A 55876-nucleotide genomic window follows, 5' to 3' on the forward strand; every position below is an offset into this window, starting at 1 on the left:
AGTCGTCATCAGCCTCGCGGCCATCCTCCTGTCCGTCGCCGTCGGGTTCGTCATCGTCCTCGCCTCGGGGCGCGTGGCGACGTGTGAGACCGCCGCCTGGACGATGCCGCTCACCGGGCTCGGGTTCTGTTATGACCCCGTCGAGGTGTACGTCGTCCTCTTCAACGGGGCGCTCGGGTACCCGTTCGCGGTCGGTGATCCCGGCGTGTTCGACCCGTCGTGGACCCCGTTCAACCTCTCGTTCGGGCTGACGCTCTCGGAGACGACGCTGCTCGTCTTCACCGGGCTCTCGGTCGCGGTCGCGTTCCGTGCCGGCCTGTTCAACATTGGGACACAGGGGCAACTCGTCGTCGGCGCGCTGGCTACCGCACTGACCGTGCTGACGCTCGCACCGGTGCTCCCTGCGGGCCCGCTCGGTGGGGTCGTGCTCATCGCAGCCGGCACCCTCGCCGGTGCGGTCGGCGGTGGGGTTTGGGGCGCCGTCCCCGGCGCGCTGAAGGCGTACGCCGACGCCAACGAGGTGATAACGACGATCATGCTCAACTTCGTCGCCGCGAACGTGGCGTACGTGCTCGTCCTCGAGGTGTTTCGTGCAGAGGGATCCTCGGTCGTCGCGACCGCGTACGTTCCCGAGTACGCACGGGTCACGCCGTGGCTGTTTCCCGGATCCAGTGACTTCGCGCTGGCAGTGTTGTTCGCCGCCGTGGGGGCCGTCACCGGACTCTACTACCTCCTCGAGCACACCGCGTTCGGCTACGACCTCCGTACGAGCGGGATCCAGGCTGCTGCCGCCGAGTACGGCGGCGTGGACGCGAAGGCGACGACGGTGCGCGCGATGACGCTCTCCGGTGCGCTCGGTGGCGTCGGCGGCTCGGTGTGGGTGTTGATGTCGGAGGGTCGGTGGCTGGAGTCGGTCCCGAACCTCGGATTCGACGGGATCACGGTCTCGATCCTGGCCGGCAACAACCCGCTCGGCGTGCTCCCGGCCGCCTTCCTCTTCGGGCTGTTGAAAGGCGGCGGTCTCGAGATCGGGTTCCGCACCGACGTCCCGACGGAGCTCGTCGGGGTCTTACGCGGGCTAATAATCCTCTTCGTAGCCATGCCGGAGTTCTTCCGCATGATAGGACGGCGCACGGGAATCGGTACCGGGCCGTCGCCCGGGACTGGCGGTGACGGTGGGAGGGCCGACGACGCCGCGGTCGATGGAGGCGACGCCGATGCGTAATCCGATCGCGTCACTGCCGGTCGTCGGTGACCTCGTCGAGGACGACTACGTCCGGTCGTTGCTCGGCGGAACGATCGCCACGCTGGGGGTGCTCGCATCGTTGGCGTTCCTGTTTCCAGCATCCGTCGCCGGCGACCTGGCCGGCATCGTCTTCTCACGAAGCACTGCCGCGTCGACCGCTCGGCTGGCGGCGCCGATCGTGCTCGCCGGCCTCGGCGGGATCTTCGCCGAGAAGAGCGGGGTGATCAACATCGGCCTCGAAGGGCTGTTGATCATCTCGGCGTTCACCTCCGTCTACGTCGCTTCGATCGTCGGCGTTGGCACCGCGGTCCTCGGCGTGCCGGCGATCTGGGTCGGCCTCCTCGGCGGCGTCGTCGCGTCGACGCTCCTCGCGGGCGTCTTCGGCGTCGTCTGCATCGAGTTCGAAGCGGACCAGATCATCGCCGGACTGGCGGTGTGGCTGATCGCGCTCGGGCTCGCTCCGTTCGCCTCGACGGTCTTCTTCGGCGGCGTAAACACGCCGAACCTCGGTGCGCGGGTGAGCTGGGAGTATTCGGCCGTCATGGTCGCGGTCGCGACGCTCGCGTCCTGGTGGACGCTGTATCGGACCGCCTTCGGCACGCACCTCCGAGCCGCCGGCGAGAACCCTCGTGCCCTGGATACGGTCGGGGTGTCGGTCTCGCGGATCCGATATGCGGGTGTGCTGGTATCGGGAGTGCTCTCCGGTGTCGGGGGGTCGGCACTCGCGCTCTCGATCGGCCAGTTCGTCGGCTCCGGCCAGACGATGGTCCAGGGCAAGGGGTTCATCGCCATCGTCGCGTACCTCTTCGGCAACTACAATCCGCTCGGTACGCTCGGTGCCGGAATCTTGTTCGCCGGGCTGGACGCTACCCAGATACGCCTCCAACAGCTCGGCTACGCGATCCCGGACACCCTCGTCCAGACGATTCCGTACGTGGTGGTCGTGCTCGTGCTCGCACTCGTCGGTCGGACGCGCATTCCGGCGGCCGCGGGCGACCACTACGAGACCGAAGAGTGACGCCCGCGGGCGGTGGCTCGTCTCGGGGACTCACTCTTCGGCGGAGGTCGCTCCGGCGTCGCCGGTCGGGGCGGGCAGTCGCAGGTCGGCGAACGCCTCGAGGCCGCCGACGCCGGTGACGATCTCGACCTCCTCGGTCACGGGGACCCCGACACACGAGAGCCGGGCGTTCGCCTCACGGATCTGTGTCGCAGAGAGGACCGTCTGTCCGGGCATCGCCACGTCGCCGTCGACGACGACGACCGCACAGTTCGAGCACGCGCCGCCGCGGCAGGCGTACGGCCAGGACCGGCCGCCGCGCTCTGCGGCGTCGAGGATCGACTCGCCGGGCTCGACGAGGAACCGACCGTACTCGGGCAGCCCCAGATCTGCGGCCGCCGCCTTCTCGAAGAGGTCCGGGTCCTCGAGCGACCAACCCCGCTCGGTCATCGTCTCGTAGTCGAGGTGGAACACCGTCGACGCCTCGCCGGTGATGAGCGGTTCGACGCCTCCGGCCGCGTACCCGTGTATCACGGTCGCTGCCTCGGACACCGGCCGGTCGGCCAGCCCGGCGAACCACGCTTCGACCGACTCGACCGTCAGGTTCGACTCTGCGGCGACCGCCTCGACGTCGACCCCCTCGAGCCGGGCTATCGTCGCGACGTATCTCGGGGCGTCGAGCGCGTCGAGCGTGTCTTCCACCCACGCCGCGGAGCGACCGTACCACGATGCGAGCGTCTCCGGATCGACGCCGTCGCCGTGTGCGATAGCGAGCAGGAGTGCCGCCGTCGTCTCACCCGCTCGCACCGCGGTGAGCCACTCTCGGAGCGTGCTCGCGTCGACGTGGTGAAGTTCACCCATGGATCGAACACGACGCTCACGCGTGGTGAAGTTCGGGCCAAACGTGGTAGGGTCCACCGCTGGCCGACGGTCACGCTCGGCCGCCGGCCGTCGTCTCTGTGGACTCGTGTCGCCTGTGTGGGGACCGAATCGGGAGTAAAGAGTTTTGCGTGGCGCACTACATCACTCGGTAATGAGTATCGACGAGTACGACGTCGTCGTGGTGGGCGCGGGGACCGCCGGCTGTTACGCTGCCACGACGATCGCGAACGAGGGGCTCGACGTCGTGATCGTCGAGCGAAAAGACGCCGAGGAGGCCGGCCACATCGCCTGTGGCGACGCGTTGAAGGGCGCAGACGAGTTTCCGGCGGCGATCTCGAAGTCCCGGCTCGAGCCGGCGTTCACCAACACGGATGTCGACCACGGCCGCTTCGAGATCCCGAGCGAAGACACTGTCTTGGAGATCCCCGTCCCGGGCGAACTGGCGGTGATCGACCGGTGGGAGTACGGGCGACAGCTCATCGGCGCGGCCGAGGACGCCGGCGTCGACTTCCACTACGACACCGTGGTGAACGACGTGCGACAGGCCGCAGACGGCCGCGTCACGGGACTGGAGGCGATCCACGAGGAGACGCCGGTGACGTACGAGACCGACCTCGTCGTCGACGGGGCCGGCGCGCTCTCGTTGTTACAGGATAAAGTCGACTTCGACGGGACCACCTTCGATACGAACGTACGGTACTCGCAGTTCTGTTCGGCGTACCGCGAGATAGTCGACGTACCGGAGCCCGTCGCGTGGGACGACGCGCTCGTGTTCAAGCCGACCGAGCGCGCTGCGGGGTACCTCTGGTACTTCCCGCGGACCAGCACCGAGATCAACGCCGGACTCGGCTTCCAGATGAACGAGGAGCCGATGAAACTCGTCGAGGCGCTCAAGCGTGACCTCCGGGAGCGACCGGAGTTCGCGGGGGCGACGGTTCGTGACAAGCTCGGGGCCGCGCTCCCGACGCGTCGGCCCTACGACTCGGCGGTCGCACCGGGGTACCTCGCCGTCGGCGACGCGGCCGGCCACGTGAATCCGACGACCGGCGGCGGGATCGCCGGCGCCGCCTACGCGGGCACGTACGCCGGCGAACAGGCCGTGAAAGCCGTCTCCGACGGCGACGTCAGCGAGGAGAACCTCTGGCGGTACAACGCCCGCGTGATGGACCACTTCGGCAGCCGGTACGCCGCCCTCGACGTGTACAACGTCCTCTCGACGGCGATCGACGTCGACGACCTGATGGGGCTGCTCGCCTCGCTACCGGGAGAGAAGCTCGCCGAGGCGCTGTACGAGGGGTCGACGTCGATGTCGTTCGGGTTGAAGCTCAAGTGTGCGGTAAAGAGCTTCGGCTACTGGGACACCATCCGGAACTTCTATCAGACCAAGTCGCTCGCCGACGAACTGCTCGCCCACTACGACGGCTACCCGACGAGCCCGGCGGCGATGGCGAGTTGGACCCGCGAGCGTGACGCGATCATGGATCGGATATACGAGACGACCGGCGCGGACGCGAAGTACTGAGCAACGACGCGAGGCGGGCCAGCACGGTGAGACGGACCAGCAACACGACGACCCAGTTCAGGGCGCGTCGGTAGCGACCGTCCGAATCGCGTCTGCGAGCACGTCGATGCCGAGCGCGATGTCCGACTCGACGACGTCGAACGTGCTCGTGTGGTGGCCGCCCGGGTGGTCGGTGCCCACGCCGACGTAACACGCCAGCCCGCCGTTCGCCTGCACGCGGTTCATGAGGAACGTGGCGTCTTCGCTGCCGCCGAGCTCGGCCCGGTCGACGACCGCCTCGACCCCGTCGACGTTCGATGCGGCCGTCCCGACGACGTCTGCGAGTGCGGCGTCGCTCTCGGCGCTCGGTGCGGCACCCTTCGTCGTGACCTCGACGGCACAGTCGTGCATCGCCGCGGCCGAGTCGAGAATTCGGTCGGCGTGGTCGAACATGTACTCGGCGAGTGCTGTCGTCTCGCCGCGAACCTCGCCTTCGATGTACGAGGCGTCCGGAACGATGTTGGTCGCGGTGCCGCCGCCGACGAGCCCCGCGTTGACGCGCGTCGCGCCGTCGGCGTGACGCGGAATCGCGTAGAGGTTCTGGATCGCCGCCGCCATCGCCTGCACCGTGTTGCGTCCCTGCTCGGGTCTCGCACCCGCGTGTGCCGGCTCGCCGTCGAACGCCGCGTGAAAGTGGGTCACCGCGAGGAAGCCGTCGACGCCACAGACGATCTCCCCGGACGGGTGGTCGAGTCCGACGTGGACCGCGTAGAGGTAGTCGACGTCATCGAGGTGCCCAGACTCGGCCATCGGTTTCCCGCCGACGATCTTCTCTTCGCCGGGCTGGAAGAACACCTTGAGCGTGCCGTCGAAGTCGCTCTCGAGGACGCGATCGAGCACGCCGAGGCCCATCGTCGCGTGCGCGTCGTGGCCGCAGGCGTGCATGTACCCCTCGTGGTCCGACCGGAAGCCCTCGGCAGCCGGCACGTGGTCGTCCGCGTCGGCCTCCGTGATCGGCAATCCGTCGATATCGACCCGCAGCGCGACGACTGGCCCCGGCCCGCGCTCTGCGACCGCGACACAGCCCGTGTTGCCGCCTGCCAGCTGCGTGAGCACGTCGGGGTCGGCACCCGCCGCACGGGCGCTGTCGCTCCACGTCTCCAGCGTCTCTTCGTCCGGGACGTTTCGGCGCGCTTCGGCGTCGAGCGCGTCGGGGCCGACGTGTACCGCGTCGAGCGGGCGCGCGCGGAGCGCCTCGACGATCCGGGCGGTGGTGTAGAACTCACACCACGCCGGCTCTGGGTGGCGGTGAAGGTCTCTGCGGAACTCGCGGTACTCGTCCGGGACGGCGTAACTCATACTCGAGCGTCGTCGTCGACCGTGTTAAAGTGTCGAGTGGCGGCCGGCGTCGCCCCCTCTCTGGGCTCGCGGGGTCACTCCCGGCGGTGGCCGAGCGGCTTCTTCCGGTCGACCTCGACCTCGACGTGTACGGAGTCCGGGAACGACCGGCTGACGACCTCGCGGGCGACGTCGTCTGCGCCGTGGATCTCCATCGTTCGGCGGTACACCGAGTACTCCCAGGGGGTGAACGACTCGCCGCCGCGGAGGCGTTTGTACTGCGGCACGCGAACCGTCTCCGCGGGTGAGGCGTGCGGGCCCTTGCACTCGACGCCCTTGCGTTCGAGCGTCGTCTTCAGCGTCTGGACGGTCTCGGCGAGCACCTGCCGGTCGCCGGAGGCGAACGCGAGTTTGGTCACGAACGTCATACTCGGGGTTGTCGATAGGTGACCGCCCGACGGATAAAAACGCATCTACCGGTGGGTCGGAGCGCCCCTCGTCACTCGCCAGCCACCCGGCGACGCTCGGCGATCACGTCAAACGCCTCGTTGGTGTCACCGAGGACGCACAGTTCGTAGTATCGGAGGTACGTTTGGACGGGAACGGAGACGACGAGCGCGAGGAGGATCGCGGCGATCACGAAGGCGACGACGGCGAACCCGACGACCACCCACCCGATCGGGCCGGCTGCGTCGGCCGCCGCCACGCCGACGACGCCGAGGATGCCGGTCGGAATCGCGAGTACGATCAGGCCGACGACGACGAGGATGCCGACCAGGATGCTGCCGGCTACCCCGAGGACGAACCGCGCGACCACGTACGCGAGGTACTGCTTCCACTGGCCGGTCAGGGTCGGCCAGAACCGCCGCCACGCGGCGAGTACCCCTCGTTCTTCGGCGATCATCACTGGCACGACGAACGCGGTCGTGAACCCCCCGACGAGTCCGCTCGCGAGGGAGGCGACAACGACCACGGGCACCACGACGACCACCCGACTCACCGAGAACGACCCGGAGCCAAAGACGAGTGGCGAGAGCACGACGAACAGTCCGCCGAGGACGACCCCGAGCGTGAGCGCGCCGAGCACCAGCCGGAAGCCGAACAGCCGGAGTCCCTGTCGCCAGCTGGCACGCCAGTATCGCCGGATCGTGACGGTGCCTCGCCGGAGCGACTCGACGAACACGAACTCCATCACCGATCCGACGAGCGCAAAGCCGAGTGTCACCGCGAGGAGGAGCCCGGCGATTGCGACGACGACGGCGATCTCCGGTCCGCCGAGCGCGGTAAGCGCCTCTCGTGCGCTATCAGCCTCGATTCCTCCGCTTCCGGGACCGACCCCGTCCGCGGGTCCGACGTCCGGTCCCGGTTCCACGCCGCTATCACCGCCGCCGAAGCCCGAGAACTGAAACGGGTTGGTGCCGCCGACGCCGCCGAGAAAGAAGACGATCAGTAGGAGTCGCGCCCACCGTCCGCGGTCGAACGGGAGGAGGAACGCCCGAGTCGTCTCGAGGGCGTCGTCGAGGTCGTCGAGAGCGTACAGTGTCATCGGCTCACCCAGCGTCTGAGAGGAGTCGTCGCTCGGTACCACCGGTATGGGGAGGGGCGGGGACCACGGTCGACCATCGTGCTCACTGGAATCCGGGCTCGTAGAAATGATCTTCGGTCCTCCCAGCGTGGCGGGGAAAACACGGTGTCGCCGCGCTCTGTGGGTTCGAGCCGAGCTGCCGTCGTCCACGTCGTCGGACGACCGATGGGTCCGACACCCTCATTAGGGGTGCTCGCTTACCCGAGGGTAATGACGGTCGAAGCGGTTAGCTCTGGAGCCATCCTCTTCCGCGATACCCGCGGCGAACGGGAGTACCTGCTCCTGAAGAGCCGTCCCGGGGACTGGGAGTTCCCGAAAGGCGGGGTCGAGGGGGACGAGGAGCTTCAGCAGACGGCGATCAGAGAGGTCTCGGAGGAGGCTGGCATCGACGACTTCAGACTCATCGACGGATTTCGGCGCGAGTACGACTACGTGTTCGAGGCGGGTGGCAACACGATCCACAAGACGGTTCACCTGTTCATCGCCCGTTCGTTCGAAGCGAGCGCCGAGCTGTCGAGAGAACACCGTGACCTCCAGTGGCGCGACTACGACCAGGCGATAAACACGATCACTCAGGACGGTCCCCGCGACATCCTCGAGGAGGCACACGGGTACCTCGACGAGCTCCGCGACGAGCGCGGCAGCTACGTCTGACCGTTATCGCCCGGTGATTCCACACAGCGAGTTCGGCTACGAGCTGCTCGTCTGCCGGTACGCCGAGCTGGCCTGGCGTCCCGACGACGAACGCGTCCCCGTCCTCGTCTCCAGACAGCTCGGCACGAAACGTCGGCGATGGGACACGGTCGTCCTTGAGGTCGATCCCGAGGGGCTCGCGGCCAGACGAGCGTTCGGCGAAGACGCGATGGACGCCGACCTCCTGCACGTTGTTCGACACGCCCCAGCCACCTGGACGTGGTACCGCGACGCGCTCCCTGACCCGGGGTATCCCTGGCGGTACGTCCGCGAAGCGGTCCACCGCGCTGGCGACCGCGACCTCGTCGAGACCCGGCGTCGAAGCAATCGGATCGAGGTCCGACGCGTTCGGCCCTATCCCGAGTGGGTCCGCCGAATCGTTGCCATCGAGAACAAGCCGGACCTCGACCGGTCGGCCGCCGACGCCCTCGCCGACCAGCTCGCTCACGACGTCGAGACTGCCCTTGCCGACGAGGTGTGGCTCGCGACCGAGGCGACCGGTGCGGACGTCGAGCCCGCGTTGCTGCGCTCGATGCCCGTCGAGGCGGGGATCCTCACGACACGCTTCGGCACGACAACAGCCGCCGACACCGCCGGCCCGGTGGTCGACACTGATGCGGCTGCCGTCGACTGGCTGCCCAGCGACCTCGCGCCTACAGGTACTCGCGAGCGCGACGCCGAGACGGTCGCGACCCGGCTCGCGCTCGCCGAGCGTGCCTACGGCAAAGGGTGGCGGTCGTACCACGACACCATGCGTCCGGACTGTCGGCACTTCGAGCTTCGCCGTGCGGGGCGCGCGCTCGTCCCACACTGTGCCGCGAAGGATCGACTGCCGACCGCGCGCGAGTGTTCGGGGTCGTGTCCGTCGTTCTCGCCGGAGCCGCCGCCGTGGCGGACGAAGGGATGGCCGATCGAAGGCGGACCTGGAAAGGGCATTCAGGCGGTACTCGACCGCCGTCGGGACCGCGTCCGACGCCGCAGTGCGGATCGACCGCGCTAGTTTCTGGTGCCGCTGCCGGCGACTACGCGAGTGCAGACGCCAGCTTCTCGACCGGGTGTGGCGGCTCCTCGGCGTCGATACCGCGGTCTTTCAGCTGCGTGCTACAGGAAGCACCAGGGGCGACGACCACGTCGCCGTCGCTCTCGTCGACCTGTTCGTAGAGGATCTCGCCGATAGCCCGGCTCATCGAGTAGTGTTCGGCCTCGTAGCCGAACGAGCCGGCCATCCCACAACACGTCGAGTCAAGCGGATCGACGCCGTAGCCGGCACGCCGGAGCACGCCGACCGCGTGGTGGTCCTTCTTCGTCGCCTTCTGGTGACAGTGGCCGTGGTACGTGAGTCGCTCCGTCGGCGCGTCGAACGACACCCTCTCGTCGAGTCGATGGACGTCGAGGTACTCCATCACGCCGTAGGTGTGGTCGGCTACCGCCTCGACGTCGGCGTCGGGGACGTCGCTGGCGTCCCCACAGAGCAGGTCCGCGTAGTCGGACTGGAGCATCACCGCGTCGGTCGGCTCGACGACGACGACGTCCCACCCTGCTTCGACGTCTGGGGTGAGCGTCTCGACGGTGTCCTTGGCGGTCGCCCGTGACTCATCGAGTAGCCCCTTCGAGTGTGGCGGGCGGCCACTGCCCGTCACGTCCGGAATCTGTACGTGGCAGTTCGCCGCCTCGAGGACGCGTACCGCGGCCTTCCCGGCGGTTGGATTGGTGTACGTCGTGTAGACGTCCGGGAACAACAACACCTCGCGGGCGGCCTCCGCACGCGGGACCGCCGCACCGCCGCGGGCGTCGAACCAGTCCGTGAGACTCTCCGAAGCGAACGCCGGGAGGTCGCGTTCGCGCGCGATGCCGAGGGTCTTCTCGAGGAGTATCCCGGCACCGGGGAGCTTTCCGGGGAGGTTCGACAGCGGGGCGAGCGCCGAACCGATCGGTGCGAGCGACTCGAAGGCACCGAGCAGCCGTGTTCGAAGGCTGGCGCCGTGTTCTGCGTGATGGGCGTGTTCGACCTCGGCTTTGAGCTTCGCCATGTCGACGCCGCTCGGACAGTTCTTCGCACACCCCTTGCACCCGACACAGAGGTCCATCACCTCGGTGACGAACTCGTCGTCGGTGGGGTCTGCAGGGAGCTCGCCGTTTATTGCGCCGCGGAGCATGTTCGCACGGCCACGCGTCGACTGAATCTCTTCGTCGGCCGCGCGGTAGGTCGGACACATGACGCCGCCGGTCGTCTCTTGGGGACCACGACAGCCGCCACAGCCGTGACAGAGCTCGACCATCCCCTGCATGCCGTTTTCGATGTCCCACTCGAGTGCCGCGTCGAACCCGGGGTCGAACGTGTACTCGTCGTCGAACCGGAGGTTCTCGCGCATGTCGACGTCGCCACACACGTTCCCGGGGTTCAACAGCCAGTCGGGGTCGAACGCCGTCTTGAGCGACTGGAACGACTCGAAGAGCGACTCGCCGTACAGCTTCTCGTTCCACGCCGTCCGGGCCCGGCCGTCCCCGTGCTCCCCGGAGACAGACCCACCCAGCCGGACGACGGCGTCGGTGACGCGGTCCGCGATGTCGACCATCGTGTCCACGTCGTCGACGGTCTTCGTGTCGATGAGGGGGCGAATGTGGAGCACGCCCGGACCGGCGTGTGCGTAGAAGGAGGCGAACGTGTCGTTGTCGTCGAGGGCCGCCTGAAACTCGCGGGTGTACTCCGGCAGGTGTTCCGGCGGAACCGCACAGTCTTCGATGAACGAGATGTGCTTCGCATCGGAGGTGCGCGACAACAGGATCGGCAGGCCAGACTTCCGCATCTTCCAGAACCGTGCGCGCTCGTCTGCGTCGTGCGCCTCCATCGCGGCGACCGCCCGGGTTGGCTGCGCCGTGGTCGTTGCAGCAGACGGCGACGGCTCGGCCACGGTGTCGACGCCGTCGGCCCGGTCGGCGACGAGGTCGGCGACCTGTCGTCGCCCCTCGTCGTCGGAGTCCGCGTAGAACTCGACCAACAATACGGAGTTCGTCTCCGGCGGGAGCTCGCCGACCACGTCGGAGAACTCCGCGGTGTCGGCCGCCAGCTCGAGCAAGACGTCGTCCATCACCTCGACCGCTGCGGGGTCGTGCTCGAGGATCGGCGCGACGTCTTCCATCGCGTCGAGGACGTCGTCGTACGTGAGCAGCGCGACGGCCTTGGTCGCCGGAATCTCGACGAGCGACACGGTCGCCGCCGTCACCGTCGCCAGCGTCCCCTCGCTCCCGGCGAGCAGGCGGCCGAGGTTGACCACGCCCGGCTCGCCGTACTCGCCACGGTACTCCGCGACGAGTCGGTCGAGGTTGTACCCGGAGACGTTTCGTTTCAGCTCGGGGAAGCGCGCGTCGACCTCGTCTGCTTCCTCGTCGAGGATGCGCACCACCTCAGCATGGATCCTGGGGAGCAGCGCGTCTGCGTCTGGGTCTGCGGAGTCCCGCAGCGTCTCGACGTCGACCGGACCGAGGGTGGTGACCGTCCCGTCGGCGAGCACGACCTCGAGCTCTTCGATGTAGTGGTCCGTCTTCCCGTACTTCAGCGAGTGCGCGCCCGTCGAGTTGTTTCCGATGGCGCCGCCGATCGCCGACTTGTCGCGCCACGCCGGGTCGGGCGCGAACTTCAGTCCGGCGGGCTCTGCGGCTGCGTTGAGGTCACCGATGTACGCTCCGGCGTCGACGCGGGCCGTGGCCGTCTCCGGGTCGACCTCGTGGATCGCGTCCATCGACCCCGTCAGGTCGAGCACCACCGCCTCGTTGACCGATTGCCCGGCGAGCGAGGTACCGCCGCCGCGCGGCAGTACGGGTATTCCCTCCGCGAAACAGTACTCGTGAACGGCCGCGACGTCGGCCGTCGACTCCGGCAGCACCACGCCGATCGGGGTCACCTCGTACGCCGAGGCGTCGGTCGCGTACAGCCGCCGCGAGTAGTCGTCGAACCGGACGTCCCCGGACACGCGTTCGCGAAGCGCGGCCACGAGTTCGGGCCGTTCGACGTCTCCACCGGTGTACTCGAAGTCCCCCCCGTCGCGCGGGTCGACCCCCGACCCGCTCGAGTCAGTTGCCATGATCGAGTATGACGTTCCGGATGATAAAAGTCCCCCGGGGACGACGCGGCGGGTGAGGCGATCGCGGGTCGACGCGGCTCCCGGCGTCGGACGGCCGGCATCCGACAACGAATCCTTAATAGGCGTGCTCGTGACCGTACGGAACATGCCCCCGACACCGGAGGAGATCACGTCGCTGGTCGGCAGAGAGGTGTACTCGAAAAACGGCGTCTTCGTCGGCGAGGTTGAGGACGTCCGTCTCGACTTGGACGCGCAGGCGGTGACCGGCCTCGCGCTCGCCGAGTTGAACCACGAGCTCTTCGCCGGCCGCGTCGACCGGTCGACCGGGGTCATCGTCCCGTACCGCTGGGTTCGGGCCGTCGGTGACGTCGTGCTCGTGACGGACGTCATCGAGCGGCTCGACACCGACGACGCAGACGCCGAGGGCGACGCCGACGGCCAAGCGGCGTGACCGCTTCTCGGGCGACGGAGCCGTCGCTCGCGCAGCGTGGGCGCACCTCGAGACACGCGCCGCCGCGGTCAGAACGGGAGGGCGTCGCGGAGGCCGTCGAAGAAGCCACCGCGGCGTCGTCTGGCGTCGTCGAACACCGGGTACAGCGTCTCGAGGAGCTCGGTCTCGGTCTCGAATCGCGACTTCGGAACCGTCTCCAGCGCCGACGCGAGCTCCATCGTTCGGCCCTTCGAGTCGTACGGGATCGCCGGATCCCCGAGTGCGTGAACCACCTCCTGGCTCGTCGCCGGATACGAGAGGTCCGACTCGTCGAGTCGCGCGCTCAGCGCCGCGATACCGAACTCTATCGCCTCCGGTTCCGCGGACCCGCCGCCACCAGGTGGCCGTGCTGCCATCACTCTCCCGTTGCTGCCCCGCCGTCTTTAATTTCGGGTTTTGCCGGGACGACGTCCGTCGCTACCGCGGGACCGACTCCTCGGGTGGGGCCGCGTCCACGGTGACGAACTCGAGCTCGCGCCCAGCCCGATCGAACGCGGCCACGTGGTCCCTGTCGTACGGCGGCACGGCGACCACGACGACGGCCGCGAGGTCGTCGGTCTTCGACAGCGTCAGCCGGCCCGTCGGGTGCGAGAGGAACCGACCGCGCCCGCCCTGTACCGGCGTGCCGAGGTCGACGCCGAACACGGCGTTCACCGACTCGCCGGCCGCACCGAGCGTGTAGTGGGTGAATATCGGCGTCTCTGGCGGGAGGTCGACGGCGTCGTCGAAGTCGCCTGCGGGCGTCGTCGAGAGTCGGCGATTGGTCGCGGCCGGATCCCGCTCGTCGGCGTCCGCGAGCAACACCGTCAGCAGGTCGCGGGTGCAGTAGACGGTCGACACGGTCGGCTCAGACACTGATCGCGTCGCGGAGCGTCTTCGCGTAGAGACCGGGTGCCTTCCGGCGCGCGTTTGCGAGCGCGTCGGCGATGGCGGCACCCGCGTCGTCGTGAACGCCGACGCCGTGGCCGACGAGGACGCGATCCGGGTCGAGTCCGCCGAGCGCCCCGCGTGGCGGGGTGAACCGCAACATCGGGTGGACGCCGAGGCGCTCGCGGCTCCCCCGGAAGTACGACGCCGTCCCGAGCGACTCCGGCACGTAGAGGGTCGACCCGTCGAAGAGTCCGACCTCCTGCCACGGCGGGACCGTCGAGTCACGGACTCGGATCGTCTCGAAGCCGCTGTCTGCGAGCGTTCGATCGAATCGGCGAACGGGTGCGTCGAGCGCGTCAGCCACGCCCGTCATCCACGACGGGACGTACACCGGGACGTCGTGACGATTCGCCACGGTGGCCGCGTCCCGTTTGTGGCGGTCCAGTGCGACGACGACGCCCGCGACGGTCCCGAGTTCGTCGAGCAGGTCGTCGAGTCCAGGGGCGTCGACCGGGTCGAGCACCCACACGTCGGGTGACGCCTCGGCGTCCGCGCCGTCCTCGGGTGGGACCGCGAGCGCGTGGCTCGCCCGCTCCATCGTCTCGTTCGGGTAGGTGATCCACCCCACGCCGTGGTCGAATCGGTCGACCTCGTGGAGTTCCGGCTCACCGACGGCTTTCATGTCCATACAGAAACGTCGTGTGGGATCCATTTCAACCCCCTGTGTGGTCCTCGTCGCCGGCGACACACCTCTCGTCGCGGTCGCGTGTCGACGCCCCGCTCACTCGTCCGGCCACTTGATCGAACAGCCGCGCGAGGGGCGGTCCGGAATCGAGACGGGGTCGCCGGCGAGGACGGATTCGACGGCCTCGCGTGCGTAGTTCGTCGTCGGCTCCTCGTCGGGCCCCAGCGCGTCGTCGACTCGACCGTGGTACCGGAGTCGCCACTCGCCGCCCGTCCGTCCGAACAGGAACGGGTCGGGCGTACACACCGCGCCGTAGGCCGCGGCGACCGCCCCGGTCTCGTCGCGGAGGTACGCGTCGTACGCGATAGTCCCCTCGGCGACGCGCTCGCGCATCGCCTCGAGGGAGTCCTCCGGGTACTCCGTCGCGTCGTTCGGATTGATTCCGACGACGGCGAGGTCGTCGTACGTCGCGGCCAGGTCGTTGAGGAGGTCGAACTTCGCTTTCGCGTACGGACAGTGGTTACAGGTGAACACGACGAGCAAGGCTTCGGCGTCGACGTCCGCGAGCGCGAGGTCGCCGTCGACACCGGGGAGGTCGAACGGCGGTGCGACGTCGCCACGGTCGAGCTCGGAGTCGGACTCTGTCAGAACCATGTCGTGTCGTACCGCGGCCGCAGGCAAAATCGTTCTGGGAGGACGTCGCCGACGGCCCGACGAGTCACGAGGCCGGTCGACGTGCGTCGATGTCGGCTCAGACCCGGTATCGGCATTTTCGAGGTGGAGCCCCCGACCTCAAGGAGCGAACGGAGTGAGCGAGTAGGTCGGGGAGGAAGCCGACATGGTGCGACACAACCGGCATACTGCGACCGACTGACTCCCGAATGTATAACTACCGTTAGGTACTCCCCGACGTTATGGATGTGCGTCGAACCGCCGTCGTGAAACTCGCTGTTTCCGACGAGCAACGCGACGCACTCCGCCGAACCGCCGAGCAATACCTGTACTGCGCGAACCGAACTGCCGACTACTGTTGGTCCGACACCACCTACACCGAGTGCAGAACCAACAAGAGACAGGTTCGTGACGCGCTCTACGCCGACCTTCGAGAGGAGACAGACCTACAGGCACAACTCGTCCAAGCCGCCATCAAACGCGCCGTCGAAGCTGTCAAAGCGTGTGTCGAACGCTGGAAGAAAGGGCAGCGTGTCTCTTGCCCGACGTTTACCGCCGAAACGATGGACTACGACGCACGGAGCGCGACCTTCTACCGCAACAAGGTATCGCTGGCAACCGTCGAGAGGCGGGTCGAACCATCGTTCGTTCTTCCGGCAGATAGCCCGACACCCTACGAGCGGTACGTTCTCTCCGAGGACTACGAGTTCCGCGAAAGTACGGTTCGATACGACGCGGTGGACGACGAGTTCTACATCCAACTCTCGACGCGGCGGCTAGACGGTAACGCAGAGGTTTCGGTAGATGCCGGGCACCCCGACCAAACGGTCCTCGGTATCGACCTCGGCGTCAACTCGTTGGCAGTCTCCTCGACCGGTACGTTCTGGCAGGGAGACGACTACGACCACTGGTGCCGTGAGTTCGAGAAGCGGCGTGGCGAGATGCAACAGCGCGGCACACAAGCCGCACACAACGCCTTGTTTCGCCTCGGGAAGCGCGAAGAAGCGTGGCGCAAACAGTACATCCACACGGTCGCCAACGGACTTGTCTCGGAAGCCGTCGAACACGACTGCGACGTACTCGCGTTCGAGGAGTTGACCGACATTCGAGAGCGGCTTCCGCAGGCAAAATGGCACCACGTGTGGGCGTTCCGACGCCTCTACGAGTACGTTTCGTATAAAGCGCCCGAACAGGGCCTCTCCGTGGAGCAAGTCGAACCGAACCACACGTCTCAACGCTGTTCTCGGACGGATTGTGGGTTCACGCACGAGGACAACCGCCATGGAGAACAGTTCTGTTGCCAGAAGTGCGGGTACGAGGTGAACGCGGACTACAACGGCGCGAAGAACATCGGGCTACGCTACGCTCGAAAGAGGACGCACAAACTCCGTTCCTCGCCCACGTCGGGGAGCGGAGACGCAGAAGTAGACCTGCGTATAACTGGTGGGACGTTGAACGGTGAGGGTCACCAGCCTATTGTTGGCGACTGATTACCGGGAGTCCACATCAAAGCCCTATCACCAGAAATCTCCGATTTCTGGTTAGCAGTCAGAAGCGAAGCTTCTGACGAGACCCTCAACGAGCGAACCCCGTATGGGGTGAGCGAAGTAGGGTAGGGTAGTTTACAAGGCGTCGGCGTGGACCGTGACGGCGGCCTGGAGGTCGTCTTTGAGCGCGGCGTGGACGTGACAGATCCCTTCGGCACGCTCGACGAGGTCGGCAGCGACGTCGTCGTCGAGATCGGCTTCGACGAAGAGGTCGAACGCGACCGACGAGAGGTCGTCCTCGTCGTCGAGGCTCGCGCTCGCGTCGATCTGGAGCTGACCGAGGTCGTCCTCGCCGGCCTGGCTGGCACCGACGCGGAACGCGGGAATGAAACAGGAGGCGTACGTCGCGACGAGCGTCGCGTTGGGGTTGGGACCGGTCTCGTCGGTCGCGTCGACCTGGAGGTCGAAGTCGCCGACCTGACTCGTGCACGCGTAGCCCGATTCACACAGCGTCGACGTCTCGATGTCGGACATGACGACTCGAAGGATGAGTCGTTTGTGCGTAAATCTTCCTACTTCGATCGTCGAGCGCCACGAACCACCGCGGCGTCGTGACGCCGCGAGCTCACTCGCCGATGGTGTAGGTCTCGTCGCCCTCGAGGACGACCGGTTCGGCGGCCGCGCCGGCGGCTTCGACCTCGTCGACGAACTCCTGTGTGTCGATCTCGATCGGTGGGAAGGTGTCGTAGTGCATGGGGAACACCACCTCGGCGCCGACCCAGTCGGCGGCGATTCCCGCCCCGGCTGGCCCCATGGTGAAGTGGTCGCCCGCGGGGAGCGCCGCGGCGGTCGGCTCAAGGTACGGGGCGATCACGTCGACCATCTCGGACATCAGCCCGGTGTCGCCCGCGTGGTAGAACGCGGTGCAGTCGGGGTTCGACGCCTGCGTCGGCTTCGCGTCGCCCACGACGAAGCCCGTCGGCATGCCGGCGGAGCGCTCGTACCCCGTCTCGATTCCGTTCGAGTGGTCGGCCCGGACCATCGTCACCCAGGCGTCGCCACACTGGACGGTTCCACCGATGTTCATCCCCATGCCCCCGACGGCCGCTTCGTGGCCGACGTGCTCCTGTACGTACGACGCCAGCTCGGGCGTGGCGACCACGACCGCGTCTTGGAAGTGACCGGCGTCGCCGATGTGGTCGGCGTGGCCGTGCGTCAACAACAGGTAGTCGGGGTCGAGCGACGCGGGATCGACGTCGGTCTTCGGATTGTCGAAGAACGGGTCGATGAGCAGCTCGGTGTCGTCGACGACGACGTGCCACGTGGAGTGGCCGTGCCAGGTGAGCTCCATGGTACGGCCGATACGTCACCGCGGAGCGTAATAAATGTCGTCGGCGCGACGACACTCCTGCCTACGAGTGCGGGCGGTGTGGCCACTGGCGTGTCTTCTTCACACCTCGCCAGCGAGGTCGGCGACGACCATGTAGAGCGCGAACGCGGCCACGAGCAGTCCGGCGAGCTGCGTGCCCGCGGTCGCAATGAACCCGACATCGTACACGAGCGGTGCGAGCATGAACCACCCACCGAAGATCGTCGTCAGCGTCGCCGCCGGCAAACTCACCGCGTCGTGTCGCCGATACGCCAGCGCGTTCTGTCCCGCGAAGACGAGCCCGACGAGGCCACTCGTGACGACGCTGCCGACGAACGCCTGCGGCGCGCCGCCGACGAGCGGGGTGATCGTCGCCAAGACGGTACCGACGACGCCGACCACGGCGGCCGCCGAGAGGAGTCCTGCACTGCGTCTTTGTGACATATCGATCGGGTCTGCGGCGCGGGTGAAAAACCCCCGTCCAATCGAGTCCGGCCGCACCTCTCGCCCGGTCGCACTCCCTGGCCGGTCGGCACCTACCTCGGCCGGCGGTCATTTATACTCACCCGTCGATCGCCCCGTATGCACTACGCACGATTCCGCGACCCGGCCGGCTCGGTCCGCGAGGGACGGTACGACCCAGAGACGGAGACGGTCGCGTTCGGCGACGACGAGTACGCGTTCGACGACCCGACCATCGACGTGCTCCCGCCGGTGGACCCCTCGAAGATCGTCTGTGTCGGCCGCAACTACGCCGACCACGCCGCCGAGATGGACAACGAGGTTCCGGACCGGCCCCTGCTGTTTTTGAAACCCCCGAACGCGCTCGCCGGTCACGGCGACACAGTCACCGTGCCGGCCGGCAAAGACCGCGTCGACTGGGAGGCCGAGCTCGCGGTCGTGATCGGCGAGTCGTGTAAGCGTGTCGACGCCGCGGACGCCATGGACGTCGTCGCGGGCTTCACCTGCATGAACGACGTCTCGAACCGCGACGACCAGAACCGCGAGCAGAACTGGGTGCGCGGGAAGGCCTTCGACAACGCGGCCCCACTCGGTCCGGTCGTCGCGACGCCCGACGAGGTGCCGGCCGACGCGGCCGTCGAGCTCCGCGTCGACGGCGAGACGAAGCAGTCGGGAGACCGGTCACAGCTCATGTTCGACGTCCCGACGCTGATCGAAGAGATCACCACGTACCTCACGCTCGAGGCGGGCGACGTGATCGCGACGGGGACGCCAGACGGTGTCGGACCGCTCTCCGACGGCGACACCGTCGCCGTCTCCGTCGAGGGCGTCGGTACGCTCGAACACGACGTGCGTGTACCGTAGCCTGCCGACCGACGCTCTCGTCCACCCCGCTTGGATGCTGCCGGGTACCACACCGCGTTTCCGGTGAACCGATGCGGTTTCAGCGCTCGACGACCACTATCCAAGCGAGACGCTCGTGACGCCTGCCACTCCCCAGAGTCGTGACGGCCAGGCCCCGCAAACCGTCCTCGTCGCACGGGCTGCGGACCATGACCCGGATACGACCGAGATCCACGCCCTCGCGACCGCCGCCGGATACGACGTGGTCGAGGCGATCACCCAGCGCCGGCGAGCGGATCCGACCTACGGCGTCGGCCGCGGGACGGCCGAGACGGTCGCCCGACGTGCGACGGCCGCCGACGCCGACGCCGTCGTCTACGACGGGTCGCTCTCGCCGGGCCAGACGTTCTCGCTCGGCGACCTGCTGCCCGACAGTGTCACCGTGATCGACCGACCCCGACTCGTGCTCGGACTGATCGCCGCGGCGAGCGACTCCCGAGCGACGACGCTCCGGTTCGAACTCGCGACGCGCCGATACGAGCTTCCACGCCTCCGAGAGGTCGTGGGCCGAGACGGTCACGCGAGGCGACTCCGACCGGAAGGTGCCGGTCGGGTACGGGACCTCGAACGGCAGATAGCGCGTCTCGAGGACGACCTCGAGGCGTGTGCGTCGACTGCCATGGCGACCGACGACGACGGGCGAGCCGACGCGACGAGCAACGACGCGGACCCTGGTCCAAGCCGCGTCGCCGTCGTCGGATACGCCAACGTGGGGAAGTCGCTCCTCTGCCAGCGGCTCGACGCGTGGACCGAAGGGAAGCTGGCCACGACGCGAACTGATGATCTGGCACCCACGACTGGAACCAAATTGGACGCGGTCACGGACCAGCCGCTCGCCACTGTCGGGACGTCGACGACGACGATCACACTGGCCGGGCGTCGGCTTCGACTGACGGACACGACCGGCATCGTCGCCGGGCTCCCCGGGGAGGCGCTCGGGGCGTTCGATCGAACGCGTGCGGCAGTCCGCGAGGCGACCGTCACGCTCCTCGTGATAGACGCCAGCACGGATCTATCGGCTCTCGAGCGTCGGCTCACGGCCGTCGTCGACGTGCTCGACGACCACCATCACGACGTGATCCCGGTCGTGACACACGTCGACAGGCTGGAGTCACAGTGCGGTGTCGGCGAATCGACCGCGGTGACCGACACGACTGACGCCGCGGCGACAGAGTCCGTCACGACCGACTCTGACACGACCGCGTCTGACACCGCCAGCTTCGTCGCGTCCCGTACCACCGCGATCGCCGACGAACTCGCCGCGGTAGGACTCGACCCACCGTGCGACCCGATTCCACTCGATGCACGCAGCGGAACTGGAATCGACGCGGTCGTCTCGGCGGTCGTCGACGCCCTCCCGACGGCGACGGAGACCCTGACCGTGGCGTACGGTGGCGACGTGCAGACGACGCTCTCGTGGGCGTACGACCGCGACCTCGTCACCGACGTGTCGTACGACGAGGACGGGATCGACGTCTCACTCGCCGGTCGACCGGAGTCGGTCGCGGCCGCGGTTCGGCGCTTCGAGCGATAGTTCGGTCACCGACGCTGACTCCATCCCGACCGTCCCTCGACCGGCCGACCACCGTTCGTCGCCCGACGTGCTGTGGCCCCGACGGGTCGGTTCGGTCAGTATTAAGGCCGGCGGCGCCGGATGACGGGGTATGGAACCACGGGATCTCTCCGACCACTCCCCGTACGTCCCCGGCCGGGGCGTAGAGGAGGTCGCCCGCGAGCTCGGGATCGACCGGTCGTCGCTCATCAAACTCTCGTCGAACGAGAATCCGCACGGCCCGAGTCCGGCCGCCGTCGAGACGATCCGCGAGCACGCCTCGAACGTGAACGTGTACCCGAAGTCCTCACACGCGGATCTCACGGAGCGGATCGCCGAGCTGTGGGACGTCTCTCCGACACAGGTGTGGGTGTCGCCGGGCGCGGACGGCTCGATCGACTACTTCTCTCGTGCCGCGCTCGAGCCGGGCGACCGGGTCCTCGTCCCCGATCCGGGATTCGCGTACTACGAGATGTCGGCGCGGTATCACCACGCAGCCGTCGAGACGTACGAGCTCTCGCCGGCCGACGGATTCGAGCAGACGGCCGAGACGGTCCTCGACGCCTACGACGGCGAGCGCGTGGTGTACCTCACCTCGCCGCACAACCCGTCCGGCTCCGTGGTGCCGCTCGACACCGTCGAGGCGATCGCAGACGGCACCGACGAGGAGACGCTCGTCGTTGTCGACGAGGCGTACGGCGAGTTCTCGCCGGTTGATAGCGCGATCGGCCTGCTCGACGGACGCGACGACGTCGCCGTGTTGCGGACCTTCTCGAAGGCGTACGGGCTCGCCGGACTCCGGATCGGATACGGGGTCGTTCCCGAGGCGTGGGGTGGGGCGTACGCCCGAATCAACACCCCGTTCGCGGCGAACGAGCTGGCCTGTCGGGCCGCGCTCGCGGCGATCGACGACGAGGAACACGTCGACGAGACGGTCGAGACGGCCGCGTGGGCCAGAGACCACATCGAGACGGCGCTCGACGCGCCGACGTTCGACTCGGCCGGCAACTTCGTGCTCGCCCGGGTCGGCGACGGAGCCGCCGTCGCAGCGGCCGCTCAAGAGCGCGGGGTTATCATCCGCGACTGCACCTCGTTCGGGCTCCCGAACTGCGTTCGAATCTCGACGGGAACCCGCGAGGAGACCCGCGAGGCCGTCACCCGGCTGAACGAGGTGCTCGCCACGCTCGACCGAGGAGTAGAGGCGTGACGGGGACGACGGACCGCATCGTCGTCACTGGCACGCCCGGCACCGGCAAGTCGACGGCGACGGCGCTGCTCGCGGACCCGTTCGACGTGGTCCACCTCAACGAGCTGATCGAGAGAGACTCCACGCTCTGGACCGATCGCGACGCGACGCGCGACACGCTCACCGCCGACCTCGATGCCATCCGCGAGCGCCTCGGCGACTGGTCGGGGATACTCGAGTCGCACCTCGCACACCACTTCGCAGCCGACCGCGTCGTCGTCTTGCGGTGTCACCCCGAGACGCTCGTGACGCGGCTGCAGACGCGCGGCGAGTCGTCGGCGTCCATCGACGAGAACGCCGAGGCCGAGGCGCTCGACGTGATCCTCTCGGAGGCCGTCGCCGAACACGGCACGGACCGAGTCTACGAGGTCGACACGACCGACCGCTCTCCCGAGGCGGTCGCGGAGGAACTCCGGACGATCGCCCGTGACGAGGCGACGCCGCGGGTCGGGACCGTCGACTTCACCGCGTACTTATGATCCGACACGTCAGCTCGGTGCTGGACGTTGTTCGACCGACGCCCGGAGGTGACGACCGGTGACGCTGGACCGGTTCCGCCCGGTCGCGGACCGACTGCTCGGGCCGTGGGTGGCCGCCGCCGTCCGCCTCGGGCTCAGCCCCGATCACGTGAGCCTCGTCGCGTTCGGTGCCGCGGTCGCCGCCGCCGGCGCGTTCGCCGTGGCGACCCCGACGCTGTACGTGCTCGGCGGGCTACTCGTCTTTCTCAACGGTTGGTTAGACCTCGTTGACGGCGCGCTCGCCCGCGAGCAAGGAGCGTCGTCGGCCGCCGGAGACCTCCTCGATCACGTGCTCGACCGGTACGCAGACCTCGCGCTCATCGCCGGATTCACCGCCGGTGTCGGCGCGTACGGACTGGGATTCCTCGCGGTGACGGGCGTCTTGATGACGTCGTACCTCGGGACCCAGATCCAGGCGGTGGGGATCGGGCGCGAGTACGGTGGACTCCTCGGGCGTGCCGACCGGCTGGCGCTGATGGGAGTCGCGGCAGTCGCCGCCGCAGTCGTCCCCGGACCGCTCTTCGTCGGCGTCGGCGTCGTCGAACTGCTACTCGGGCTGTTCGCGGTCGTCGGTCACCTCACCGCCCTCCAGCGGTTCCTCGGCGCCTGGCGCGGGTTGTGAGTCGCTCTGCCGGCGTCCCTCGGGCCGTGACGCACGGCCGTCGTCAGGTCGCGCCGGCCCGTCCGCCGCTGCCACCGATTTTAACTCACTCGGCCCGAAAGGGGGGGTATGCCGACCTTCGAACTCAACCTCTCGGACGACGTGTACGCCGAGTTTCAGCAGCTCGCGGACACCGAGTTCGTCACCGAAGAGCAGGCCGTCGAGGAGCTGATAGCCTCCGGTATCGAGGCGTACAACGTCTCGGTCGTCGACGAGGACCCACGCGACGAGATGCTCGACGGCGCGGAGAACAACATGTTCGACACCGCACAAGACCCCGGAAGCTTAGAGGACGACCGGCTCTGACGCGGTCCGTCTCCGTCGACGACGCCGGCTCAGTAGCCGAGCCCCAGCGCTCGGTTCGCGACGACGAGCGTGAGCCCCAGCCCCATCACGCCCGCGAGGAGTCCGAACGCGACCTCCCATCCCGTCACGTCCGAGACCGCACCGACGACGACGCTACCCGACGCGCCGAACACCATGTAGACGGTCCGAACGAGCCCGAAGCCGGCACCGCGTTCGGCGTCCGACAGGAGGTCCATGAACCGCGACTGGACCGGTGCACCCCAGGACATCGCCACGCCGACGAGGAGCACGGCACCGGCGGTGGAGGCGAGCCCGAGGCCACGGGAGGCGACGACGACCAGCGATCCGTAGCCGACGACGCCGGCCGTCATCGTGACCACGACCGTCTCGTCGCGCCCGAGACGGTCCGAAAGTGACCCCGTGACCGGCTGTGTTCCGCCATGGACGACGAAGTACAGCGAGAACAGCAGCGCAGACAGCGTGCCCGAGAGCCCGTGTCCGATCTCTAAGAACGTCGGAAGGAACGACGCGGTCGCCTGCCAGGTGAATGCCCCGAGCGTCGCCAACGCGGTCGTGTAGAGGATCGGCGGGCGCGAGAGCAACGCGGCGAGCGGACCGAGCGCGAGTCGCTCTCGCATCGACTGGTCGGGACGTACTGGCGTCGTCGGCCGAACGTACCGGGCGAACAGTGCGAACACCGGGACGGCGACGGCCGTGCCGAGGAGGATGCCCGCCCGCCAGCCGTAGCGCGCTCCGATCAGCGCGGCCACCGGCGGTGCAGCGAGTCCGGCGAGTGGTCCGCCCGCGACGTGGACGCCGATCGCCCGACCGATGTCGTCGAACTGCCTGGTCAGGAACGTCGTCGCCACCGAGTAGTGGAGACCGGCACCCGTCCCGAGCAGGACGGTGAAGACGGCGAACCCGAGGATCGACGGCGAGACCGCGATGAACGCCGAGGCGACGGCCGTCGAGCCGACGGCGACCAGAATCACGGTTCGTTCGCCGTATCGATCGCCGAGAATGCCAGAGGGAAACTGCGACAGCGCGTACGCGAGCCACATCCCGGAGAGCGCGAGCCCGACCGTCGCGTTACTCACTGCGAACGTCATCGTGATCTCCGGTACCAGCGGGCTGATCGCCAGCCGGGCGACCATCGTCGCGGTGAACGCGAGCGTACAGAGTGCGAGCGCGGTGTGGGCGTACCGCCGGTTCACGGGCGTCGTATCCGACCGGGGTCAAAGCGGGTTCCGATCTCGGCGGCGGTCGCCGGTTCGACGACGGTCGCCGGCTTGACGACGGTCACGGGGGCGGTGTTGGTGCTGGCGTCTGAACGCGCCCGCGTCCGGCGGTCACGCCACTTGGAACGACAGCGGGTAGTCGGTGATGGTCTCGGCACCGTCTTCGGTGACCACCACGAGGTCTTCGAGCCGCACGCCGCCGACGGCGGGGTCGTAGAGCCCGGGCTCGACGGTGACGACGTTTCCAGGCTCGAGTTCGGGACCGCCGCTCGCCAGCCGGGGGAGTTCGTGAACGTCGAGGCCGATCCCGTGGCCGGTCGAGTGGATGAAGCCGGTCTCGGTCTCCGGGTCGGTCCGGAACGTCGGCTCGCCGGCGTCCTCGTACACCGCACAGGCGGCCGCGTGTACGTCCTCGCCGGTGGCTCCGGGCTCGACGGCCTCGACGGCCGCGTCGAGGGCCTCAGCGGTCAGATCGTACCACTCGCGGGCCGCCGGCTCGGGGTCGCCCACACAGAACGTTCGCGTCATGTCGGCGTGGTAGTGCGTCTCTTTCGAGCGGGGGAAGATGTCGACGATGATCGGCTCGTTCGCCCGGAGCGGTCCCGATCCACGGTCGTGGGGGTCGGACGCCTGCGTGCCTCCCGCGACGATCGTCTCGTCGAGTGCACAGCCGTGCTCGAGCAGCGTGGTCTCGATCGCGGTGGCGACCCGCTCGCTCGTGAGCGGCTCGTCTTCGTACACCAGCGTCTCCGACGGGAGCGGCTCGCCGGCTCCGTCGACGAGCTCGTCCCCGTCTACCGCACCGGCCGGTGTCGCAGCCGCAAACAGCGCTGCAGCCGTCTGCATCGCCGCCTCGTTCGCCCGCTGTGCCGTCCGGATGGCGTCGATCTCCGCGTCCGTCTTCACCGCTCTGACGTCCTGGAGCGTGTCGTCGTCGTCAACGTCGACGTCGACGCCTCGTGCCCGGAGCGCGTCTGCGGTTCCGACCGGCCCCCGGGGCGGCACGGCGACCGACTCGACGCCCTTGTCGGCGATGAACGCAGCGTACATGTCGTACCGGTCCTCCCGGCCGCCGTACTCGTAGTCGTAGTCGGCGTGACGTTCGACGGTGTCCGCGGCCGCCTCACGCTTTGCCCGACCGTACTCGAGCCCCGAGACGAGCGCGTGTATCTCGCCGTCTGCGTACAGCGTGAGAAACGGATCGGGGCCGGTGAACCCCGAGAGGTACAGCTGGTTCGCGTCGTCGGAGGCGGCGTCGATCAGGAAGCCGTCCGGTTCGAGCGAGTCGAGCGCCGACTCGAGTCGTGTGCGGTCCATGACGGTACTGTCGGCCCGACGAGCAAAGTGGTTGTCCTCGCGGGCGGCGTCGACGGACGTGGCTCAGTCGGACTGCCTCCGGTCCACGTAACGTATAAATATCAGCGGGGGACCGACTCCGCGTCCGATCGTTCGGACCCGCGGCGGCCGGTCGTCAGCCGAGCAGATACGACGAAATCGGGTCGTCGACCCGAGTACCGAACGATCTTTCGGCCGCCAGAACGCCGGTAGATTTATACATCTTCGTACCCTTTGAATTGGTGAGGAACACAAAATCGAGATCCATCTCTCGGTTCCGCGCCTCTCCACCCGAACTACACAATGAGCGACAACGTTCGAACGTACACGACGGAGCACGTCGACGACGAGCAGGAGACTGAGTCGTCGGCGGACGAGGAACTAACGTGTCCCGAGTGCGGCGGCCAGCTCGCGACGGACACCGAACACGGCGAGACGGTCTGTGTCGACTGCGGCCTGGTCGTCGAGTCCGACGAGATCGACCGCGGGCCGGAGTGGCGCGCGTTCGACTCGCGCGAGAAAGACCAGAAGTCGCGCGTCGGCGCCCCCACGACGAACATGATGCACGACAAGGGGCTCTCGACGAACATCGGCTGGCAGGACAAAGACGCCTACGGCAAGTCGTTGTCGAGCCGACAGCGCGAGAAGATGCAGCGGCTGCGCACGTGGAACGAGCGCTTCCGCACGCGCGACTCCAAAGAACGCAACCTGAAGCAGGCGCTCGGCGAGATCGACCGCATGGCGAGCGCACTCGGTCTGCCGGACAACGTTCGCGAGACCGCCTCCGTGATCTACCGGCGCGCCCTCGACGAGGACCTGCTGCCGGGGCGCTCCATCGAGGGCGTCTCGACCGCGGCGTTGTACGCGGCCGCTCGCCAGGCGGGCACCCCACGCAGCCTCGACGAGATCGCCGGCGTATCCAGGGTCGAGAAAGACGAGATCGCCCGCACGTACCGGTACGTCGTCAGAGAGCTCAAACTCGAGATCCAGCCGGCCGACCCCGAGAGCTACGTCCCGCGGTTTGCCTCGGACCTCGAACTCTCCGACGAGTCGGAGCGGCGCGCCCGAGAGCTGCTCGAGACCGCCAAATCACAGGGGATCCACTCGGGGAAGTCGCCCGTGGGCCTCGCGGCCGCCGCCGTCTACGCGGCCTCGTTGCTCACCAACGAGAAGGTCACCCAGAGCGAGGTGAGCGAGGTCGCCAACATCTCTGAGGTCACCATTCGCAACCGCTACCACGAGCTGCTCGAGGCCGAAGACGGCATCGCGATGAACTGAGCGCGGTCGACTCCGAACGCACTAGCCGTTCCGGCGTGAGGACTCTTCATGGAGACGACCCGCCACTTCACCGCGACGGTCTACGTCGTCAACGACGGCGCGACGGTCCTACACGAGCACGAACGGCTGGGCATCCACCTCCCGCCGGGTGGCCACATCGAACGCGACGAACTGCCGCACGAGGCGGCCCTCCGTGAGGTCCATGAGGAGACCGGGTTGGAGGCGACGCTCGTCGCAGACCGCGCCGACGTGGACGCGCCGAACGGCCGGCCGCTTCCCGAGCCGGCACACCAGATGCTCCACGACATCGACGTCTACCCGGACGGTTCGGTCGGACACCAACACATCGACCACCTCTACTACGCACACGCGCCGAATCGGCGCATCGACCCGCTCGGCCGCGACGAAGCGGACGGCGACGCGTGGGCGTGGTACACGCCGGCGGAGCTCGCCGCCGGCCCCTTCGACGCGGACGTCGTCAGCCTCGGCCGGGAGGCGATCGCGCGCGTGAGCGAGACCGTCGACGACGGCGTCTGACGCTCCGGAAGCTATTTGAGTCGCTGCTGGAGAACTACCGGCATCATGGACGCACAGCGACGAGAGGCCGTCACCGAGTGGTCGGCGCGGGAGTTCACCGACGGCTTCGCCGGCCTCCGCCGGTTCGCCGACCGTGGCGTTTCCGGCGCGGTCACCGACGGCAGTGGCTGGCTCTTTCTCCTCGACGGGCGCGTCGTCGGGGCCGTCGACGCAGACCTCGAGTCGTTCGCCGACGCCGACGGCACGGTGTACGAGGCGCCGGACCGGTCGCTTCCGGTGCTGTTCGCGATGCGCGAGCGCGGTGGTCGCGAGCGGGCGCAGTACTACACCGAAGACACGCCGCTCGCCGACGCCGACCGGACGCTCTCCGACGGTGGGTTCACCGGCTACGTCGAGCTCTCTGAGCACGTGCTGTCCGGCGACTACTACGTCGTCTACGCGGCCGGCGAGTCGATGGCGGCCGCGTTCGTCGGGAACGCCCGGCGACTCGAGACGGGCGAGGACGCCTTCGCACTCGCCGACGACGAGGTCGGGATCTACACCGTGTACGAGGTTGACCTCGATGTTCGAGCGATTCCACAGCCAGCCGGAACGGCGAGCGACGAGCCGTCGGCGGCTGCCACCGGAGCGGACGAGCCTGCGGTGAGAGAAGACGAGCCCGTCGCTGGAGCGGACGAGCCAGTCGCTGGGGATGGGTCAGTCGCGGGGGACGACGGACGCACGATGGACGGCGTGACGAGCGAGCCTCCCTCGACCGGCGGTACGTCGACCACAGCGGAAGCGACACCGGACGAGACGGCACTGGACGAGGCGACACCAGACGAGACGGCACTGAACGAGGCGACACCGGATCCGGGACGCGAATCCGACGGCGACGAAGAACCGGCATCCGTCGTGACAGACCACTCGTCGGGAGACGCCGACGCCGACCGGTCTGGGGCCGAGGGATCGGCCGCTGGCTCCACGGCGAGCGGGTCGAGTCGATACGACATCCCGCTCGACGCCGACTGGACGATGGACCCGGACGCGGTCGCCGACCCGAGACCGGCAGCCGACGCCGAAGCGCCGGCCGAGCCGGCAGAAGCCGACGTACCCACGGAGCCGGTGCGCGATGACGACGCGTCTCCCGAGCCCGCCGACGCGGCCGAACCTGCCGACGCGGCTGAGCCCGCAGCCGACGCCGATCCCTTCGTCACCGAAGCGGACGCTCGCTCGACGTCCGACGGTGCGGCCGCTCACGACCAGACGGACGACGTCGCCGACCGCGACAGGTCGGCGTCGGAGCCGGCGCGCCCGAGCGAAGAGCACGACGTCTTCTCGGAGGAGGCCGCGTGGCGTGAGACGACCTCGACCCCCTCGCTGGAGTCGTCTGCGACCGATGAGGCGACCGCGGCCGACACAGCCGAGGCGACGGAGCCGCCAGACGTCGGCGGCGAGACGACGTCGGCGACCGATTCGGACGCCCTCGACGGACCAGTCGATGACCTCCACGAACCGGTCGACGGTCCCCACGAACCGGTCGACGGTCCCCACGAACCGGTCGACGGTCCCCACGAACCGGTCGACGGTCCCGGTGAGGTCACGGATAGCTCCGCAGGCGCGTCCGTCTCGGGCGATGACGAGCCGCCCGCGACCGCAGAGTCGCCGCCAGGCGGTCCGAACGTCGGGGAGTCCGGGCCCGACGAGCGGCTCCGTGAGCTGCGGTCGGCGCTGGCGTCCGTCACCTCGGAGCGGGACGACGCCATCGCCCGTCGCGACGCGTTCCGTACGCGGTACGAACAGATAGCGGCCGAGCGCGACGCGCTCGTCGACGAACGAGACGAGCTGCGCGCGACCGTCGACGACCTCCGCTCGGAGGTCACGCGCCTGCGTGAGGAACTCGCCACGGCGCGCGATCAGCTCCCCGGCGGCGACGAAACGCTGTCGCCGGCGACGGCACTCGAGGGGACGAACCTCTTCGTCAGGTACGGCTCCCGAACGGGTGCGACGCTGGAGGCGGCACACGACGGCGAACGCGACCGGTCCGAACTTCGGGAGAACCTCCGGATCGAACACCACACGAGCTTCGAGACCGACGGCCTCACCGTCGACGGCGAGCCGTACGAGTCGTTCCTCCAGGGAACGATCGCGTACCGGTTCACCCGGTGGCTCGCCGAGGACCTCCTCTTCGAGATCGCGGCGACCGGGAACGCAGGCGCCCTGCGCGGGCTCTTCGACGCGCTGCCCGAACTCGACCGGGCCGAGATCGAGGGGTCGGTGTCGGTCGTCCACCGCGAGGACGGCGAGGAGGTGCACGAAGAACGCCCGTTCGACCTCGTGTTCCGCGACCGGATGGGCAATCCGCTGTTCGTCGCCGAGTTGAACGACTCGCGTTCGCCGACCGGGGGCGGAAGCCTCGAGTCGCTCGTGGCGAACGGTGGGGCGCTCGCCGCGTCGAACGACTCCTTTGCGGGTGCCTTCGCGGTCACGGCGAGCTTCTTCGAGCCGGACGCACTCGAGGTCGCCGGCGACGCCGTCGGTGGCGGACTGTTCAGTCGGTCGAATCAGAAGGCCTTCGTGAAGCTCTCACGCAAACGCGGGTACCACCTCTGTCTCGTCGAGTCGCGCGACGGCGAGTTTCACCTGACGCTGCCGGACCTGTGATAGATGTCCGAGAACCCGGCCGTCTGTGCCGCAGTATCGTCGCCGTGGGTGCCGTCGTCGTGCGGCTTACGGTTCGACCTCTGCGGCCTCGTCGATGCGCATCGACCCGAGCTTCTCGACCGTGTCGTCAAGCTTGTCGTCCAGCTCGTCGACGAACTCGTGGGTCCGGTCGGTCGTTATCGCCCCCTGGCTCGAGGGCTCGATCAGGTTCTCTTCTTCGAGAACCCGCAGCGAGTACCGAACCTTGTGATGTGGGTACCCGGTCTCGTTCGACATCTTGACGATCCCGATCGGTTCGTTCTCGATGACCATTCGTAACACTTGGAGGTGCCGTTCGAGCATGTCCACCTCTTTCTCGAGTCGATCTATCATGCCATGTGTTAACTCGTCTTTGCCCGTTTTAAACGTTGCTGTCGGGGCGAGAGACGTCCGTCGCTCGCCAGGACGGTGTGCGAGTAGTTAACGGTTCGGATCGGGCCTCGTCCACCGTCGGCTCCGGGTGCAGCGCCGATCTGTGCGCCGTCCGACGCCGACGGACCGTAATCGGTTTTACCACCCGCTCGGAACGGACGAGCGGTATGACTGTCACCATCGTCGGCTCCCAACTCGGCGACGAGGGCAAGGGCGCGCTCGTCGACCGGTGGGGAGGGGACGCGGACGTCGTAGTCCGTTATCAGGGCGGCGACAACGCCGGCCACACCGTCGTCGAAGACGGCGCGGAGTACAAACTCTCGTTGGTTCCGAGCGGCGCGGTTCGCGGAACGATCGGCGTCTTAGGCAACGGCTGTGTGGTGAATCCGAGCACGCTGCTGTCGGAGATCGACGCCCTTCGCGACCGCGGGCTCGACCCCGACGTCCGGGTCGCCCGCCGCGCCCACCTCATCCTTCCGTATCACCGGGTCCTCGATAGTATCGAGGAAGCCGGCAAGGCCGACGACGACGACGGCGTCGAGGTCGGGACCACCGGCCGTGGAATCGGGCCCACGTACGAGGACAAAGCCGGCCGGCGCGGGATCCGCGTCGGTGACGTACTCGACCGAGACGTGTTACGCGAGCGGCTGTCGTACGCGGTCTCACACAACCGTGCCGTCGCCACCGGAGTGTACGGCCTCGACGTCGACGACTCCGAACACGCCGACGCCTTCGACGTCGACGCGCTCTACGAGGACCTGCTCACGGTTCGCGACCGACTGCTCGAAGACGAGATGACGGTCAACTGCAGTGACTTCCTCCACCGACGCCGGCAGGCCGGCGACCGCGTACTGTTCGAGGGGGCACAGGGCACCTCTATCGACGTCGACCACGGGAACTACCCGTTCGTGACGTCGTCGAATCCGACGGCCGGCGGCGCCGCGGTCGGGTCCGGCGTCGGCGTCACGGCCGTCGGCAGCGGCGAGGTCGTCGGGATCGTCAAGGCGTACCTCTCGCGGGTCGGATCAGGTCCGCTCCCCACCGAGCTCGACGGGAACGACCACGAGGCGGCGCTCGCCGACGACATCCGCGAGCGTGGCGGCGAGTTCGGCACCGTCACCGGCCGTCCGCGACGGATCGGCTGGCTCGACCTCCCGATGCTCCGCCACGCGTCACGCGTCTCCGGGTTCACCGGCGTCGCGATAAACCACGTCGATGTCCTCGCCGGTCTCCCAGAACTCGCCGTCTGCGTCGGCTACGAGCTCGACGGCGAGCAGATCGACACCGTCCCGACGACGACCGGCCGCTGGAAGCGCTGTACGCCGCTCTACCGCGAGTTCGACACCTGGGACGCGTTCGACGGCGCCGCCGTCGCCGACGCGGGGTACGACGCCCTCCCCGAGGCGGCTCAGACCTACGTCGACTTCGTCGCCGACGCGGTCGACGCCGACCTGTACGCGATCGGCGTCGGACCGGACCGAGCGGCGACGGTCGAGCTCGCGAACCCGTTCGACCGGCTCGACGAGTGAGGCCGTTCGCCCCGCGGCGGTCGCGCCGCCGTCGGGCGGGGTTTTTATGCCCCGGCACGACGAACTCCGGGGCATGAAATCGACCCGTAAGGCGCTCAGAGACGGAGACCTCTACAAGGACACCTACGAGCGGCTCACCTGTGCGACCTGCGAGCAGGTGTTGAAAAAGCGGAACGACCCCGACGAGGTGTACGCGGTGCGGATCTGTCCGGAGTGCGGCGCGCGCTACAAGGAACTGCGCTAGCAAGAGCCTCTCCTCACGCGAACGCGGCGTCGAAGGCCGACGCGCCCAACGGGTCGAACGTGCCGGCCGCGACGTTCTCTCGCAGGTGATCTGCGTCGGTCGTCCCGACGAGCGAACAACGGACCGCCGGTGCACTCCTGGCGAAGTTGAGCGCCCGCTGTGCCGACGTGTCACCCGCCAACGTCGCGTCGACGCCAGCGGGAATCGACCCGGCCGTCGTCAGGTCTCCTCCGCCGAGGCTCGCGCTCGTCACGACCGAGAGATTCGCCTCGTGTGCGACCTGGAGCGTCGACGTCGGCGCTCTCTCGGGGTCGTTCGGCAGCCGCTGTGACGCCCGTGTGAACGCGTCGGCCATGGTGACGGTGAACGGCAGCTGGAGGACGCCGAACCCGTGGTCGTCGTCGGGACCGACCGCCCTGCCCGCGCTGGCGGCCCGCGAGAGGATCTCCCGCAGCGAGAGGTACGCGTCAGCGCTGCGGTCGACCCGCAACGCGTCCCACGTCGCCACCCCGTACTGGCCGATGTCGCCGGCCAGCCGTCGGCGCTCGAGCGCCTCGAAGACGGCTTCGAGCCGATCGTACACCGCCTCACGGTCCCGAACGCGAAGCTGGGTCTCGGGGGCGTGTACGTAGTACGCGTCGATCGTCTCGACGCCGAGCCGCTCGAGCGAGCGGTCCAGGGACCACTCGATGGCGCGCGGTGCGAGGGTGTGCGCGCCGGCGAGGTCGGCGGGTTCGACGAGCCCGGCGTCGACGAAGCGCTCGCGAACGTACGCTGCGGGGTCCGTCGGCCGCTCGCCCGCGAACGGGAGGAACCCGCCCTTGCTCGCGAGGACGACCGCCTCGCGGTCGACAGCTGCGTCGCGTAGTGCCGCACCGACGACGCGCTCGGCGCGCCCGCATCGGTAGTTCACCGCGGTGTCGACGTGGTTCACTCCGGATTCGAGCCCGAGCTGAAGGACCTCGCGTGCCGCGTCGTCGACGGCCGCGGTCGCCGCGCCGCGGTACGTGCCGAGCCCCACGCTCGAGGCCACGCCGGGGCCGAACCGTCTGAAGTACGTCCGCCCGAAGGCGTCGCCGAACTCGTCGCGGTAGCGCCACAGGGCGTCGCGCGTCGCCATGGTCGTCTCGTCGTGAGGCGGCCGGCGGGTAAAGCCTCCGCGGTGCCGCCGCACGGTGCACACGACTGGGTGCAGTGCCGGCGACGACCGCACCGATCACAACGATTAGGCCCGCGGAGCCCGGAGGGTGGTCGACGTGGCAGACGCCATCGAGTGGCTCCGGAACCGGCCCTACTACGCGGGACAGATCGCCGAGCACCGCCGGCTCCCGGCGCGGGAACCGACGTACGCGGACGTCGACCTCGCGTCCCGGCTCGAGGACGCGCTCGCCGACGACGGCGTCGATCGGCTCTACCGACACCAGGCGGAGGCGATCGCCGCGATCCGCGACGGCGACGACGTCGTCATCGCCACCGAGACCGCGAGCGGGAAGTCGCTCGCGTACACCGTCCCGGCGTTCGAGGCCGCGATGGACCACGGCGGGCGGACGCTGTACGTCGGTCCGCAAAACGCGCTCGTCGCCGACCAGGAGGCGTCGCTCTCGTCGCTCGCACGCGGCCTCGGCTTCGGGAGCCGGGTCTCGGTCGAGTCGTACACTGGCCGGCTCTCGCGGTCCGAAAAGCGCGATGTCCGCGACGCTCGCCCGACCGTGCTGCTCTCGAATCCGGACATGCTCCACTACGCGCTGCTCCCGTACGCCGGCCGGCTCTGGGAGTGGTTCTTCTCCTCGCTCGAGTACGTCGTGATCGACGAGGTACACGGCTATCGCGGGGTGTTCGGCACGGGCGTGGCGCTCACGATGCGCCGGCTCGCGCGGACGTGTGCCCGATTCGGGACGGACCCGACGTTCGTCTGTTGTTCGGCGACGATCGGCAACCCGGTCGAACACGCGGCCAGAGTCACCGGCCGCGACCCGGACGGAATCACCCTCGTCGACGAGGACACCTCGGGTCGCGGGCCGCGCGACTGGGTGCTGTGGAATCCGCCGACGTACGACGACGAGTGGGCCGAGCGGGGACACGGTCGTCGCCGGTCGAGTCACACGGAGAGCAAGCGCCTGTTCGTCGACCTCGTCCAGAGCGGTCGACAGACGCTGACGTTCACCCGCGCACGCCAGACCGCAGAGCAGTACGCGACGGACAGCGCGAGCGAGCTGCGAAGCCGTGGCGACCACGACCTCGCCGCGAAGATCGGCGCGTATCAGGCCGCGCTGACGGACGACCGACGCCGAGAGCTCGAGGCCGACCTCCACAGCGGCGCCCTCCGTGGTGTCTGGTCGACGAACGCGCTCGAGCTCGGCGTCGACGTCGGCGGCTTAGACGCGGTGATCCTCGACGGATACCCTGGGACCCGGATGTCGGCGTACCAGCAGGCCGGTCGCGCTGGCCGGGGAGACGACCCGGCGCTCGTGGTGATGGTCGGCGGTGAAGACCAGCTCGACCAGTACCTGTTGACCCACCCGGCCGACTTCTTCGAGGCGCCGCCGGAGGACGCGATCTGCGACCCGGCGAACGAGCAGCTGCTCTCGCGACACGTCGCCTGTGCGGCCGACGAGTCGTGGCTCTCGCCGGGCGACGAGGCCGTCTTCGGCGAGGCCTTTCCGGAGACGGTGGGTGAGCTCACCGAGTCGGGGACGCTCGCGCGCCGCGACGTCCCCGACGGCACCCGGTGGACGTACGCGGGCGACGAGAGCCCACAGCACGCGATGAACCTCCGGACGGCCACGGACCGGCCGGTCGAGCTCGTCGACCGGTCGAGCGGCGAGTCGATCGCCTCGCTGGGCTTTGCCGACGCCCTTCGCGACGCTCACCCCGGTGCGATCTACCACCAGCAGGGGCGCACCTACGAGGTCGTCGAGCTCGACCTCGATCGCAACGTCGCCGAGTTGCAGTCGTCGTGGGCGGACTACTACACCCAACCGCTCACGGACAAAGACATCGTCGTGAGCGCTGACCTCGACGAGCGACGACTCGACGCCCGCCCCGACGTGCCCGTACGGTTCGCGTCGGTGACCGTCTCCGAACAGGTCACCGGATTCGTCCGCAAGGACGCGACCACCGGCGAGTCGCTGGGCGACACACCGCTCGACCTGCCGGAGACGACCCTGCAGACGAAGGCGCTCTATTTCCCCGTCCCACGCGACGTCGAAGCCGAGATGCGGACCATGGGTGGTGACGACGCAGGCGACGCCCCCGGCGGCGAACACGCGTTCAACGGCGGGATCCACGCCGCCGAACACGGTATCATCTCGTTGTTCCCGTTTCACCTGTTGTGTGATCGCGCCGACATCGGCGGCATCTCGACGCCACACCATCCACACGTTGGCGGGCCCGCAGTGTTCGTCTACGACGGCCACCCGGGCGGCGTCGGGCTGACCCGTCGGGGTCACCAGCGCGCCGAGGAGTTGTTCACGCGGACGGCCCGACTCATCGCGGGCTGTGACTGTGCGGACGGCTGTCCCGCCTGCGTCCAGTCACCCCACTGTGGCAACGCCAACGAGCCCCTCGCGAAGGCGCCGGCGGTCCACCTGCTGGAGCGACTGACCGGCACCGACGCGTCGAGCGACGCGCCGACCGACGGCTGAACAGCACCAGCCGCCACGGCGGTCGAATCGTCGAGTCGCCGTCTCCTGACCAGTCGCTCCGGCTTCGGCGGAGGGTTCAGGGGCGTCCGGCTCGTTGCGCGGACATGGAGCTATTCTGGCACCGACGCGACCTCCGCGTCGCCGACAACGTCGGCCTCGCGAAAGCGGCCGACCGTGGCACCGTCGCGCCCGTCTTCGTCTTCGACCCGGCTATCCTCGAACACGGAAGCGACGTCCGCGTTCGACGTCTGCTCGACGGACTCGCCGCGCTCGCGGCGGCGTACCGCGACCGCGAGAGCGACCTGATCGTCGCACACGGCCGCCCGGAGGCTGTCGTCCCGACCCTCGCCGACGCTCTCGACGCCGACCGCGTCCGCTGGAACCGCGGGTACTCCGGGCTGGCCCGCGAGCGCGACGCGGCGGTTCGTCGGGCGCTCGCAGATGTGGACGTCGCGCGGGAGGCTCACCACGACGCCGTCTTACACACGCCCGACTCGATCCGGACGAACGCGGGGGACCCCTACTCGGTGTACTCGTACTACTGGAAGAAGTGGACCGACCGCGAGAAGGACGCGCCGGTTCCCACGCCCGACGCGGCCGACCTCGCCGACCCGGAGACGCTACACGCGGCGGCCGATCCCGCAATGCGGGCGGACGGCAACGCGGCGGCTGATGGCGGTGCGGTGGCCGACGACGTCGCGGTCGGCGAGCTTCCGACCGCGTCGTCGCTCGGGTTCGACGATCCGGCGGCCGACGTCGGCCCCGCAGGGACCGCGGCCGCACGAGACCGGCTCTCGACGTTTCTTGCCGACGCCGTGTTCCGCTACGAGACGGACCGCGACTATCCCGCTCGCGACGGCAACTCACGGCTCTCGGCGTTCCTCGCGTACGGCGAGATCGGGGTTCGAGAGGTGTACGCCGCCACCGAGGAGGCGATGGCGACCGCGGCCGACCGTCCCGAAGACGAGGCCGAAGCGAGCGTGGAGGCGTTCCAACAGCAGCTCGCTTGGCGCGAGTTCTACACGCAGGTGTTGTACCACAACCCCGAAGTCGTCACAGAGAACTACAAGACGTACGAGGAGGGAATCGAGTGGCGAGACGACCCCGACGAGATAGCCGCGTGGAAGCGCGGTGAAACCGGCTACCCGATCGTCGACGCGGGGATGCGCCAGCTGCGCCAGGAGGCGTACATGCACAACCGCGTGCGGATGATCGTCGCCTCCTTCCTCACGAAGGACCTGCTCGCCGACTGGCGACACGGCTACGGCCACTTCCGGGACCGACTCGCGGATCACGACACCGCGAACAACAACGGGGGCTGGCAGTGGGCCGCCTCGACGGGGACCGACGCACAGCCGTACTTCCGCATCTTCAATCCGATGACACAGGGCGAGCGGTACGACCCCGAGGCCGCGTACATCCGGGAGTACGTGCCCGAGCTTCGCGGCGTCGACCCCGACGTCGTCCACGGCTGGCACGAGTGTTCACCGACCGAACGCGCGAACGCGGCTCCGGCGTACCCGGCACCGATCGTCGACCACGCCTCGCGGCGCGAGAACGCGCTGGCGATGTACAAGCGCGCCCGCGGAGAGGACCCCGACGAGTAGCGACCGAGGCGGCTTAGAGCGCTTCGAGCGTGCCGCGGTCGACGGCCTCCGCGTCCATCGACTGGCCGCCGTACTCGGCGAGGAACGACTCAACGTCGGCACCGTCGCCGAACGGAACGATGGCCGGGCCCATGGCCCCCGACACCTCGCTGCCGACGACCACGGTCAGCTCGGTCGTCGGCGCGAACGCCGCAGCCTCGACGTGTGAGGAAAAGACCACGTCGTCCCCGGCACGAAACACCTCCTTGTCGACCCGCGAGTAGTCGGTGAGGAACGTCACTATCGGCCGTCGGCCGGCGTCTTCGGCGTCGAACCGGTAGGTGTAGGTGCAGACGCTGCTGCAGAACTGTGCCGGTCGACCGCCCTCCGGCGCGTCGTCTTCGAAGTGCACCTGTCCGACCGGCCCCGGGTGGTCCTCGAGTATCATCCCACACTCGTCGCAGGCGCGCTGTCCGGAGAGCGTGATGGGCTCGATGGACGCCGCGGGGTCGCCCCCGAGACAGCCGGCAAGCGAGACTGGAAGCGCAACCGCGACGCCGGCGAGCGCCCGGCGTCGGGTGATCGCCGATCGTGGTGACGGTGGCATGACTGGCCGTTCGCGCTCGGCCGCCATAGTCGCTCGGACCGGATCCGGTTCCTGGTTCGAGAAACGAACCACGCCGGCTATACCGGAGGAAGCCGAATCACCTGCGTGGCAGTATTCGACCCCTTCGGCGAGCGCTCGCGTCGCGTGCTCGCCGCGCTCGTCGTCGTCGGGGCGCTCGCGGGGGCCGCGACGGTCGGTGCGTTCGCCGTCGACCCGGCCGCAGCAGTCCCCGGACCGGTGGCGTACGACGACACGGTCGAGCTCGGGCTCTCCTCGGAGACGGACGTGCTGATGCGTGGCGACGCCCGGATTCCCCGGGTCCAGGTGTTCTACTCGCAGCTGCAGTACGTGGTCGGCTACAACGGGGTCGAGTCGTTCGTCGCGACGATCGACGACGGGCGAACGGAGGCGCAGTTCGGCTATCCGCTCGTCGTCTACGTCGAGACGTTCGACGGCGGGAACCCGGACGTCACCAGAGCGGGCTACTTCACGGCCGAGCGGGCGACCGAGTGGATCCCGGCGGACGACGCGACGTACGTCGCCGGCAGCGACGCCCGGAGTCCAGCCGGTGAGACGGTCGTCCCGTTCGCGAGCCGGCAGGCGGCGACGGCGTTCGCGGCCGACCACGGCGGACGTGTCACCGACTGGGAGACCGTCCGCCGGTCGTCGTTCGACGTCGACTCCGCGGCGACCGTGCGGTCGGTCGCCCCGGCGCGGTGGGAGACGGCCGACGAGCGGATCGCGACCGCGGCACGGACCGCCGACCGTCCCGTCTCCGTCGTGGTCGGCGAGGACCAGCCGACGATTGCTGCGGCGGTCGACGCGGCACCACCGAACACGACCGTCGCCGTCCCGCCGGGGACGTACACGGAGCGGGTCGTCGTGAACCGCTCGATCACGATCGCGGGCCGCGACGCGACCGTTCGGGGGAACGGGACCGGCTCAGTGATCACGGTTCGCGCGCCGAACGTGGCGCTCTCCGGGCTCCACGTCGCAGGCGCCGGTAACCGGACGAGAGACCCCGAGGCGGCGCGACGACAGGCCCGCGACGACGGGAGCTGGGATACGAACATCCAGCTCGGCTACGGCTACGGCGACGCCGGGATTCGCGCGATAGACGCGCCGGGCTTGTTCGTCGACGACGTGACCGTCGAGACGAACGCGAGCGGTATCCTCCTCCGCGCGGGGTCTGACGCCGTCGTCCGTGCGCTCCGAGTCGACGGGAGCGACGACTGGCGCGACGGCTTCATGGGGATCACGGCGATGGAATCACAGGTGACTGTCACGGACTCCGTCTTCAATGGGGGCCGCGACGGGATCTACGCGCACCGCGCCGACGGCTCGATCGTCCGGAACTCGACGTTCCGGGGCAACCGGTACGGCACGCACCTGATGTACACCGGCGACGCGTTGATCGCGGACAACACGTTTCGCGACGCGCGGTTCGGTGGGATCACGGTGATGACGCGACCGTCCGGCAACGCGATCGTCGGCAACGACGTGCGACGATCGGGTGCCGGAATACAGGCGTCGGGCACGCGAGCGTACGTGGCGTACAACACGCTTGCACACAACGGGCTCGGCTTCTCGACCAGCTCCCGGGGATCGCTGTACGAACACAACGTCGTCGTCGGCAACGAGGAAGGCGCCCACGCGACGACGGTCGTCCCCTCGAGCCGTGTCGTCGCAAACGACTTCGTCGCGAACGATCGCCACGCGATCGCGGGGCCGGGAGCCCTTCGCGTCTGGGCCGCTGACGGTCGCGGCAACTACTGGGAGGGCGCGACCGTCGGCCTCCACGAGCCAGGCGGTCGTGCGTACCGGCCGACGTCCGCCGTCGACGCCGCGCTCCACCGAGAGGTTGCGGCGGCCGCGCTGCGCGAGTCGCCGGCCGGGACGCTCCTGAACGGACTCTACGGGACGGTGCCGGGCGCACGCTCCGGAAGCATCGTCGACCCCGATCCGGCGACGGAGCCGTTCGCCCCGGACCGCGTCGCCGCGGCGCGGTCGCCGGACGGCGACTCGGTCCACGCCGAGTGGCGGGCAGCGATCGCGTCGCCGGCCACCAACTCGTCCACCGAGCTGCCGTCGACGAGGGGACCCGACTCACCGCCCCTCGTGGAGAGACGCCGATGAGCGACGACGCGGTCGCCTCGCTGTCGGGGGTCTCACGCACCTACGGAGGGATAGCCGTGCTCGACTCGGTCACGCTCGACGTCGGCCCCGGCGTGACGGCCGTGGTCGGCCCGAACGGCTCCGGAAAGTCGACCATGCTCGGACTCCTCGCCGGCGCGGCCGAGCCGACGACGGGAACGGTGTCCGTGACCGACCCCTCCGGGCCGAAGCCGGTCGGCTACCTGCCGCAACGCGTGCCGTTTCGCGACGGCTTCACCGCCCGCGAGACGCTCGCGTTCTACGCCCGACTCGTCGACGCCGACCCGGACGCAGCGCTCGAACGGGTTGGACTCTCGGACGCGGCCGAGCGTCCGGTCGAGGCGCTCTCTGGCGGGATGCGGCGGCTGCTCGGTATCGCACAGGCGACGGTCGGTACCCCTCCGCTCGTCGTCCTCGACGAGCCCACGAGCGGCCTCGACCCGGGGATGCGTGAGCGCGCGTTTCGGACGGCTACTCGGGCCGCGACCGACGGGACGGCCGTCGTCCTCAGCTCGCACGACCTCAAGCTCGTCGACGACCACGCGGACGGCGTCGTCCTCCTCGCGGGCGGTCAGGTGGCCGCCGCGGGCTCCCGTGGTGACCTCCTCGACAACTACGACGTCGCGTCCGTCGACGAGCTGTACCGAGCCGTCGTCGGCGAGTCGGTCGCAGCCGACGCGTCGCCGGCCGTCCACGTGACGGGGGTGTCGGACCGATGAGGGAGTCGCTCGCGGGGCTCACCACGATCTTCAGACGCGAGCTCGCGACCGTCCTCAGGACGCCCGGCTACGGCGTGCTCGGCGTTGGTCTGCTCGCGCTCCTGGTCGGCATCGTCGCCGTCGGCGGGGGTGGTGCGACCGGATTCGTGCCGGCGGTCGTCGACCTCCTCTTGCCGACCGAGGTCGTCGTCCCGCTCGTGGCGTTCGTGCTCGGCTACCGGGCGCTGCTCACCGACACCGAGAGCGGCGAGTTCGCCGTCGTCCGAACGTACCCGGTCGGCGTCGGCGGGTACGTCCTCGGCGTGGTGCTCGCGCGGGTGGTCGGACTGCTCGTCGTCGTGGGTGCGCCGTACGTCCTCGTCGGCGTGGGGATCTGGCTCACTGCCGCGCCCGACACCGGGATCTTCGCCACCCACTCCGGCGTCGACTCGCCGTGGCTGTACGTCCGCTTTCTCGCGTTCGTCGTCCCGTTCGCGGCCACGTACCTCGCGCTGGCGACGGCCGTCTCCGCGGTCGCCGCCTCGCGCCGAGCCGCGATCGCACTCGGTGCGCTCGCCGTCGTCCTCGGCGTCCTCGGAGGCGACCTCGCTGCCGTCGGCTCGCTGGCGGGCGGGACCTCCCCCGAGGCGATCTCGGGGCTCCTCGTGCGCACGCCGAACGGAGCCTTTCGCGGACTGGTGTTCGAACACGTCGTCGGCGTCGCGTTCGCCCCCGAGGGCGGCTTCGTCGCGACCGGTCGTGCGCTCGCGTCGCTGGCTGCGTGGACCGTCGTCCCGACGGCCGTCTCGGCGGCCACGCTGGCGTACGGGCGGCGCCTCGACGCGTTCCTCGAGGGGGTTCGCGCGTCACGACGCGAGTGATCGCTGGCGCACCGACGACCGCTCGCGCGGGCGACCCCTACGGTGTCGACTCGCCGGGCGTCCCCGGCGCGTGGGCGTACACCGCGTACAGGACGATCGCGGCGATCAGAAAGTCGAGGCTGTGTTCGAGAAAGTGGTGGACCGGCATCGGGACGTACCCGAGCACAGTGCCGGCACCGACGACCGACCGGGCGAGAAGCACCCCGACGGCCACGCAGACGAGCCGGTACTGCTTGGTCCGGCGGCGGCGGTACGCGAGCAGGCTCACGACAAAGAGCGCGCCGGTGCCGACCCCCGCGACGGCGACGACGACGAGGAGCGGAACCGAGCCCTCGACTCCCCAGCCACCCGCCGCCAGTAGTGTCCTCACGTCGGTCATCGATACGGTCGATCGACGCGCCACGGACATGAATACTGCACCCGGCTGGCGGCGGATCGATTCCCGACCGCGGAGACGACACGAGCGGCTTTTATCCGCACCGACGCTAGCTCGGCCATCCACATGTCGGACACCAGAGCCCGCATCCGTCGGCACGTGCTCGACACCCCCGGCGTCCACTTCAACCGGCTCGGGCGCGAACTCGACGTCGCCACCGGCCAGGCGCAGTATCACCTGCGCCGGCTCGTCCGCGACGACGAACTCGCGGTCGAGCGCGTCGCGGGGCGCACCCACTACTTCGATCCCGCGTTCGACCCGTGGGAGCGACGGACGATCGCGTTCTTGCGCCGTGAGACCGCGAGAGAGCTCATCGTTCGACTGTACACCGCGGGCCCCACACGACCCACTGACCTCGCCGAGGAGCTGGGTCTCGCCCGCAGCACCGTCGCCTGGCACGTCTCGACGCTCGCCGACGCCGGGGTGCTCGAAAAGTCCGACTCGCGGCCGATGACGCTCCGGCTCGCGGCACCAGAGCGGACGGCGACGCTCCTCGAGATAGTCTCGCCCTCGCTGCCTGACCGGCTGCTCGACCGATTCACCCGGACGGTCGACCACCTCTTCGAGTGATCTGACCGGCTCCGTTCGGCGATCGCACCAGACGTGTTAGGAGTGTTCACAGCCACGGTCGTGTATGTCCGCGCTCGCCGGCGTCGTATCGTGGGAGCTATTATCGCTGTCGTCGTTGAGCGGTTCGGCGTCGTCGGTCACCGGCGGCCACGCGTCTGCGCTCTCGACCGTGCTCGCGCAGGCGACGTGTGAGCCGACCGGAACCATCTACACGAGCGAGCCGCTCGGACTCGGCGTCTTCGTGTTGATCGGCCTGTTCGGCGGCGCACACTGTCTCGGAATGTGTGGACCGCTCGTCTCGACGTACGCCGACCGGATGCGCGAGGACGACCGGTCGACCGACGGCGGCCGACCCGTGGGACGGCCCGCGACGCTCACTGTCGAGCAGGTGCGCCAACATGCCCTGTTCAACCTCGGACGTGCGGGGAGCTACGCGACCATCGGTGCGTTGTTCGGACTCGCTGGGAGCCTCGCGTTCGTCACCGGTCGGACGGTCACGACTGTCGCGGACGACGTCCACGCGATCACCGGCATCCTCGTCGGGACCGTCATCGTCGCGACCGGGGTTCGCTACGCGCTGCGGCTCGAGTTTCACGCGATGTCCGTCCCCGGACTCGACCGCCTGTTTCGGGCGGTCACGGCCCGGCTCGTCCCGCGCATCGACGCGTGGGTCGGCGACTGGCGGATACTCGGACTGGGGGCCGCTCACGGCCTGTTGCCGTGTCCGTTGTTGTACCCGGCGTTCCTCTACGCGTTCGTCCAGGGGAGCGTCGCCGGCGGCGCGGTCACCCTCGGTGCGCTCGGCGTCGGGACCATTCCGGCGATGTTCCTGTTCGGCACGCTCTTCGTATCGGTGAGCACGGAGCGGCGACTGCAGCTTCACCGGGTGCTCGGCGTCGCCTTCGTCGCACTCGGGTACGTGCCGCTCCAGCACGGACTCGCGGTACTCGGCGTCCCGCTCCCGCACCCGCCGATCCCGTACTACTCGCCCTTCTAGTCCCGTTCGACGCACACACCAGACGGGTTATCTGTGGCCCACGCCACCGGACAACCATGTACAGGCGGACGGTACTCGGTGGGATGGGCGCAGCGGCGACGGGGGGACTCGCCGGCTGCACGAGCCGGCTGTTCGGGACCGACACCGACGGGGTGGTGCTCGGTCCCCAGGAGGACCAACTCGCCGACAGCGAGGACCTCTCGTACCCCGCCTACGGCCAGCCGCTGCCGGCGTTCGAACTCGACGCACCGCTCGCGGACGCGACGATCGACAGCACGGCACTCGATCGGACGGCGATCGTGACCGCAATATTCACCTCGTGTCCGGCCGAGTGCGGCATCCTGCTCTATCGACTCGCCGGCGTACAGCGGCGGATCGCCGAGGCAGGAATGACCGACGCGGTGGTGTTTCTCCCGATCTCGTTCGACCCCGAGCGCGACGACGCCGCGGCGTTTCGGGCAAACGCCGAGACGCTTGGGATCGACCTCTCGGCCGGGAACTGGCACTACCTGCTGCCGGAGACGCCCGCCGAGGCCAAGACGGTCGTCGAAGAGCGACTCGGCATCGGCTTCGAACGAACAACCCAGAGCGACCGGCTCGAGGGATACGACTTCACCCACGCGGTGGTGACACTGCTCGTGAACCCCGACGGTGTCGTGGAGCGCGCCTATCGTGGCGAACAGATCGACCGAGACCGCGTCACGGGTGACCTCGAGACCGTCGTCGCCGCCTTCGCCGAGTCGTCGTAGGGCGTCGCCGGCGACACCTCGCGGGCGACCGTCGCTCGCGACGTCCGTGCGCTCGTGACATCCCAGCGGACTCGCCCGTTCGGGACTGCCGCAGGGACAACCGAGATGTAGGCTCCGGTCCACTGGCCGGTATGCACGTAGACGTGCTGGTGTACGACGGCTTCGACGAGCTCGATGGAATCGGTCCGTACGAGGTGTTCGACTACGCGCTGACGTACGCCGGCGAGGAAGCCGGCGACAGCGCGGCCGAGGAGGCTGCCGCCAGCGACGCGGCCGAAGCGGCCACCGCTGGTGGTTCCGACACCGCCGGCCGCGTGCGGTACGTCACGCTCGACGCACGCGAGACCGTGACGGCGAGTCACGGAACCCAGGTCGGTGTCGACGGGACCCTCTCGGGGCCCGACAGCGACGACGCGCCGGACCTCCTCGTGGTGCCCGGTGGCGGGTGGAACGGCCGCGACGAGGAAGCGAGCGCGTGGGCAGAGGCACAGCGAGGCGACGTTCCAGACGCGTTGGCGGCCCACCACGCCGCCGGCACGCGAATCGCGAGCGTCTGTACCGGGTCGATGCTGCTGGCCGAAGCGGGCGTGACCGACGGTCGCCGCGCCGTCACTCACGCGGGAGCCGTCGACGAACTCCGTGCGTCCGGTGCGCATGTCGTCGACGCGCGGGTCGTCGACGACGGTGACCTGCTCACGGCCGGCGGCGTCACCTCGGGGATCGACCTCGCGCTGTACGTCGTCGAGACCGCCTTTGGCGAGGCGATCGCCGACCGCGTCGCGACCGTCATCGAGTACGAGCCTCGACACGCGGTCGCGTCCCCGGAGTGACCGTCCGCGGGATCACTCGGCCGCGTCGGCGGTCGCATCCACCGTGATCACGGTACAGTCGAGTTGGTCGCGCAGGTACGCGTCGATGTCGGGATCTGACAGGAGCGTCTGGACCATCCGGCGCCAGCGCCCGGCCTGTTTCGACCCGATGACGACCACGTCCGCGTCCTCGGCGACGGCCTCCTCTAAGATCGTCTCCTCGACGAGGAATCCCCGCCGAACCGCGTACCGGGCCCGATCGAGACTGCCGAGCCGCCGTTCGACCGCCCGCTTGAGGTCCCGTCGCGAGACGTCGCCGCCCTGCTGAAAGAGGTCGACGTGGAGCACCCGCAGGTCGGCGTCGCGCTCGTCGGCGACGCGCACTCCCTCTCGGAGCGTCGCCGCCGAGTGTGCCGTGAGTGGGTACCGAACCGGTACCACAACCAGCGTCATGATCGAGCGGAGGCGGCCCCGAGGTAAATACGCCGGTGGTCGACCACTCCGACGCCGACACGCGAGCCGTCGCACGCGCCCGACATCGCTACGGCGCGGGAGACGATGACGTCGACGATCCCACCGCGGCCACCGGTCACTCGGCGAGCTGCTCGCGGGCACGCTCGTACGCCGGGTCCTCGCGCACCCGGTCGAGCCGCTCGCGGTACACCCGGGCGATCTCGCGTTTTTCGGGGTCGTACCACGTCTCCGGTTCGCGCTCGACTCGTTCGCCCGCGTCGGTCCGCTCGTACTTCTGTCCCCCCGGATACTTCGCGTACTACATAAAATTATGCACAAGAGCTTAACAGGTATATCCCGAATACTTGCCCATGGGCGACGAAACCCCACGGTACGACAAGCGCATTCACGCACTCGTATCCGAGCGACAGCACGAGGAGTGGAAGTCACTGACCCGAGGCGATGACGCGCCGTATGAGTCCATGTCACAACTCGTCCGGCTTTCGGTCCAGAGAGAGATAGCCGACGAGAATCCCGCCACAGACAGTGAGGGCGGTTTCTCGGAGGAATTGCAGAGTACGATACTCGACATGGCCGACACTCTCGAAGGTATTGATAGCCGTCTCTCGTCCGTCGAGAAGCGCATGAGCAAACTCGAAGTGGAGTCCGACGAAGATACATACGAATTACAGGGACAGATTCTCAATGCCCTACCCTCCGACTCAGGAAAAGACCCTGAGAACTTCGAGGACTGGGCGGCAACTGTGGCAGACGTCGCCGCTCAGGTGAATGAAGACATTGACGTAGTGAACGGTGTACTTGATGAGTTGGCAGAGGAGACTGGTGCAGTAGTGCGAGAGTTTGGCTCCGAGTATCTGGATGGCTATGGTGTGTACTATTATCGGAGGGCGTAGCGATGGAGGTAGACGGTATTCTCCTCGAACTGGAACGGTCGAGAGGCAGGCGCTACGCCAAGCACGCCGAAGACTTCAGAGCATGGCTTGACGACCATGAGACGTATAGTGTGGACGTCTCGGAGGCGTCAGAGGGCCATATCAGAGCCTACCTGCGTCACCTTCGAGACGAGGGCGCATATCTGCAAGACGGCGACCGGGGATATGCTCCGACCACAATTCACCTTGCGCTCGTCGCACTCTCCAAGTTCTACCAGACGGCGTCCGATTTCGGTGGAGAGATAGAAAATCCCTGCGAGGAGGTGACCGTCACGGACCTTGACGGAATCCGCAAGGTACAGTCGCGCAAGTCGAAGGCTATTCGAGGGAAACACGTAATACTGGATGACGAGGAAATCCGTGCCCTCTGTGAGAATGTGCCTGCCCCCGCTCTCAGGAATGAGTTGATAATCAAGCTCATGCTCCAAACCGCATGCAGGCGCGGGGAAATCCGACATATTCGACTACAGGATATTGACCGGGATACCCGCAAAATCAAAGTCTTCGGTGAGAAGACCGATGATTACCGAGTGGTGCGTTACCAGAGTCGGCTAAAGCCACTCATGGCACAGTGGATAGACGTGGATAGGAATGCCTACGCCGTTGCCGAGAAATCGCCCTATCTGTTCCCCTCTCGTCAGTCGGAACAAATCTCGACTGACCGTCTTAATTACATCGTTACCCAGTCGGCAAAGAATGCAGGCATTCAGGAAGTGATTGACCACAACGCCGCAGGGCAACCGATTCACCGAATTACCTGCCACGCGCTACGTTCGACAGCACTCACTCGACTGCTGAATGAGGGTATGAGTACCCGTCACCTCCAGCAATATGCCGGGCACTCGCAGGTGAGCCAAACGGAGGAATACCTGAATCCGACAGACGAGGAAGTCCTTGACGCGATAGACGAGAATAGGGACGCTTTCGACTTTGAGTAGGATATCTCTCGTCCGACACACAAGCTTGCTGACGCGCCTCACGTCGCCTCTCACGCCCCGCTACACTCGCCCCGCCTACCACGGTAAGGCGACGGCGACTGAGGGGTGCTTGCCCCCGCAGGGAGACGGAGACGCTATAGGGACGAAGGACCGCCAATCGTGTTTGCGGTTACAACTATCAGAAATGAGACGATGTGGAAAAGGTGTATATATCAAGCAAGTAAATGAAACCTATGACAGAGTTAAATCAAATTAGGAGACGAGATGTTCTCGCTGGTTTGTCTACCGTCGGACTTGGAACCATCGCCGGATGTACTGGAAGTGAGACTCCAGATAGTAGTAACGAGGAAACAGATGATGGTTCTGGTAATACGGAAGCAGATGATGGTTCTGGAGTACCCGAACCCGAAGAAAATTGGCAACAAGGTCTCCCTCACTGTTCAACAGGAGATTACACGTTAAAAATAAGAGGTTTACTGATTAATTACTCGGGACAGACAGTAACCGTAAATATTGAAAATACGGGTATTGAGGCCCGTGAGATAGAAGAGGTAGGTATCAAATTTGAGTACATAACAGACGGGGACCGTAACGAAATTTATGATGAGCTATTTAGCGCCTCATTTTCTGGTAGGGTAGAGGGAGGCGACACTCAGAGTTATGAGGTATCTGATTTTAGCAGAGTGTTCTGGGAAGATGCCGATATTGAGGATGTACGCCTATTTCTCTCATCGGGAAATAATGTTCAACCCTGTTGGGGAGACGGTTAGACCGTTAGTTAGACCATCACTTTCCGCTATATCGGGATGAGATTATACTACTTACGTTCAATTTTACCGATTAAGACGCGGGTCAGTGTTTTGCTTGCCTCGAAGCCAGTCTCTCATGGCTTGCTCAAGTTCCTCACCCGATAGCTCTGCCTCATCGTCTGCCGAGATATTCATTCTATCGTGTAACTCGTCGCGTTTGGCAGACGCAGAGGCAAGTTCACTAAGAGTACTCTCAAGCTCTTGTTGAATGCGGTCGTCGTCAAACTGAGAGAGAGCCTGAGCATCGTCGTCAGAAACCTCTACCGTCCATGTCATTTCTTTCATTGGCCGACCTCCTCGATATAATTCTCTGCCAATCGCCGGACAACAGCACCACGAGGGACTTGCCTCTCAACTCCGTACATGAGATTGCTGGCTTCGGCTAACTTGTTCAACTCCTGTTCTGTGACGCGAATCATAGTCTTATTTTCGTTCGACATAGTTTATTTCAGCCAATTAAAATGAGCCAATTGGTCAGGCTCGAAAAAGCAAGTTTGGACGTGGCACTTACTTAAGCCAGTTATGACAGATATACCTGTGAGCAGTTGAGTACGTTGAACAACTCAACCGTCAGTGGAGTAGCAATTTTCTTGGAATCGTTGCTACTCAATAGTACATAAGGGCTCCAGCTACTTAAATGTTTTGGTTTTGATATATCATCTGCTATCAGAAACGGAACCCCTGACGAGAATTGCCGCTATTTATAAAGCCGAGCTGGCTGATTTAAATAGGGGCAGATAATCTATCTGTTATAAAAATTATATATCAATCTGAAAAATTTATACATTCAGACTAACATAACTGAGATGAACTATCGAAAGATTTAAATGTTTGTAGCACGTACTACTAAGTGACAGATTAGATATATGCATTGATTCCTCTACGGGATTTGAAAGAGCAAGGGCAAAGAAGCCCTCACAAGAACGTACACACTCTTAGCAGGGCTTCCAGAAACTTAAGTGTTTCGATAGTTTTGCCCTTGCTCGCGCTTCTGTTTGTGATTTAACATGCGAGCAAGCAATAGTAAGACAAGCGATAGTATAGAAACAAAGACATTTATCGAAGTATCGGGGACACTCGTCTGGCAAATCCTCTGGTTCACTCTCCTAGTATTGGTGGTTGCTCTATGAGTGCCACCGAGTGCCTTCGAGGAATGGCAGAGATACTTGACGAGACGGACGTGACGATTGACTACGCGGAAGTTGGGCCTTCGACTCTATTACCCAATCCGAATAAAACGGTTGATGAATTTCAGACATGGCTTGACGAAAAACGACAGAATGCCACTTGGCAGAACGATGAAGCCACGAAGACCTACCCGCTACAACACAACTGGAGCCACCGGAAGGCCCGGCGGAATTTCGCCAGAGCGAAGGACGTAGATAGGTACTTCTGGAACCGCTACGACGAGTTTACGACAGTCTTGGTAACTCGTACTGCCGACGAGAATACTGCCCCACTACTTGAGCAAACGGAAGCCCTCTCGCCAGACGCCTACCACCAGAGTAGATACCGATTGCTCAAGCGTCTCTCAGACGACTATGCGGCAGTGGTAGTACGTGCCCCGAAGTACGACCTACCCAACCCATCCGTAACGGTTCGTACTCACGTCCATGAAGCCTACTGGATTCCGGGCCGTCACTCTGCCGACGACTTCGACTTGCTCAAGCGCAAGCATCACGAGACAGTACCCGGAGCGACAGAGGCTCACGTCACGGTTGAGCATCACTCGGCAGACACCTACCCAACCCGTTCGCAACGGTTCGGGAAGGATGCCACCCGTGGGGCGACGACGGCACTACCCTACGAGGTGGCGGCAGAGAATCAACCCTTGATGAACGTCGAGACAGATGCCGCAGACTTGTACGACACCCGTGCGCTCGAATGGTGCGCGACTCTCTCGGCAGGCGACGACGACACTCACGAGACTGCCGGTATGGGCTACTGGAAGGAGCTTGGTGGCTTCAGAGAGTATGCCGACAGGGTAGAAGATAGCTTGAAGCGTAAGGTGGAGAGGGACTACCACCGTTCACTGAATAACCCATACCGTTCGCAACGGTATGAGACAAACGTCATGCCAGAGCTTGATGAACCAGAGTCTTCCCCTCTCAGAATCTCTCAACCCGCCAGAGAGAGCCTGTTTCAAGCGGTTAGCAAGCTGGCGAAAATCCCGACACCGGATAGAAGAATTGAAACTCTCGATACCAGTAGTTTCAAAACCTCCTTGGACACTTCCCGAGAAAACCCAGATAGCCGGAAATTAGAGAATTGACCGGGATTGATAATCTGGAATTTGTGGAACTAACGGCAACAATATCCTCAAAAACCACCACGGCCTGCTCTTGCTGTGATAGCCGCATAGACTGTGAGTAGGAATATTCCAAAAAGTACCCAAGTCTCTATTGATGAGATAAGTTCGAGCAAATCGAGAGCTAACATCCCGATGCTGTACGTGGATTCTTGAGCTTGGGCAAATTCACCACCGCCTTCTATCCGCGTCGCTTGGTAAATCTCGTACATCATCTTCCCGACAGCACCGAAGATGATAGCGACAAATGGAGCTACCAAGACCGCCTTGAGCCAAGCGAAGCCAGAATCAGCAACGCTCATATATCAATTTTGTAGATGCGGAAAAATAAGTGTTAGGTCAATTAAAATTGTTATTGTGTTTTTGATAGAGGCTAAGAATAATAAGTATGAGTCTCGTCGAAGCAGAAATATCAGAAAAAGTAGTTATATTAACATAACCTACACATGATTTACTTTGTTACTTCGCGTACCGCATCGCTCGCGTCCAACCCATCTGGAGAAACTTCCGCGCGAGGTCCATGCCGACGAGGTCGTCTGCCTCGCGGTACACGCGGTAGCGCTCGACGATCGCGTCGGCTCCCTCGGTCGCTCCCTCGAGCGACGCGACCTCCCAGTGGGGCAGCAGCTCACTCTTGTACGGCTCGATCTTGAACACGCCGCGCTCGTCGCTCGTGTACCGATACCGCGCCGGGTTGGCCCGAAAGTCGAGGTCGTACTCCGGGCCGTCGTCCACCTCGGGGACGTCACCACGGACTGGACCAGCCATCGGCCGATCGTCGGGCACCGGCGATACTGAGCGTTTCGCTGCTCGCCTGGTCGCGCGTCTCCCGGGTGCTCTCGGCCTGCGCTCTGTCGTGTGGGGGCCGGACGGCGGTACGTCTCGCTTCGGAACCGTCTGCGCGCGCCGCGGGCAGCCACGCCGGAGGAGTAACCGTCGTCCCCGACGTCACGGTGTACTGGAATCGCTTCGGCTCGCCTCCCTGAGTGTACCGCAGTCGTGCGTCACGGACGACGCCGTCGCCGTCGACGGTCAGGTGTCCGCGGACGTCGGACGCGTTTCGGACCACGACGTCTGTGATCGTGTACCGGATACGGCGGTCGTCGGCGTCGCCGGTGACACGGATCGCCCGAAGCTCACCGACCGTGAGGATGCGAGAGACCACGGCCCACATCGAATCGGCCGCCCGGAACCGCGTCTCGCTGATCGACCCGTTGGTCGCCTCGAACGCGATCTGCCCGTTCCGGCCGCTCCGGCTGTGGCGAACAGCCGATTCGACGTAGACGTCACGCTCCGTGACGTCGGCGTAGCCGTTGTGGACGTCAAGCCGGAACCGAACGCGCGTGTGGTTCGCCTCGTACTGGTAGTCGGCGTACGCCCCGGGGCGAAACCGCTCGAGTGCGACGCCCGAGACCGACTCCCGACGAAGGTGTCGGACCGAGAGCCTCCTGGCCGTCGCCACGTCGACCGCGGTCCGGCTGAAGCCGTCGGGGTACTCGACGTCGGCGAGGCCCGTGGCCTCGTCGTCGGTCGCGTTCTCCGGCGGGTCGACCGTCGGCGCGTCCGCCTCCGGCGGGTCGGCCGTCTCGGATCCGGCACCGCCGCATCCGGCGACGAGGAGGAGCAGTGCGACCCCGATCGTCGCGTACCTGCTCCGTGACACGGTACTGGGTCGTCGCCATCGAGTAATGAAGCTGTTGCCCACTCGAGGCGACCGATGAGCACTCGAGGCGACCGGTGCGGCGTCAGGTCGGCTCGCCGGTGCCGATCCCCTCACGTGCCGCGGCGACGTGCGCGTCCACCTGTGCCCACGCGACGGGAGGGTCGACCGCCGCGAGTTCCGTCTCGAGCGTCTCAAGTCGCGTGTCGTACTGGTCCTCCCAGTCCGGCCGATCCTCGAACGCCGACGCACGCGCCGCGGTCTCCTCTCGGAGCGACTCGATCCGGTCGTCCACGTCGGTCGGGAACGGCTTCTCTTCTCGGTCTGCCCACTCGCGAAGGTCGGCCGCCTCGGTACGGAGGTCGTCGACGACGACGCCGAGAACGAGCGTCTGTACGGCGGCGTCGAACCAGCGCTCCGGGTCGGGCTCGGCCGTCGTCTGGAGCGTCTCAACGGTCTCGGCGACGGACGCGGCGGACGACTCGGCGGCGTCGACCTCGTCGACGAGCGCGTCGTGTCGCCGAGGGGCCGAGTTGAGCCACGCTTCGAACGCGTCGAGTTCGGTTTCGAGGTCGTGTGCGACCCGGACGATCCGCTGTGCCTCGGTCGTCAACTCGTGGAGGTCGACGCCCGCGCGGTACACGGCCACCGGCGAGTCCATCCCGGTCCGCACCGACGTGAGTGTCGTCCCGAGTTCGTCGACGTCGTCTCGGAGGTCGGCGAGCCGGTCTGTGAAGGCCCGGTCTCGCGCCTCGATGATCGCCAGATCCGGTGCCGCGGTGACGGCTTCGCGCACGTCAGCACGCGTCCGCGTTGCGAGATCCACCCGTGTCTCGGCAGTTGCGAGTACCTGTGCGACGTCGGTGACGGTCGCCTCGATGGCCTCGTCGGTGATCGCTCCGTCGTCGACGAACGGGTCGAGGAACGTGCGGATCGACGACGGGTCCTCGCCGGTCTCCTCGGCCACGCGGTCCACGAGGTCGGAGAGCGCGCGAGCCGCGGGGGTGAATTCGCCCATACGTCTACGCCCGTCACACCTCGCAGAATATCTTTCGGATGATACGAATATGAACGAATGATCGCACACGGAGGGCTATACAGTGGTACGTACCCATCAGCTATCGCTATAGTACACGGATCGCTCCGTACCGCTCTGCGCGACGACGTACTAGAATTATAAGTCGTTTTAGTATGCCGCGGTGTCGCCACAAGTGATGTCCGAACGGAACTGGGTCGACGGTGGCGTGTCGCGGCGAAAAGTTCTCATCACCTCTGGAGCGCTCGGAACCACCGGTCTAGCCGGCTGTGGCGGTCAGAGCGGCGGTAGCGAGGCGAGCTCCGGGAGCGACGGCGGCGACAGCGGTGGCAGCGACGAGAGCGCCTCGAGCAGCGAGAGCGACGACAGCAACACCGAGAGTTCGGGACCGTCCACAGCACTGCTCAACGCGGAGGGCTCCTCGACGGTGTACCCCATCTCGAACACGGGAAGCTCGTACTGGAACTCCAACGCGCCGCCGAGCGACGGCGAGTACTGGGGCGCGAACGACGAGAGCTCGGTCCCCGGGTGGGACCAGCTCTCGTCCGACGGCGCAGGCGACATGCTCATCGCCGACTACTTCGCGTCGAAGTTTGGCTACGAACCGAGCGAACAGCGCTCGTCGCCGCCGTTCCCGACGACGGTCGGCCTGAGCCACTCTGGGACCGGCTGTGAGGCCGTCACCGAGGGCCTCGTCGACATCGGCAACTCTTCGGGTCCGATCACGGCCGAACTCGGCTGGAGTGAGGAAGAAGCACAGAACACCGTCGTCGACAACGTCGTCGGCCGCGACGGCCAGCCGGTCGTCGTGAGCTCAGACGTCGCAGACGCCGGTGTCAGCCAGCTGACCGGCGAAGACATCCGCGGGATCTATCAAGACGAGATCACGAACTGGAACCAGATCGACGGCATCGACTACGACCAGGAGATCTACGCCATCGGCCGCGCCGAGGGCTCCGGCACCGACACCTCGTTCCGCCTGAACATGCTCGGCGGCGCAGACGCGGCGATGCCCGGCGTCGACACCCGCTTCGGGCAGAACCAGCAGGTCGCACAGGCGGTCGCACAGAACGACGGCGCCGTCGCGTACATGGCGCTCGCGTTCACCGGACCGGAAGTGACGCCCATCGCGATCGACTTCGACGGCACGCTGTACGAGACTAGCCGCGACGCCGAGAACACGATCTTCGACAGCGAGTACCCGCTCAACCGCGACCTCCACATGTACACGCTCATCGAGGAGAACAACCCCGACGGCGGCGGCTACGACCAGCGCGAGGCGGCGTTCGTCAACATGTTCCTCAACGAGTTCGGCCAGAGCGTCTTCGTCGAGGGGAACAACTACATTCCGCTCCCGACGAGCGACCTCGAGTCGATGAAAGAGCAGGTCTCGTCCGTCGCTACCGAAGACCTGCTCATGCCCTGAACGACCGGCTCGGGTACTCGAAACACGTCGTGCGTATCGCTCGTGTCCCCGTCGATCACCGCGTTCCGACCGACCTCGACACGTAGGGATCCACGCCCGGTCACTCCACACCGATTTTATGACACACCATCCACGCATGCTCCAACCGATCCAGTCATGGCACAGGTGAATACGTCCCGCAGCGACCGGCTCGTCGACGCGGTGGGCAACCGTGTCCGCCGGGCTCGCGGATTCGTCGACGACACCGACCCGGCCGCGCTCGCGGTCATCGCGGTGATGACGGCGTCGATCCTCGCCGCACTCGTCGGGTTCTTGGCCGTCTCGGACTGGACGATCGTCCCCTTCGCCGTCTTCCTCGCGTCGGCGGCTGTCGGCTGGGTTAGATATCAAGCGGAGACGGCG

The 55876-nt window shown here is 67.0% G+C and carries 56 protein-coding genes and 1 pseudogene (2 of these 57 cut by a window edge); 33 read left to right on the forward strand and 24 right to left on the reverse strand.

Going from position 1 to position 55876, the window contains the following annotated elements; all coding sequences use genetic code 11:
* Both ACNTAO_RS00270 and ACNTAO_RS00275 read left to right on the forward strand, forming a co-directional pair.
* On the forward strand, positions 1-1225 hold the 3' portion of the coding sequence (locus ACNTAO_RS00270; RefSeq protein ID WP_435159917.1) for an ABC transporter permease. It extends 92 nt beyond the left edge of the window; 1225 of the gene's 1317 nt are visible here — the last part of the coding sequence; the start codon falls outside the window, past its left edge; its stop codon occupies positions 1223-1225.
* On the forward strand, positions 1218-2264 hold the full coding sequence (locus ACNTAO_RS00275) for an ABC transporter permease (protein ID WP_435160216.1): 1047 nt from the start codon (positions 1218-1220) through the stop codon (positions 2262-2264). Before ACNTAO_RS00270 ends, ACNTAO_RS00275 begins: the two co-directional genes overlap by 8 nt.
* A gap of 30 nt (positions 2265-2294) precedes the next feature.
* Here ACNTAO_RS00275 and fer read toward each other — a convergent pair whose 3' ends face one another.
* Positions 2295-3104, reverse strand: coding sequence for a ferredoxin Fer (gene fer / locus ACNTAO_RS00280; RefSeq protein WP_435159918.1), 810 nt, complete (start codon positions 3102-3104; stop codon positions 2295-2297).
* Positions 3105-3276: 172 nt separating this feature from the next.
* Here fer and ACNTAO_RS00285 point away from each other — a divergent pair, with 172 nt between their 5' ends.
* Complete coding sequence (locus tag ACNTAO_RS00285; RefSeq protein WP_435159919.1) at positions 3277-4647, forward strand: geranylgeranyl reductase family protein; 1371 nt, start codon at positions 3277-3279, stop codon at positions 4645-4647.
* Between the two features lie 57 nt (positions 4648-4704).
* Here ACNTAO_RS00285 and ACNTAO_RS00290 read toward each other — a convergent pair whose 3' ends face one another.
* The 3 genes from ACNTAO_RS00290 to ACNTAO_RS00300 all read right to left on the reverse strand — a co-directional run bounded on the left by ACNTAO_RS00290 (position 4705) and on the right by ACNTAO_RS00300 (position 7510).
* Positions 4705-5985, reverse strand: a complete 1281-nt coding sequence (locus tag ACNTAO_RS00290; RefSeq protein ID WP_435159920.1) for an amidohydrolase — start codon at positions 5983-5985, stop codon at positions 4705-4707.
* A gap of 74 nt (positions 5986-6059) precedes the next feature.
* Positions 6060-6392 carry a 30S ribosomal protein S10 gene (locus ACNTAO_RS00295; protein ID WP_435159921.1) on the reverse strand — a complete coding sequence of 111 codons (333 nt, stop codon included), beginning with the start codon at positions 6390-6392 and terminating at the stop codon, positions 6060-6062.
* 71 nt (positions 6393-6463) lie between these two features.
* Positions 6464-7510, reverse strand: a complete 1047-nt coding sequence (locus ACNTAO_RS00300) for a DUF7544 domain-containing protein (protein WP_435159922.1) — start codon at positions 7508-7510, stop codon at positions 6464-6466.
* Between the two features lie 249 nt (positions 7511-7759).
* Here ACNTAO_RS00300 and ACNTAO_RS00305 point away from each other — a divergent pair, with 249 nt between their 5' ends.
* Positions 7760-8203: a bis(5'-nucleosyl)-tetraphosphatase gene (locus ACNTAO_RS00305; protein WP_435159923.1), complete on the forward strand. Its 444-nt coding sequence runs from the start codon at positions 7760-7762 to the stop codon at positions 8201-8203.
* A gap of 13 nt (positions 8204-8216) precedes the next feature.
* Positions 8217-9242, forward strand: coding sequence for a DUF5787 family protein (locus ACNTAO_RS00310; RefSeq protein ID WP_435159924.1), 1026 nt, complete (start codon positions 8217-8219; stop codon positions 9240-9242).
* Positions 9243-9264: 22 nt separating this feature from the next.
* On the opposite strand, the gene ACNTAO_RS00315 is transcribed toward ACNTAO_RS00310, so the two are convergent.
* Positions 9265-12324, reverse strand: coding sequence for an FAD-binding and (Fe-S)-binding domain-containing protein (locus tag ACNTAO_RS00315; protein ID WP_435159925.1), 3060 nt, complete (start codon positions 12322-12324; stop codon positions 9265-9267).
* Between the two features lie 145 nt (positions 12325-12469).
* Between ACNTAO_RS00315 and ACNTAO_RS00320 the strand changes: the two genes are divergently transcribed.
* Entirely contained in the window at positions 12470-12775 is a 306-nt protein-coding gene (locus tag ACNTAO_RS00320) for a PRC-barrel domain-containing protein (RefSeq protein ID WP_435159926.1), read from the forward strand.
* A gap of 68 nt (positions 12776-12843) precedes the next feature.
* Here ACNTAO_RS00320 and ACNTAO_RS00325 read toward each other — a convergent pair whose 3' ends face one another.
* The 4 genes from ACNTAO_RS00325 to ACNTAO_RS00340 all read right to left on the reverse strand — a co-directional run bounded on the left by ACNTAO_RS00325 (position 12844) and on the right by ACNTAO_RS00340 (position 15023).
* Positions 12844-13170 carry a DUF5789 family protein gene (locus tag ACNTAO_RS00325; protein WP_435159927.1) on the reverse strand — a complete coding sequence of 109 codons (327 nt, stop codon included), beginning with the start codon at positions 13168-13170 and terminating at the stop codon, positions 12844-12846.
* A 61-nt stretch (positions 13171-13231) separates the two neighbouring features.
* Positions 13232-13669: a JAB/MPN domain protein-containing protein gene (locus ACNTAO_RS00330; RefSeq protein WP_435159928.1), complete on the reverse strand. Its 438-nt coding sequence runs from the start codon at positions 13667-13669 to the stop codon at positions 13232-13234.
* On the reverse strand, positions 13662-14372 hold the full coding sequence (locus ACNTAO_RS00335; protein WP_435159929.1) for a hypothetical protein: 711 nt from the start codon (positions 14370-14372) through the stop codon (positions 13662-13664). Before ACNTAO_RS00335 ends, ACNTAO_RS00330 begins: the two co-directional genes overlap by 8 nt.
* A 93-nt stretch (positions 14373-14465) precedes the next feature.
* Positions 14466-15023 (reverse strand): thioredoxin family protein, encoded by a 558-nt coding sequence (locus ACNTAO_RS00340; protein ID WP_435159930.1) that lies wholly within the window; start codon positions 15021-15023, stop codon positions 14466-14468.
* A 260-nt stretch (positions 15024-15283) separates the two neighbouring features.
* Here ACNTAO_RS00340 and ACNTAO_RS00345 point away from each other — a divergent pair, with 260 nt between their 5' ends.
* Positions 15284-16531, forward strand: a complete 1248-nt coding sequence (locus ACNTAO_RS00345) for an RNA-guided endonuclease InsQ/TnpB family protein (RefSeq protein WP_435159932.1) — start codon at positions 15284-15286, stop codon at positions 16529-16531.
* A 132-nt stretch (positions 16532-16663) separates the two neighbouring features.
* Here the strand turns inward: ACNTAO_RS00345 and ACNTAO_RS00350 are convergent, their stop codons facing one another.
* The 3 genes from ACNTAO_RS00350 to ACNTAO_RS00360 form a co-directional block, all read right to left on the reverse strand.
* The gene (locus ACNTAO_RS00350; RefSeq protein WP_435159933.1) at positions 16664-17062 is read right to left on the reverse strand and encodes an OsmC family protein; all 399 of its coding nucleotides are present in this window, start codon (positions 17060-17062) and stop codon (positions 16664-16666) included.
* Positions 17063-17153: 91 nt separating this feature from the next.
* On the reverse strand, positions 17154-17879 hold the full coding sequence (locus tag ACNTAO_RS00355) for a metal-dependent hydrolase (protein ID WP_435159934.1): 726 nt from the start codon (positions 17877-17879) through the stop codon (positions 17154-17156).
* A 99-nt stretch (positions 17880-17978) separates the two neighbouring features.
* Complete coding sequence (locus tag ACNTAO_RS00360; RefSeq protein ID WP_435159935.1) at positions 17979-18341, reverse strand: hypothetical protein; 363 nt, start codon at positions 18339-18341, stop codon at positions 17979-17981.
* Positions 18342-18479: 138 nt separating this feature from the next.
* On the opposite strand from ACNTAO_RS00360, the gene ACNTAO_RS00365 reads away from it, so the two are divergent.
* From ACNTAO_RS00365 to ACNTAO_RS00390, 6 genes are all read left to right on the forward strand, one after another.
* Entirely contained in the window at positions 18480-19223 is a 744-nt protein-coding gene (locus ACNTAO_RS00365) for a fumarylacetoacetate hydrolase family protein (protein WP_435159936.1), read from the forward strand.
* A gap of 115 nt (positions 19224-19338) precedes the next feature.
* Positions 19339-20796 carry an HflX-like GTP-binding protein gene (locus ACNTAO_RS00370; RefSeq protein ID WP_435159937.1) on the forward strand — a complete coding sequence of 486 codons (1458 nt, stop codon included), beginning with the start codon at positions 19339-19341 and terminating at the stop codon, positions 20794-20796.
* Positions 20797-20926: 130 nt separating this feature from the next.
* Positions 20927-22021: a histidinol-phosphate transaminase gene (gene hisC / locus ACNTAO_RS00375; protein WP_435159938.1), complete on the forward strand. Its 1095-nt coding sequence runs from the start codon at positions 20927-20929 to the stop codon at positions 22019-22021.
* Positions 22018-22539, forward strand: a complete 522-nt coding sequence (locus ACNTAO_RS00380) for an adenylate kinase family protein (RefSeq protein ID WP_435159939.1) — start codon at positions 22018-22020, stop codon at positions 22537-22539. The genes hisC and ACNTAO_RS00380 overlap by 4 nt, the downstream gene beginning before the upstream one ends.
* A gap of 58 nt (positions 22540-22597) precedes the next feature.
* Complete coding sequence (locus ACNTAO_RS00385) at positions 22598-23200, forward strand: CDP-alcohol phosphatidyltransferase family protein (RefSeq protein WP_435159940.1); 603 nt, start codon at positions 22598-22600, stop codon at positions 23198-23200.
* 108 nt (positions 23201-23308) lie between these two features.
* Positions 23309-23545 (forward strand): DUF7120 family protein, encoded by a 237-nt coding sequence (locus tag ACNTAO_RS00390; RefSeq protein ID WP_435159941.1) that lies wholly within the window; start codon positions 23309-23311, stop codon positions 23543-23545.
* A 29-nt stretch (positions 23546-23574) separates the two neighbouring features.
* Here ACNTAO_RS00390 and ACNTAO_RS00395 read toward each other — a convergent pair whose 3' ends face one another.
* Positions 23575-24759, reverse strand: coding sequence for an MFS transporter (locus ACNTAO_RS00395; RefSeq protein WP_435159942.1), 1185 nt, complete (start codon positions 24757-24759; stop codon positions 23575-23577).
* Positions 24760-24894: 135 nt separating this feature from the next.
* Positions 24895-26100 carry a M24 family metallopeptidase gene (locus ACNTAO_RS00400; protein WP_435159943.1) on the reverse strand — a complete coding sequence of 402 codons (1206 nt, stop codon included), beginning with the start codon at positions 26098-26100 and terminating at the stop codon, positions 24895-24897.
* 321 nt (positions 26101-26421) lie between these two features.
* Here ACNTAO_RS00400 and ACNTAO_RS00405 point away from each other — a divergent pair, with 321 nt between their 5' ends.
* Genes ACNTAO_RS00405 through ACNTAO_RS00415 form a run of 3 tightly spaced genes read left to right on the forward strand, consistent with a single transcriptional unit; the run spans position 26422 to position 30576 of the window.
* Positions 26422-27396, forward strand: coding sequence for a transcription initiation factor IIB (locus ACNTAO_RS00405; protein ID WP_435159944.1), 975 nt, complete (start codon positions 26422-26424; stop codon positions 27394-27396).
* 48 nt (positions 27397-27444) lie between these two features.
* Positions 27445-27933 carry an NUDIX hydrolase gene (locus tag ACNTAO_RS00410; RefSeq protein WP_435159945.1) on the forward strand — a complete coding sequence of 163 codons (489 nt, stop codon included), beginning with the start codon at positions 27445-27447 and terminating at the stop codon, positions 27931-27933.
* Positions 27934-27978: 45 nt separating this feature from the next.
* The gene (locus tag ACNTAO_RS00415; protein WP_435159946.1) at positions 27979-30576 is read left to right on the forward strand and encodes a DUF7527 domain-containing protein; all 2598 of its coding nucleotides are present in this window, start codon (positions 27979-27981) and stop codon (positions 30574-30576) included.
* Positions 30577-30642: 66 nt separating this feature from the next.
* Here ACNTAO_RS00415 and ACNTAO_RS00420 read toward each other — a convergent pair whose 3' ends face one another.
* A complete protein-coding gene (locus tag ACNTAO_RS00420; RefSeq protein ID WP_435159947.1) occupies positions 30643-30948 on the reverse strand; it encodes a hypothetical protein in 306 nt (101 codons plus the stop codon).
* 206 nt (positions 30949-31154) lie between these two features.
* On the opposite strand from ACNTAO_RS00420, the gene ACNTAO_RS00425 reads away from it, so the two are divergent.
* Both ACNTAO_RS00425 and ACNTAO_RS00430 read left to right on the forward strand, forming a co-directional pair.
* Positions 31155-32516 (forward strand): adenylosuccinate synthase, encoded by a 1362-nt coding sequence (locus tag ACNTAO_RS00425; RefSeq protein ID WP_435159948.1) that lies wholly within the window; start codon positions 31155-31157, stop codon positions 32514-32516.
* Between the two features lie 73 nt (positions 32517-32589).
* The gene (locus ACNTAO_RS00430) at positions 32590-32760 is read left to right on the forward strand and encodes an HVO_0758 family zinc finger protein (RefSeq protein ID WP_435159949.1); all 171 of its coding nucleotides are present in this window, start codon (positions 32590-32592) and stop codon (positions 32758-32760) included.
* Positions 32761-32773: 13 nt separating this feature from the next.
* Here ACNTAO_RS00430 and ACNTAO_RS00435 read toward each other — a convergent pair whose 3' ends face one another.
* Positions 32774-33880 (reverse strand): aldo/keto reductase, encoded by a 1107-nt coding sequence (locus tag ACNTAO_RS00435; RefSeq protein ID WP_435159950.1) that lies wholly within the window; start codon positions 33878-33880, stop codon positions 32774-32776.
* A gap of 136 nt (positions 33881-34016) precedes the next feature.
* On the opposite strand from ACNTAO_RS00435, the gene ACNTAO_RS00440 reads away from it, so the two are divergent.
* Positions 34017-36404 carry a DEAD/DEAH box helicase gene (locus ACNTAO_RS00440; protein ID WP_435159951.1) on the forward strand — a complete coding sequence of 796 codons (2388 nt, stop codon included), beginning with the start codon at positions 34017-34019 and terminating at the stop codon, positions 36402-36404.
* Between the two features lie 104 nt (positions 36405-36508).
* Positions 36509-38011 (forward strand): cryptochrome/photolyase family protein, encoded by a 1503-nt coding sequence (locus ACNTAO_RS00445; RefSeq protein WP_435159952.1) that lies wholly within the window; start codon positions 36509-36511, stop codon positions 38009-38011.
* A gap of 13 nt (positions 38012-38024) precedes the next feature.
* Here ACNTAO_RS00445 and ACNTAO_RS00450 read toward each other — a convergent pair whose 3' ends face one another.
* Complete coding sequence (locus ACNTAO_RS00450) at positions 38025-38597, reverse strand: nitrous oxide reductase accessory protein NosL (RefSeq protein WP_435159953.1); 573 nt, start codon at positions 38595-38597, stop codon at positions 38025-38027.
* A gap of 105 nt (positions 38598-38702) precedes the next feature.
* Between ACNTAO_RS00450 and ACNTAO_RS00455 the strand changes: the two genes are divergently transcribed.
* From ACNTAO_RS00455 to ACNTAO_RS00465, 3 genes are read left to right on the forward strand one after another with little or no spacing between them, the layout of a single operon-like run.
* Positions 38703-40733, forward strand: a complete 2031-nt coding sequence (locus tag ACNTAO_RS00455) for a NosD domain-containing protein (protein WP_435159954.1) — start codon at positions 38703-38705, stop codon at positions 40731-40733.
* The gene (locus tag ACNTAO_RS00460; RefSeq protein WP_435159955.1) at positions 40730-41470 is read left to right on the forward strand and encodes an ABC transporter ATP-binding protein; all 741 of its coding nucleotides are present in this window, start codon (positions 40730-40732) and stop codon (positions 41468-41470) included. The genes ACNTAO_RS00455 and ACNTAO_RS00460 overlap by 4 nt, the downstream gene beginning before the upstream one ends.
* The gene (locus ACNTAO_RS00465) at positions 41467-42330 is read left to right on the forward strand and encodes an ABC transporter permease subunit (protein ID WP_435159956.1); all 864 of its coding nucleotides are present in this window, start codon (positions 41467-41469) and stop codon (positions 42328-42330) included. Before ACNTAO_RS00460 ends, ACNTAO_RS00465 begins: the two co-directional genes overlap by 4 nt.
* A gap of 37 nt (positions 42331-42367) precedes the next feature.
* Here ACNTAO_RS00465 and ACNTAO_RS00470 read toward each other — a convergent pair whose 3' ends face one another.
* Positions 42368-42709 carry a DUF7471 family protein gene (locus ACNTAO_RS00470; protein WP_435159957.1) on the reverse strand — a complete coding sequence of 114 codons (342 nt, stop codon included), beginning with the start codon at positions 42707-42709 and terminating at the stop codon, positions 42368-42370.
* 123 nt (positions 42710-42832) lie between these two features.
* On the opposite strand from ACNTAO_RS00470, the gene ACNTAO_RS00475 reads away from it, so the two are divergent.
* From ACNTAO_RS00475 to ACNTAO_RS00490, 4 genes are all read left to right on the forward strand, one after another.
* Positions 42833-43336 carry a winged helix-turn-helix transcriptional regulator gene (locus ACNTAO_RS00475; RefSeq protein WP_435159958.1) on the forward strand — a complete coding sequence of 168 codons (504 nt, stop codon included), beginning with the start codon at positions 42833-42835 and terminating at the stop codon, positions 43334-43336.
* 64 nt (positions 43337-43400) lie between these two features.
* Positions 43401-44333: a sulfite exporter TauE/SafE family protein gene (locus ACNTAO_RS00480; RefSeq protein WP_435159959.1), complete on the forward strand. Its 933-nt coding sequence runs from the start codon at positions 43401-43403 to the stop codon at positions 44331-44333.
* A gap of 56 nt (positions 44334-44389) precedes the next feature.
* Positions 44390-45082, forward strand: a complete 693-nt coding sequence (locus ACNTAO_RS00485) for an SCO family protein (RefSeq protein ID WP_435159960.1) — start codon at positions 44390-44392, stop codon at positions 45080-45082.
* Between the two features lie 131 nt (positions 45083-45213).
* On the forward strand, positions 45214-45912 hold the full coding sequence (locus ACNTAO_RS00490; RefSeq protein WP_435159961.1) for a DJ-1/PfpI family protein: 699 nt from the start codon (positions 45214-45216) through the stop codon (positions 45910-45912).
* Between the two features lie 12 nt (positions 45913-45924).
* Here ACNTAO_RS00490 and ACNTAO_RS00495 read toward each other — a convergent pair whose 3' ends face one another.
* Together ACNTAO_RS00495 and ACNTAO_RS00500 are read right to left on the reverse strand one after the other, a co-directional pair.
* Complete coding sequence (locus ACNTAO_RS00495; protein WP_435159962.1) at positions 45925-46344, reverse strand: universal stress protein; 420 nt, start codon at positions 46342-46344, stop codon at positions 45925-45927.
* A gap of 136 nt (positions 46345-46480) precedes the next feature.
* A pseudogene (locus ACNTAO_RS00500) lies at positions 46481-46651 on the reverse strand (DUF4385 family protein); the annotation flags it as partial.
* Positions 46652-46715: 64 nt separating this feature from the next.
* On the opposite strand from ACNTAO_RS00500, the gene ACNTAO_RS00505 reads away from it, so the two are divergent.
* The 4 genes from ACNTAO_RS00505 to ACNTAO_RS00520 all read left to right on the forward strand — a co-directional run bounded on the left by ACNTAO_RS00505 (position 46716) and on the right by ACNTAO_RS00520 (position 51316).
* Positions 46716-47258: a hypothetical protein gene (locus ACNTAO_RS00505; protein ID WP_435159963.1), complete on the forward strand. Its 543-nt coding sequence runs from the start codon at positions 46716-46718 to the stop codon at positions 47256-47258.
* A gap of 2 nt (positions 47259-47260) precedes the next feature.
* Positions 47261-48235 (forward strand): tyrosine-type recombinase/integrase, encoded by a 975-nt coding sequence (locus ACNTAO_RS00510; RefSeq protein ID WP_435159964.1) that lies wholly within the window; start codon positions 47261-47263, stop codon positions 48233-48235.
* 233 nt (positions 48236-48468) lie between these two features.
* Positions 48469-49005, forward strand: coding sequence for a hypothetical protein (locus tag ACNTAO_RS00515; RefSeq protein ID WP_435159965.1), 537 nt, complete (start codon positions 48469-48471; stop codon positions 49003-49005).
* Between the two features lie 1165 nt (positions 49006-50170).
* Positions 50171-51316, forward strand: a complete 1146-nt coding sequence (locus tag ACNTAO_RS00520; protein WP_435159966.1) for a hypothetical protein — start codon at positions 50171-50173, stop codon at positions 51314-51316.
* A 47-nt stretch (positions 51317-51363) separates the two neighbouring features.
* Here the strand turns inward: ACNTAO_RS00520 and ACNTAO_RS00525 are convergent, their stop codons facing one another.
* The 4 genes from ACNTAO_RS00525 to ACNTAO_RS00540 all read right to left on the reverse strand — a co-directional run bounded on the left by ACNTAO_RS00525 (position 51364) and on the right by ACNTAO_RS00540 (position 54030).
* The gene (locus ACNTAO_RS00525) at positions 51364-51654 is read right to left on the reverse strand and encodes a hypothetical protein (protein WP_435159967.1); all 291 of its coding nucleotides are present in this window, start codon (positions 51652-51654) and stop codon (positions 51364-51366) included.
* A 157-nt stretch (positions 51655-51811) separates the two neighbouring features.
* The gene (locus ACNTAO_RS00530; RefSeq protein ID WP_435159968.1) at positions 51812-52120 is read right to left on the reverse strand and encodes a DUF4385 family protein; all 309 of its coding nucleotides are present in this window, start codon (positions 52118-52120) and stop codon (positions 51812-51814) included.
* Complete coding sequence (locus ACNTAO_RS00535) at positions 52098-53015, reverse strand: hypothetical protein (protein WP_435159969.1); 918 nt, start codon at positions 53013-53015, stop codon at positions 52098-52100. Before ACNTAO_RS00535 ends, ACNTAO_RS00530 begins: the two co-directional genes overlap by 23 nt.
* An 82-nt stretch (positions 53016-53097) precedes the next feature.
* A complete protein-coding gene (locus ACNTAO_RS00540) occupies positions 53098-54030 on the reverse strand; it encodes a halo transducer protein (RefSeq protein WP_435159970.1) in 933 nt (310 codons plus the stop codon).
* A gap of 196 nt (positions 54031-54226) precedes the next feature.
* On the opposite strand from ACNTAO_RS00540, the gene ACNTAO_RS00545 reads away from it, so the two are divergent.
* Both ACNTAO_RS00545 and pstC read left to right on the forward strand, forming a co-directional pair.
* Positions 54227-55474, forward strand: coding sequence for a PstS family phosphate ABC transporter substrate-binding protein (locus ACNTAO_RS00545; protein ID WP_435159971.1), 1248 nt, complete (start codon positions 54227-54229; stop codon positions 55472-55474).
* Between the two features lie 156 nt (positions 55475-55630).
* Positions 55631-55876, forward strand: the 5' portion of a protein-coding gene (gene pstC / locus ACNTAO_RS00550) for a phosphate ABC transporter permease subunit PstC (RefSeq protein WP_435159972.1). It continues 888 nt past the right edge of the window; 246 of the gene's 1134 nt are visible here — the first part of the coding sequence; its start codon is at positions 55631-55633; the stop codon falls past the right edge of the window.

Origin of the sequence: Halorubrum zhoui, assembly GCF_051194155.1 — an archaeon.
Lineage (GTDB): Archaea > Halobacteriota > Halobacteria > Halobacteriales > Haloferacaceae > Halorubrum.

Excerpts from the sequence above, each read along its gene's own strand:
- ACNTAO_RS00275 (WP_435160216.1), top strand. The coding sequence starts at position 1,218 with ATGCGTAATCCGATCGCGTCACTGCCGGTCGTCGGTGACCTCGTCGAG.
- fer (WP_435159918.1), bottom strand. The coding sequence starts at position 3,104 with ATGGGTGAACTTCACCACGTCGACGCGAGCACGCTCCGAGAGTGGCTC.
- ACNTAO_RS00285 (WP_435159919.1), top strand. The coding sequence starts at position 3,277 with ATGAGTATCGACGAGTACGACGTCGTCGTGGTGGGCGCGGGGACCGCC.
- ACNTAO_RS00290 (WP_435159920.1), bottom strand. The coding sequence starts at position 5,985 with ATGAGTTACGCCGTCCCGGACGAGTACCGCGAGTTCCGCAGAGACCTT.
- ACNTAO_RS00295 (WP_435159921.1), bottom strand. The coding sequence starts at position 6,392 with ATGACGTTCGTGACCAAACTCGCGTTCGCCTCCGGCGACCGGCAGGTG.
- ACNTAO_RS00300 (WP_435159922.1), bottom strand. The coding sequence starts at position 7,510 with ATGACACTGTACGCTCTCGACGACCTCGACGACGCCCTCGAGACGACT.
- ACNTAO_RS00305 (WP_435159923.1), top strand. The coding sequence starts at position 7,760 with ATGACGGTCGAAGCGGTTAGCTCTGGAGCCATCCTCTTCCGCGATACC.
- ACNTAO_RS00315 (WP_435159925.1), bottom strand. The coding sequence starts at position 12,324 with ATGGCAACTGACTCGAGCGGGTCGGGGGTCGACCCGCGCGACGGGGGG.
- ACNTAO_RS00320 (WP_435159926.1), top strand. The coding sequence starts at position 12,470 with ATGCCCCCGACACCGGAGGAGATCACGTCGCTGGTCGGCAGAGAGGTG.
- ACNTAO_RS00325 (WP_435159927.1), bottom strand. The coding sequence starts at position 13,170 with ATGGCAGCACGGCCACCTGGTGGCGGCGGGTCCGCGGAACCGGAGGCG.
- ACNTAO_RS00335 (WP_435159929.1), bottom strand. The coding sequence starts at position 14,372 with ATGGACATGAAAGCCGTCGGTGAGCCGGAACTCCACGAGGTCGACCGA.
- ACNTAO_RS00340 (WP_435159930.1), bottom strand. The coding sequence starts at position 15,023 with ATGGTTCTGACAGAGTCCGACTCCGAGCTCGACCGTGGCGACGTCGCA.
- ACNTAO_RS00345 (WP_435159932.1), top strand. The coding sequence starts at position 15,284 with ATGGATGTGCGTCGAACCGCCGTCGTGAAACTCGCTGTTTCCGACGAG.
- ACNTAO_RS00350 (WP_435159933.1), bottom strand. The coding sequence starts at position 17,062 with ATGTCCGACATCGAGACGTCGACGCTGTGTGAATCGGGCTACGCGTGC.
- ACNTAO_RS00355 (WP_435159934.1), bottom strand. The coding sequence starts at position 17,879 with ATGGAGCTCACCTGGCACGGCCACTCCACGTGGCACGTCGTCGTCGAC.
- ACNTAO_RS00360 (WP_435159935.1), bottom strand. The coding sequence starts at position 18,341 with ATGTCACAAAGACGCAGTGCAGGACTCCTCTCGGCGGCCGCCGTGGTC.
- ACNTAO_RS00365 (WP_435159936.1), top strand. The coding sequence starts at position 18,480 with ATGCACTACGCACGATTCCGCGACCCGGCCGGCTCGGTCCGCGAGGGA.
- hisC (WP_435159938.1), top strand. The coding sequence starts at position 20,927 with ATGGAACCACGGGATCTCTCCGACCACTCCCCGTACGTCCCCGGCCGG.
- ACNTAO_RS00390 (WP_435159941.1), top strand. The coding sequence starts at position 23,309 with ATGCCGACCTTCGAACTCAACCTCTCGGACGACGTGTACGCCGAGTTT.
- ACNTAO_RS00400 (WP_435159943.1), bottom strand. The coding sequence starts at position 26,100 with ATGGACCGCACACGACTCGAGTCGGCGCTCGACTCGCTCGAACCGGAC.
- ACNTAO_RS00405 (WP_435159944.1), top strand. The coding sequence starts at position 26,422 with ATGAGCGACAACGTTCGAACGTACACGACGGAGCACGTCGACGACGAG.
- ACNTAO_RS00410 (WP_435159945.1), top strand. The coding sequence starts at position 27,445 with ATGGAGACGACCCGCCACTTCACCGCGACGGTCTACGTCGTCAACGAC.
- ACNTAO_RS00415 (WP_435159946.1), top strand. The coding sequence starts at position 27,979 with ATGGACGCACAGCGACGAGAGGCCGTCACCGAGTGGTCGGCGCGGGAG.
- ACNTAO_RS00420 (WP_435159947.1), bottom strand. The coding sequence starts at position 30,948 with ATGATAGATCGACTCGAGAAAGAGGTGGACATGCTCGAACGGCACCTC.
- ACNTAO_RS00425 (WP_435159948.1), top strand. The coding sequence starts at position 31,155 with ATGACTGTCACCATCGTCGGCTCCCAACTCGGCGACGAGGGCAAGGGC.
- ACNTAO_RS00430 (WP_435159949.1), top strand. The coding sequence starts at position 32,590 with ATGAAATCGACCCGTAAGGCGCTCAGAGACGGAGACCTCTACAAGGAC.
- ACNTAO_RS00435 (WP_435159950.1), bottom strand. The coding sequence starts at position 33,880 with ATGGCGACGCGCGACGCCCTGTGGCGCTACCGCGACGAGTTCGGCGAC.
- ACNTAO_RS00445 (WP_435159952.1), top strand. The coding sequence starts at position 36,509 with ATGGAGCTATTCTGGCACCGACGCGACCTCCGCGTCGCCGACAACGTC.
- ACNTAO_RS00450 (WP_435159953.1), bottom strand. The coding sequence starts at position 38,597 with ATGCCACCGTCACCACGATCGGCGATCACCCGACGCCGGGCGCTCGCC.
- ACNTAO_RS00460 (WP_435159955.1), top strand. The coding sequence starts at position 40,730 with ATGAGCGACGACGCGGTCGCCTCGCTGTCGGGGGTCTCACGCACCTAC.
- ACNTAO_RS00465 (WP_435159956.1), top strand. The coding sequence starts at position 41,467 with ATGAGGGAGTCGCTCGCGGGGCTCACCACGATCTTCAGACGCGAGCTC.
- ACNTAO_RS00470 (WP_435159957.1), bottom strand. The coding sequence starts at position 42,709 with ATGACCGACGTGAGGACACTACTGGCGGCGGGTGGCTGGGGAGTCGAG.
- ACNTAO_RS00475 (WP_435159958.1), top strand. The coding sequence starts at position 42,833 with ATGTCGGACACCAGAGCCCGCATCCGTCGGCACGTGCTCGACACCCCC.
- ACNTAO_RS00480 (WP_435159959.1), top strand. The coding sequence starts at position 43,401 with ATGTCCGCGCTCGCCGGCGTCGTATCGTGGGAGCTATTATCGCTGTCG.
- ACNTAO_RS00485 (WP_435159960.1), top strand. The coding sequence starts at position 44,390 with ATGTACAGGCGGACGGTACTCGGTGGGATGGGCGCAGCGGCGACGGGG.
- ACNTAO_RS00490 (WP_435159961.1), top strand. The coding sequence starts at position 45,214 with ATGCACGTAGACGTGCTGGTGTACGACGGCTTCGACGAGCTCGATGGA.
- ACNTAO_RS00495 (WP_435159962.1), bottom strand. The coding sequence starts at position 46,344 with ATGACGCTGGTTGTGGTACCGGTTCGGTACCCACTCACGGCACACTCG.
- ACNTAO_RS00505 (WP_435159963.1), top strand. The coding sequence starts at position 46,716 with ATGGGCGACGAAACCCCACGGTACGACAAGCGCATTCACGCACTCGTA.
- ACNTAO_RS00510 (WP_435159964.1), top strand. The coding sequence starts at position 47,261 with ATGGAGGTAGACGGTATTCTCCTCGAACTGGAACGGTCGAGAGGCAGG.
- ACNTAO_RS00515 (WP_435159965.1), top strand. The coding sequence starts at position 48,469 with ATGACAGAGTTAAATCAAATTAGGAGACGAGATGTTCTCGCTGGTTTG.
- ACNTAO_RS00520 (WP_435159966.1), top strand. The coding sequence starts at position 50,171 with ATGAGTGCCACCGAGTGCCTTCGAGGAATGGCAGAGATACTTGACGAG.
- ACNTAO_RS00525 (WP_435159967.1), bottom strand. The coding sequence starts at position 51,654 with ATGAGCGTTGCTGATTCTGGCTTCGCTTGGCTCAAGGCGGTCTTGGTA.
- ACNTAO_RS00530 (WP_435159968.1), bottom strand. The coding sequence starts at position 52,120 with ATGGCTGGTCCAGTCCGTGGTGACGTCCCCGAGGTGGACGACGGCCCG.
- ACNTAO_RS00540 (WP_435159970.1), bottom strand. The coding sequence starts at position 54,030 with ATGGGCGAATTCACCCCCGCGGCTCGCGCGCTCTCCGACCTCGTGGAC.
- ACNTAO_RS00545 (WP_435159971.1), top strand. The coding sequence starts at position 54,227 with ATGTCCGAACGGAACTGGGTCGACGGTGGCGTGTCGCGGCGAAAAGTT.